Raw genomic sequence first — 54530 nt, forward strand, 5'->3', positions numbered from 1 at the left:
AAATATTGAATAGAAAACGGTTCTCGATACATTTTTCGCTTCATTTCATTACGCAAAAAAAACACGAACTGACGTTTTTGATAATTTCACCCAACGGGTTAGATATTAGAATTTTTAGAAGATTATTTTTCGATAGGCAAGGCAAATTTTGAAAGAATAATTAACTTATTTTTGAATATATTTAACAAAGAAAGCGGGAAATAATCCATAAAATCATTAGATAAGACTTGGACAGTTACTTATACTTTAAAAAAAGTATCTGCTAGTACAAACAAACCAAAGAATAACCACTATGACAAAAAAAATATTTTATCTACTTCTGTTTTTTTTTAGCATGCCCTTAATTAATATTGCTCAAGAGCCATCCGATTCTATTCAAAAAGCAAAAAAGACTCCTCCAGAGATTGAAAAAATATACCTCCATACGGATAATAATTATTACACGGTTGGAGAATCATTATGGTACAAAGCCTATTCTGTGTATGCTTACACCAATCAACTTTTTGATCATAGCAAAATACTCTATGTAGAACTCCTGTCGCCAGAATCTAAAATAATCAGTCGCAATATTACCAATCTTGAAGGTGGTCTTGGTCATGGCGATTTCATATTAGCAGATTCCCTTGGCATCAAACCAGGAACCTACCAACTGAGAGCTTACACAAATTGGATGCGGAATTATGGAGATGATTTTGTTTTCAAAAAAGAAATTCAAATTATTACTCCCAACAAAGAAAATGTAATCCTTTCTAAAGAAAACGACAACACAAAAACAGTCTCAAAAAGCAAAAAAGACTATTCGAAAGTTGAAGACCCAGCAGCATTTTTAATTGATTTTTTCCCAGAAGGCGGTTCTCTAGTAGAAGAAGTAATTAGCAATGTAGCTTTCAAAGCCACAGATTTCTTCGGAAATCCAATTGACATAAAAGGAACTGTTTATAATTCAAATGACAAACCAATTACATTATTCAAAAGTATTCATGACGGTATGGGGAAATTCATCCTACTACCCGAAAAAAATCAAAAGTATTATGCAATAGTAATTACACCCGATAACGATGAAATAAAAATAAATCTTCCAGAAGTTCAAAAAACAGGTTATACATTAAGTATGAATAGCGTTGACAACAAAAAAGTAGTCTCAATTAAAACAAACACAGCAACGCTAACTCAAAATCCCGATGCTGATTTAACACTTATTTGCACCACAAGAGGCATCACTTATTTTGAAGGAAGTCAAACTTTAAAAGACACTAAACTTTCTTTTATATTACCCGAGGAAAATTTCCCGGAGGGTATAGTACAAATAACACTCTATGATAAACTTTCAAGACCTCAAAGCGAACGACTAGTTTATATTGAAAAAAACAATGCCATTAACGTGTCTTTATCAACTGATAAGAAACAATATGCTCCAAAAGAAAAAATAAATCTTAGTCTTTCTGCAAAAGACAAACAAGGAAATCCCTTGATAGCTAACTTTTCAATAGCAGCAACGGACACCAATGGCATTACCGAAAATTTTGATCATAAACAAAATATTTGTTCCTATTTCCTGATGGCATCAGATATTAAAGGAAAAGTGCACAACCCAAATTACTATTTCAATTATTCCAATCCTGCAAGATTATTTCATTTAGATTTACTTTTATTGACTCAAGGATGGCGAGATTTTGTTTGGAAAAATTTCCCAAATCTAAATGAAAATCAAAACTTTAAAGTCGAAAAAGGAATTTCTATTACTGGAAAAGTGGAGAATTTATTTGGCACTACTGCCAAGGAGAACAATCAGGTACAAATGACACTTTTAAATAACAAAGCAACCGCAATGTTAAATGACACTACTGATGTGAATGGAAAATTTGCATTTAATAATATCGATTTCAAAGGCACTGCTACTATGCTACTCAATACAACAAACCAGAAAGGAAAAAATAGTGGTGAAATTGTATTAGACTCAATATACAACCAACCCATAGCTGTTGATTTTAAAGCTTATAAACCTCTAAATGAAGAAGAAAACAAAATAACTCAAATTAAAACAAGCATTCGCAATAAAAACATTCTCTTTAATATTCCTGAAGAAAACCAATTGAGAGATGTAATTATTACAGCAAAAAAGAAGAAAGATGACACCACTGAAAGCCGCTACGGTTTTGCCGATTTTACATATATTCCTGAAGAAAATAGAACTAGACCTTCTAATATTTTTATACTACTACAAATTGCCATTCCCAATCTAACAGCTACTGCTAATTCCGTTCGTTTTAATCGTTATAATGGACCAGCACTTATTTTAGTTGATGGAATAGAAACGGATATAAATCTTTTGTCATCCATCTCTACCGATGATATTGCTAAAATTGAAGCCATAAAAGGTCCTGGAGCTGCTGTTTTTGGCTCTCAAGGTGCAAATGGCGCCCTAATTATCTATACCAAACTTGGAAAAGGAAGCGCTACAAGTAAAAAAGTTTTTCACTCTATAGCCATGCCTATCAATGGATATCAAAATACTCGATTTTTCTATTCGCCTGATTACAGCCAACTAAATCCATTAGAAAAAGACAAAGCTGATATTCGAAACACCTTATATTGGAATCCTTACATCCAGCCTGATGAAAAAGGAAATACTACCATTTCATATTATAACAATGAAGTAGATACAACTGTAAATATCGATTTAGAAGGAATTACAAATAATGGAATACCAATTGTCGTAAAAAGCAGTTATCAAATAAAAAAATAAAAATCATAATTATTCCTTAACAATTAAACTTTACACCTTGTTTCAAGTCTTATCTAAAAATAAAACCTGTTCACTATGAAAAAATTAATCACTATTGCATTGATAGCTATTGTCAGCGTATCATCTTATGCACAAGAAAGAAAAGAAAGACAAAGAAGACACGAAGGCAATCCAATGGAGAAATTCACTCCCGAACAGCGCAATCAACTAATGCTAAAAAAAATGACATTAGAACTTGATTTGAATGCTTCTCAACAAAAAGAAATGAGCAAAGTAATTGCAGAACAAAGTGTAAAAAGAGAAGCTCATTTGAAAAACAGAAAAGCTAAAACGGCAAAACCAACTTCTGAAGAAATTTTTGAAATGAAGAACAAAATGCTTGACGAACAAATTGCGATGAATGGAAAAATGAAAAAAATCCTTTCACCAGATCAATTTAAAAAATGGGATGAATTAAAAAAACATCACCGTCAAGGCATGAGAAATTACAATCGTCATGGAATTAAAAAAGACACGCACCGTAAAGATAGTAGTGACGTAAAAAAATAATTTGTTTTCAGGATACTGACTAAAACAAAAGAGGTTGTTTCATCCTGAAACAACCTCTTTTTTAATGTAAATATTTATACTTTTATTTCAACTTATTGAAAGTATCTTTATAAGTACCTATAATTGAAACTCCGTTATTTTTAGTTACTTTTCCATAAACAGTAATCTCAGAATTAGAACCCAGAAACTCTAATTTTGCTCCACTATTCATGATAAGGTTTCCGTAGATAACAATACTTCCCTCTACTTTAAAAGTTCCGTTAATATTAAAGTTAAAATTATTACTATTACTATTATAATTCCCTTGCGCCATAGAGCCTTTCATTGTAAAAACACCACCTGAATTAATATTTATTCCTTGTTTTACAGCAAGAGAACCACAAAAAGTTAAATTCTGATTAACATTAATTCCTTGAAGAGAAGTGTTACCTTGATAACTTAAACTATCCCCTGAATTCACATTTAACCACTGTCCTCCTTTATAGATTGCAAAATTACTACAGTCAATAGAAGAAACAGATACTTTTTTGATGATTTTAAGTCCACCATTTCCACTAGCAACATAGATATAATCTCCAACACTTTTTACATAATTTGAAGAACCTGAAAGATCAATTGTTCCTAATAAATTCAATATACCATCAGCCGTTTTAAATACAGAAATTCCCGCAGCACCATTAGCAACATAAGCATAATCTCCATTTACAGAAACGGCATTCGTTACTACATCAGATGAATCCTCATCAATAGCAGCTTTTGGAACAGTAAAAGATTGTTGTATAGCTCCTGTATTTAAATTATAAACTCCTAATCCTGAATAACCTTGAGAAACCAAAACATTATTTCCTTGAAAATCAATCGTTCTTTTCGCATCAGCAACATCTACAGAAACTTTAAATGAAGTTTCTAAACTTAAGGTTCCAGCATTATAGACTTTAACTGATCCTGTACCACTTAGAACAACAATCTTATTACCTATATGTCCCATAGCTCGTAAATCATCTACAGGAATAGTTGTTTCAAGTACATTTGTACTTTTATCTAATTTAGCAATAACACCATTATTTCCAGAAACAGCATAGTATTTAGAATCAGCTACAGCAAGTCCTGTACCAACATATCCTGTTAAAGAATTTAAGATATAATCCTTAGTTAAAAGCCCTGATTGAAGTGGCATTTGAGCTACAAAGGCAGGAGAAGAAACCTCATTTAAATCTGCATCTATCGCACCTGATATATACAATTTTCCATTATCAAAAAGCACTGTGCTAATATCTACATTTGGTAAAATAGCTTGAACTACTAATTTAGGATTATTAGGAGTACTAATATCAATAACATCAATACCGCCTAAATAGGTTTCTCCTTGAGTATTATAAGACACGTAAACATAATTATCTTTAACATCGACATGTGTTGCCATCAGAGTCCGTCCATTATAAATTGGAGGCGTAACCTCAGCTAATAAAGACATAGGGAAAGTGCCCGCTTCTGTTTCGATAGTTTTACCGCTAATACTTGAGGAAACAACTAAATCCAACACTCCAGAACCACTGTGGTCAATTCTATTATTTAAACTTTCGGAGTTGCTGTTCAAGATGACTTTTTCATCTTCTCCAAGGGCATTGTCATCAGATTGACAAGATTGAATTAAAAATAAGCCACATAATGACAAAGTAAGTACAATTTTTTTCATATTAATGAGATTTTGGGTTATTACAAAAATACAATATTATTTTTACCATTTCTAAAATATTTCCTTACATAATTTTAAAAAACAATTGCACCTCCATAAAAATAAAATTGAGTTATTTATGAGTCAGTTGTAAAAAACTAGGAATTCAATATTAAATTAACGGTTGTATTAATATTTTTATGTTAACGATTAAACCTTATTCCAAAATTACTATCCTATACCAATAACTTTTAACATTAATCAAAAAAAGAAAAAAAATGAAAAAATTAATCATTGCCGCATTTTTAGTTGTAGGAGTATCTAGTTTTGCTCAAAACAACAATGATAGACCACAAAGAGGTGATTTTTCTCCAGAAAAACGTATTGAAAGATTAACTACTCAGTTAAATCTTGACGCAAAACAACAAGAACAGTTAAAACAATTTTATATTGAACAAGCTAAAGCCAGAGAAGTTCAAAGAGCAGATGTAAAAGACAAAAAAAATCAAGGCAGAGAAAACATGGAGGCTCAAACAAAAGCAACGGAAGAAAAAATGAAAGCTATTTTAACTCCTGAGCAACTTTCAAAATGGAAGGCAAACCAAGACAAAATGAGAGAAAGAATGCAACAAAGAATGGGCGACAGACAAGGCGAAAGAATGGGCGACAGACCACAAGGCGGTGGTGATATGGACAACTAAAAAAAAAGCTTCGAAACTACTCGAAGCTTTTTTTTGTCTTTAATTTTATAATGTTTTAGAAACTTTATCAATTGCATTTATGGTAAAATCTAAATCTTCGTAACTTAAAGCATCCGTGATGAACCAAGTTTCATAAGCCGAAGGTGCAATATAAATTCCTTCTTGTACTAATCCATGGAAGAATTTCTTGAAGGTGTCATTATCTCCTTTAGCAGCAGTTTGAAGATCAATAACGGGACTGGCATCAAAATGTACCGAAATCATTGATCCTACTCTATTAATAGTATAAACAACATTATTTGCTTGTAATACTTTATGAATTCCTGTTTCTAAATAAGCTGTTTTCTCTTCTAATCTTTTAAAAATAGCCGCATCATTATTTAACGATTCCAGCATTGCCAATCCCGCAGCCATAGCCAACGGATTTCCTGATAAAGTTCCCGCTTGATAAACCGGTCCAAGTGGCGCTAAATAATTCATGATTTCGGCTCTTGCAGCAAAAGCACCTACTGGCAATCCACCGCCAATTACCTTCCCGAAACAAACGATATCTGCATTGATATTTAATAATTCCTGAGCACCTCCTTTAGCTAATCTAAAACCAGTCATTACCTCATCAAAAATCAATAAAATTCCGTTTTCTGTACACAATTGGCGTAAGCCTTCTAAAAAACCTTTAGTTGGTGGCACACAACCCATGTTTCCTGCAATTGGCTCCACTATGATAGCTGCAATTTCATTTGGATTGGCTTCAATTAAACTTCGTACATTTTCTAAATCATTGTATTTTGCTAACAAAGTATCTTTAGCTGTTCCTGCTGTCACACCTGGACTATTTGGAGTTCCAAATGTCATTGCACCACTTCCAGCCTGAATCAGGAAAGAATCAGAATGCCCGTGATAACAACCAGCAAATTTTATAATTTTATCTCTTTTAGTAAATCCGCGCGCTAATCTTACGGCACTCATACAAGCTTCGGTACCTGAATTTACAAATCTGATTTTATCAATATTTGGCACCATCGATACCGCCAAAGCAGCAATTTGAGTTTCTAATTCTGTTGGCATTCCAAAAGAAGTTCCTAACTTTGCTCGTTCGGTTACTGCCTGAACTACGGGTTCAAAAGCATGACCTAAAATCATTGGCCCCCATGAATTAATATAATCAATCAATCGGTTTCCGTCTTCATCATACAAATAAGCTCCTTTAGCTTGTTTTACAAAAATGGGCGTTCCTCCTACTGATTTGAATGCTCTTACTGGCGAATTTACGCCTCCTGGAATTACTTTTTCTGCTTCAGCAAATAGCTGACTACTTCTTTGATATAACATTTTTAATTTTAGAATTTAGAGTTTAGATTTCAGATTTATTTTATCTAAAATCCGTTTCAACTCATTAAAATATTTTGAAACTTAATTTATTCTCAGTTTTTGACCTATGGAAAGGGTATTGTCTGAAAGCTTATTTTTTTGTTTTAAATCCTCTACTAATACATTGTGTTTTTTCGAAATTGAATATAAAGTATCGCCTTTTTGAACCTCATAATAATTATTATTTCTTGAACTGATATTCACCTCTCTTGAATTTTGATTATCAACAGGTACAAAACGAGTTCCTAAAACCTGAGCATCATATTGTCCTAAATCATAACGTTCTATGTACGAAATCAATTTGTCCGGATATTTGGGATCAGTAGCATAACCTGCATTTCTTAAACCTTTAGCCCAAGCTTTATAATCGTCTTTGTTTAATTCGAATAAACTCGCATAGCGACCTCTTGTTGTTAAAAACAAAGCATGATCTTTAAAAGATTCAGCTGCTTTATTGTATTTTCTAAAACATTCCTGACTTGCATCGTCATCATGATTAACCGTATCGCCTGTCCAACCGGTATGGCATTTTATACCAAAATGATTGTTAGCATGCTCAGCTAATCTTCCTCTCCCCGCTCCCGATTCTAAAATTCCTTGAGCCAAAATAATACTCGCTGGAATTCCATACGTTTTCATATTACTCATGGCAATATCTTTGTATTGCACCACATAATTACTAACAACATCATTGGTAACCACCGTTCTTGAAGTCGATTCAATTACTTCGTTACGGCTATTAGGTTTAGCTGTGTTTATTTTTTTGCTTCTAGGAGAATAGGTAGTGTTTTTACTCGCTACTTTTTTAGTAGTTACAATAGGGGATTTTGTAGCATGACAGCTAATAAGTGTTAGGGCAATAAATAAAAGCAGACTTTTTTTAAACATTGATAGCTATTATTGGTAAATGTTTGTTTTTTAGTTTCACATTCATCCCCTGAATTCCTTGAAGTCCTCCAGTGTGAATGAGCAAAATATTAGATTGAGCTGGAAAATAATTTTTTTGTATTAAATCCATAACGCCAAAAACCATTTTTCCCGTATAAATTGGATCCAAAGGAATTTGATTATCACTATAAAACCGATTTATAAAACGAACTAAATCTTCATTTATCTTGCCGTACCCACCAAAATGATAGTCCGTTATCAACTCCCAATTTTTATTTTGCACAAAAATACGGATTTCATCTTGTAAAAAATCCCCTTTCAGTGCTGGAAATCCTAAAACTTTTTGATACGGTAAAGCGCTATTAATTATTCCCGAGATAGTTCCACCCGTTCCTACAGCACAACAAATATAATCAAACTTGCTGTCTTCATTTGTTAAAATCTCTTCACAACCTTGTATTGCTAGTGTATTAGTCCCTCCTTCGGGAATCAGGAAAAAATCGCCAAACTTCAATTTTAAATCCTCTAAAAAAGAAAATTCATTTTTTAAACGATACTTTTCACGAGATACAAATTCGAATTGCATTCCGCATTCCTGAGCAAATTGCAAGGTCGGATTCTGCGTAATTTTATCAATTAATTCATCACCACGAATAATTCCGATAGATTGAAAACCATTTTCTTTTGCTGCAAAAGCAACAGCAGCAATATGATTTGAAAAAGCACCTCCAAAAGTGAGTAGCGTTTTTTTGTTTTCGGTTTTTGCCTGAAGCAAATTATACTTTAGTTTTCGAAACTTATTTCCTGAAACAATTGGATGAATCAAATCTTCCCTTTTAATGGTAACGGAAATAGAATTTGGAAATGTTATTTGCAGTTTTTGATTCAAAGCATTTTTTCACAAAGGTAAAACTTATAGTCCTAAAATAATGGAAACTTTTTTAGCCCCGAATTCACGAAGAATCTTATTATCTCTATGATAATTTTACCACCGCAGATTCGCTGATTTTTTTCTTTTTTGAATTTAAAAACAGCTATTAAAAAATCTGCGAATCTGCGGTATTAAAATCTCCTAAACTTTGCGAAAACTTTGCAAGCTTTGCGGTTAAAGCTCTACTTATTTCGATTGAAACAAATACTTCCAGAAACCAAAAAGCTTTCTATTTTTAAGATAATCCAAATCAGATTCATTGCTATACGCCTCTCTTTCAAAGGAAATGCTTCGATAGGCACGATTTTTGTTGTTGTATTTTAATAATCGAACAAGATATTCCAGGAAATACCAAATAAAAAAAGGAAGAACCAATAACTCTATTTGTTGTCTCAAATGAATGCGTTCATGGTTGATAAAAACAGCATTGCTTTTATCCACGGGATATTTTAGAAACACAAATGGATAGGCTGTTAACCCCCGAAAACCTTTTGGTATTAAATACTTGTTAACAATAAAAAACATTGGTCTTTTAATTTATAAATTTGTGTGAATAAACAATGTAGTAGTTAATGTCAGGACAAAGTAATGAAAATAAATTGATAGAAGGCGAAGATTTCTATTATACACCCGAAGGATACAAATGTTTTACAGAAAAGTATCATTTAAAAAGAGGGTATTGTTGTAAAAGTGGTTGCCGTCATTGTCCTTATGGATACGATAAAAAAACAGGGAAAAACAAGAAATCATTATAAAATTATTAGAATCTATTTATCTTATTTTAGCGTATATATTAATATAACCCATTTTACTCATAAATTTAACAATCAAATAATTGCATTATGAAAACACTCAAAATACTACCGCTATTATTTCTTTTTCTATTGAGTTCGTGTAGCTCTATAAGAGTTTATTCTGATTTTGATAGTCGTGCTGACTTTAGTCAGTACAAAACCTATGCTTTTCACAAAAAAGGGATTGACCGAGTTCAAATATCTGAATTAGACAAAAAAAGAATCCTTCATGCTATTGATAACGAGTTAAGCAATAAAGGGATGACCCGAAGTGAAAATCCCGACCTACTCATTAATATATTCACTAAAGAAAGAGAGCAAATTGACGTAAACCAATTCAATATGGGTTGGGGATACGGATGGGGATGGGGATGGAATCCTTTTTTATGGGGCGGTAACAATATGGTAAGCTCCTCCACTCAAGGAACACTTTTTATTGATTTAATTGATGCTAAGAAAAAAGAATTGATTTGGCAGGGTGAAGGTGTTGGAACACTAACCGAAAACAGAAAACAAAAAGAACAACAAATCAACGAGTTTGTTGCAAAAATCCTAGCGCAATTTCCTCCTGTAGAAAAAAAGTAAATCGGTTTTCATTGCACCACATAAAATGGTACATTTGTAATTCAAAGAAGCTTATGAACCACTCGATTAACAATAGCATTTCAATCAACATTATTCCACAATAATGAGGAGTGTTATGTAAATCAGTAATCAAAAATACAATTTACAAACCTCCTTTCTAGGAGGTTTTTTTATACCTTAAAAACATGAATTTATTCCATCAAATACAAGAAGCCAAAAAGCAATTGCAAGGAGTTGTAATGGCAACGCCATTGTCTGGAAATCTAAATCTTTCAACCGAATTTAACGCTACTATTTTATTAAAGAGAGAAGATTTACAAACGGTACGTTCTTATAAAATTAGAGGTGCTTACAACAAGATCAGCACACTCAGCCAAGCTGAAAAAGAACAAGGTGTAATTTGTGCCAGTGCTGGAAATCATGCGCAAGGTGTGGCCTATTCTTGTAACTTATTGCAGATAAAAGGCAAAATCTACATGCCTAAAACTACACCGAAACAAAAGCTAAAACAAGTCAGCCTTTTTGGAGGTTCTTTTGTCGAAATTGTGCTTATTGGAGACACTTTTGACGATGCTTATGCCGCTGCAATGACAGATACAACACTCAGCAAAATGAGCTTCATCCATCCTTTTGATGACGAAAAAGTAATTGCTGGACAAGGAACCGTAGGTCTAGAAATAGTAGAAAGCTATCAAAAACCTATTGATTATGTCTTTGTTCCCATAGGCGGCGGCGGATTAGCCTCGGGGCTTTCGGAAGTTTTTAAACATTTAAGTCCTAATACTAAAATCATTGGTATAGAACCAGAAGGCGCTCCTTCGATGAAAACTTCTATTGCTAACGGCAAAGTGAGTGTTTTAGAAAATATAGACAAATTTGTAGATGGAGCAGCTGTAAAACAAGTGGGCAATATCACTTTCGAAATTTGTCAAAAAAACCTAAGCGATATTATTCTTGTTCCCGAAGGCAAAGTCTGCACTACCATTTTACGTTTGTATAACGAAGAAGCTATGGTGGTGGAACCTGCAGGTGCTTTAACTATTGCTGCATTGGATTTTTATAAAGAGGAAATCAAAGGAAAAACAGTAGTTTGTATCGTAAGTGGCAGTAATAATGATATTGAACGCACCGCCGAAATCAAAGAACGTTCTTTGCTTTACGAAGGATTGATGCACTATTTCATGATTCAGTTTCCGCAACGTCCTGGTGCATTAAAAGAATTTGTCAATGATATTTTAGGCCCTGATGATGATATTACCTATTTTCAGTTTACTAAGAAAAACAGCCGCGAAGTGGGGCCTGCCGTTGTAGGTCTTGAACTCAAAAACAAAAACGATATTCTTGCCATAAAAACCAAAATGGACAATAAAGGTTTCGAATATAAATATCTGAACGAAAAACAAGATCTATTCCATCAATTAATTGGCTAAAAACAAGCTAACTTTGTAATTCATTATACCAGAAAACATGAGCGATTTAGCCGATATTAAAAATCTTGATGACATCAAATTATTGGTAGATTCTTTCTATGCCAAAGTGCAAACGGATAACTTAATTGGACCAATTTTCAATGAGAAAATTGGTGACCAATGGTCAACACATTTAGAAAGAATGTACCGTTTTTGGCAAACTATTTTATTAGAAGAGCATACCTATTCAGGAAGTCCGTTTCCTCCACACAAGCATTTGCCTGTAGCAAAAGAACATTTTAACCGTTGGATGGAAATTTTCACCGAAACTATTGACAGTCTTTTTGCTGGAATCTTAGCAGAGGAAGCCAAACTCCGTGCTAAAAACATGGCAGAAATGTTTTTCTATAAAATTGAGTATTTCAGAAATGGAGGACGGAATTTTTTCGAAAGTTAGACGACGTTTTGTCTTCCAAAAAAAAACATCTAAAATCTTATTTTTAGTTCACTACAACCTTAGTATAATCAAGCATCAGATGGTAAATTAAAAACTGTTGTTTATTATAATTACGATTATGAACAGACAAATAACTAGCATCAAATTTTTTGGAAATGACTTTGGATTGTAATTCTCGAATAGTTTTAATCTCAGAATTGCCAAGTAAATTTGTATTTATTCCTGATTTAACAGATAAATGAGTATAATTGGGATTTGTTATGTAGGCAATTTGACCTTCGAAATTCAATCTAGGAGTATTAAAAGCCCTATCACACATTTTTTTTATATCAGAAACGTATTCACTATATCCTTTTTCAACAACTTTGCATTCAATAGCCAAGTGAATCTGTTGCTGATTACCGTTTTTTCCCCAAATCTCACTTAATCCCGTCTCTTGGACTTTTATGTCTATGAAATCATCTTTATTTGTATTGTTTTCAGTGTAAGATTGCTTGGGTTCATAATTAAAATACAAATGCACATCAGGCTTGTCTGAAATATTATGTTTATAATATTGCAGGTTATCCCAAATACCTAAATAGTCCTCCACAAGTTTTTCACTTAATCCTTCTTCAAGATTATACCTTGTACTTTTTTCATTTAGAAAATCAGTCCGTTTATAAGTCTTACCTTCTAAAACCATTTTTTGGTAACAGTAAATGACATATTGTAAAACTAATTCAACTCGTTTTTGAGTCAATTGTTCAGAATTTGATTTGAAGTTTGAGGCATTAAGCATTATGATCAGAATTTAAACGTTCTAACTCTGCTTTTTGAATGGCTTCTTTAAATTCGGCTACATCATACCAAGCCATTGCTCTATGCCAACATTTATACTCTGTTGGTTTTATGATATAGAAAGAATTCTTTTCAAATCCTTTTATGTCTTTTTGAATGAATAAATTCTGCTCTGAATTTTTAGCATCTGTAATTTGATGAATGCTTAAAGAGTTAGCTAAACTATTTAAAACTTGTTTTTCATCTTTTTTCTCAGGATAAATTATTTTTTCATTTGGCTTTTCATTTAGAAAAACAAAATTCATTGCAATAAAATAATCTAATGAATAAATTTCGACTTGCAAATATTCATCATCATAAATTTTCTCAAATTCTTGAATGTAAACTTCTGCGTATCTTTTTAAAACAGATTTCTCATTCCTATGATCATCATTATTAAAATTTGAAACTAAATGTTGTTTGCTTTCTTGAAATTGATAACGAGAAACGTTTAAAACATAATCAATTAAATCTTTCTCATAACCCGTAATTTGATATATTTCTTCTACAATTGAATTAATTTTATCTATTATTTTTTCACTAGGGTCTCCTTGAAAAATACCCTCTGGATATTCTTTATAAAACTCTTTATACGGTTGTAATAAATTATCAACTAATGAAATGAGTTTATTTTTTTGAATTCCTGAAGGTTCAAAAAACGGGAATGAAAGGTATTCCGATTTATTAATTTCAGGATAATATACACCCCAATTTGCGGAAGTTAAATATTGAAAATAGGTTGAAAATTTTGATTTTAAAATTCCGAATATTTCAGAAATATAAGTTTCATTATTAAAATTAAAGGTGATTGAATTAACACTATCTGTATAAACACAATCATCTTCAATGACAGAAATATTTAAGTGTGTTTCAAATTTCGTCCTTTTACCTAAAATAATTTTTTTTCCTTTAAATAAACTCAATTCTCTTCCTGCTTCTAAATAGACATCGTGTTTATTTAGTTTTGGAAAATTTTCACGAATAAAAGTGTAGTTTTCTTGAATCTGAGATGTTTGAATAATTGGTAACCCAATTAGAAAATCAAAATAGTTTTTTGGTGTTCCTTTTTTTATTCCATTACCATTAATTATGCTGTTATTATCTAAAAACTTATCTAAACTCTTATTTTCTTTAAATCTCTTCAAAAGCAAAAAATCTAAAGTATTACCATAAAGAGCTACTTTAAACATCCATTTATTTTCAATAAAATGTAACTGTTTTATCTGTTTCCTATCAAATTTTTCAATAACAAGGGTTTTAGAGTATTTATTAAAAAATCTATTTTGCTTTAAAGAAATATGTTTTATAATACTTTGAGAATTTTCTTCTTTCTTATTAATATTAACTCGGAAAAAAATAATCGCTCCTGGATTCTTAGCATTTTCAAAAACTATATTTCTAACAGGCGATAAATCAAAAATCTCAGTAATGTAATTATTCTCTAAAAAGAATTTTTTTAATTTTTGAGCCTTGTCATTATAATAAACTTTACTTGTTACTATTAATGCTACTTTTGATTCATCTCGAACAAAATCTTTAACTCTAATTAAATAAGATTGTGCTATTTGTTTATCACTCACAATTTCATCAAATCTTGTGTTTTTTAACCAATCAAGATGTTCTGGTGTATCATTATTTCTCCATGGCGGGTTTCCTAGAATAAAATTTATATTTTCATTCTTGAGATTATTCCAAATATCTTCTTTAGTCAAATCAAAAAAATGAGCTTTAAAAAAATTCTTATCTTTTAAATTCGGAAATTTATAAACATCAATATTTCCAGGTTCTTGATAATCTAACAAAGCTACATAAATAGAAAAACAAGCCACATTGATAGCTTCTTCGTTGATGTCAATTCCAAAAAGATTTCTTTCAGCAATTGTTCTAATTTTATTACCAAAAGTTAAGTTATCGTCGTTTGGGTACAGTTCTTTTTCTCGTTCAATCATTCTTCTTAATCCTTGAACCAAGAAAATTCCGGAACCCATTGCTGGATCAAAAATTTTACATTCGCTAGTTGATTCATTTTCTTCGAAAAAATTGTCAACCGTTTGAGTTAAAATATAATCAACTAAAAAAGGTGGCGTATAAACTGCCGATGTAGCATTCTTTGTTTCTTCATCTAAAAGTGTCTCATATATCCCACTAATCAATTCTACAGGAATAATTCCAAAATCAAATACATCAAATTGAAAATCAAAATCAGAAAATAAATTTCTTTTATCTTCAGCACTAACTCCATCAGGGTTAAAAAGTTTAGATAAAAGGTTAGCTTGATCAAAATTTAATTCAATATTGGAATCCTTAAACAGAACTCCATTAAATCTTTTGTTTAAATAATCAAAAAAGTCAACTAACTGTTTTGGATTCGCAATTAATTCACTTAAAGATTTTCTTCTTGAAATTAAATCATCTTTACTTCCATGAATAAACGATGTGTCAATTTTTATTTTTCTGTCAATAAGATAACGAATAAAAATTAATCTTAAAACAAGTATTTTAGCCAAGCTTTCTTCTAAACCAAAATTATCTTTAAGAATAATTATAGTTCGTTTTATGTTTTCAAAAAGTTGTTGATTAACTCTTTTTTTGAGTACTGTTTTTTTATGCTTTTCATAAAACCATTCAAAAGCTTCACCACTTTGCAAATTCCAAAAAGAAAATTTTTTATTTCTTTCTTTTTCAGATAATTCAATTTCTTCTAAACCTTTATGCTTTTCAAAGTTTAAAGCATTATAAATTTTAATTTCAGCATTTTTTATGACAAAAATTATTGGAGAATTATCAAAAGACCAAACCTTTTTATGAATCTCATTTTCCTTTTCTAAATCAGTATTTGATGTTAAATCAAAAAATAAAATAAAAGGTTGGTTATTAAAAACATAAAAAGCATCTGGTTTTATATCTTCTAACTTTTTATTTATATCTGACGAAAAACCATTAAAAACCTCTCCCTCTTCTTTATCTCTAAAGAAAACAGCTTTATTTTCAATTAAATCTAATTGATTTAAAATACTTTTTAATGGATTCATCTAATAGGTAAACTTATATATTTATCTACAAATCTAACACATTAGGTTAGATTTATATTTGCCAAAGAAAAAATTTGTTAACCTTTTTTTCAACTTAATTTAATTCAAAGAAGTACTACAGACAAAAACTCTCAATACACCTTATCCTCGATTAAAATAAAAGCCAAGAAGGCGACACTAAAAAATTTAGTAAATCAGTGACTATAACCTAGAACTACATTTTAACCTGTTGTCCTAAATCTTTTTCATTTTCAATGATTTGACCTTCATATTCTAATTTCCAGCCCATCGTATTGGTTAGAATAAGAATTTTAGAAAGTTCGCTAATGAGTCGGTTTTTAGCATTCGATTTTAGTGTTGATTTTTCTATTTTCTTGGCCAAATTAGCTTTTACTGATTTGTTGATTTTATTGTAATCGTCTCCTGTAAAAGGATTCAACTTGCTTTGTTCGACATCATAAAACTGAATGTCAGGACTGATTTTTATTTCTTCTTTTGGAATACTTACAATTGTGATCGTTTTGTTTTTCTCATCAATATCGTATTTCATTTTTTGCAAATCATAGGCTACAGTAACATCAGCATTGACTACAATCAATGCTTTCTTTTCGAAAGAAACCATATTCATCAAATATTTTTGTTGATTTTTATAGGTAATGACTTCCGAGAAATGTCCTTCAGTAACCACTAGTTTACCAACATTTACAATTTGCTGCTGAATCAAATTGGTGTTGTAACTGATATCGGCTTCGTCATTTTTCTTGAAATCACAATATTTGAATAACAACAGAACTGTTGTAACAAGGATTACGGCAATGACTATCTTTTTTATCATAACTAAAATTTCATGAATGGATATTGAGATTCCAATTTAGTGATTTTTTTTCGGAGATTTGCTCTAAATTTCAAATGACTTTCCGAATTAGGATTGAATGGCTTGTGTGTCAAACTTTTTTGGATATTTTCAACTTCTTCCATTACTCCAGAAACAGATTCTGAAATACTCGCTTCTTTGAATCTTTCCCAAATATAATCAACCGCCAAAGCGCTTGGATGCAACATGTCCTCAGCATAAAAACGGTAATCACGGAGTTCATCCATCATGATTTCGTAACTCGGAAAATAGAAGGCAGATTTTAGATTACAGATAGCAAAATCCTCTAAAACTTGATGAATTGCCGATATTAAATGCGCTTTACTCCTTTGATTTTCTACAAAACCATCCTTAATGTGGCGTACTGGAGAGACGGTAAGAGTAAATTTGGCTTCTGGATTTATCGACTGAATCAAACTAAGCGTATTCTGGATTGCTGTTTGAATCGTTTCGATTGAAAGTATTTCTTTCGAAAAATGCTTTTGAGGCAGTTTGTGACAATTAGCAACAATCTGATTGTTTTCTATATTTCGATATACCCATGAAGTCCCGTAGGTAATTAGGAAATGAGTGGATTCGGTTATTTGCTGATTTGTTGCAACAACTAATTCATTTAATAATCTTAAAAAAACTTCCTTATCAGGGTTAGAAAATTCCGAATGCACTTCGAAACAATGCCATAAATCACTGTGAAATAAAATATCGTTTTCGGTAAAAAGAATTTGATGTACAGCTCTCTCAACTAATTTTTCAATCGAAACAGGATTAAAAATAATTCCAAAAGGATTGCAGCTATTATGAAATTTATAATAGGAAAATTTTTGGGCCATATTGACTGCAAAACAAGAACCTAATGATACCATTTTAGCATCATAATCAATAGGAAACGGATTCTGTTGAACAGGAATTTTGGTACGAAATTGCATTATGACTTTTTTCCAAAATTAAGTATTATAATATTAATACAAATACTGGATTTTAGAATAATTTGGATTGGTCAAACTCTCCTCAGCCACTTGTTCCGTTGGGTAATTATCGGTGTCGTATTTAAAAGTATTTTTGTACATATTAGCCGAAGAAATAGTTTCTTCGCCAGAAACAACTGTAGTTTCAGCAACTGTCATCACCACATTGTTTTTAGAAACTGAGGCATCATGATCTAATAATTTATCAAATCCTAAAATACTAAAATAAGGGTTATTATAAGTATCATAATCAAAAGTAGTTTTTGAACTGGAAATGGAGTTTTGATCTGCATCATCAAAAACACGTTCGTCATTAATTAAATTATTATTTTTGAAAGTCAGGTTACCATGATAAACTTTTTGCTGTTGATTTTGTGCATCAACATTAAATTTCTCATAGTAAACCGTTCCATCTGAATGGTGTGTATAATTAATTACGTAGTTTTCAGAAGAAGTTACTTTGACTAGTTTTTCTTTATTGTACGTATAATTCAAAACAACATTCTGTTGAGTTGTTTTATTATAAGTTGTGATTTTAATGATTACGCCGTCTTGGTACGTATAATCTATTTTTTGTTTAGAATTTTCAGCACTAATAATTTGATTCTTATTATACGTAAATACTGAATTCTCAGCAATTCCATTTTGAGTAGATTCGATTATTTTGATGAAGTTTTTAGACTTTTCATCCTTGTCATTAGCACAAGAGCTGAAAAAAACAGCTGTGATGGAAATGAAAAAAAATAATTTGATGTTATTTTTCATAACTTATAGGTTAATTTGAACTTGAATTATTTGGGACTTCAAAAATAAAGATTAAATACAGCTCAGCCAACAAAACAAGTTCAACGACCTAAAAACTCGTTAAAAAGTATTTTATTTAAAAAGCTAGTATAACAAAGCACTACTTTAAGAAAAAATCTGGAATGCAGCAATAAACAGAATTAAATAAAGTATTAACCAATATAAATCGAGTTACTAACTACCTATTTTAACGACCAAACACACTCTCAAAGCGGTTTAAAGAGTTTTTTTCTCCTTTCAACGATTTTAAATTGTTTACTAATTTTTTGCTTCTACATTTGACAAAGAATACTACTATATATACTATGAAAAACATCTTTAACCCTATTTACAGACAAGATTACCTGGAAGGTTATTCTAATGGTCTAAATCCTTATTCCGAAGTAAAAAACAATACTCTTAATTCGGCTTTTAATGAAGGTTTTCATTCTGGTAGGCTCGATTATGAGAGTATAAACGGTAGCATTCTTGATGGAATTCCGAAAAAAATAATCAGCGAGAAAATTTTAGAAGAATTTCTAATGGCTGGTTTATTAGGTATTAATATTGATACCGAAGGCTATACACACTTTCAGATAAGTGTTTTAGTAAAATGGTATCAAAGTGGAATTGAAAAATACGATCCCATACAAAACAGCTATCTTTTAGATATTCTGGAAGAAAACGGAATTGATATAAGCCATTCCTAAAATAAAATTTCAAACCCTAACCAAACCAAGAAACCCTTTTAGTCTGCCAAAGCATTCTAAAAGGGTTTCTTATTTTTTATAAAGCTAAATTTATTTCACAAAATCAATTGCTTTTGATAAAGCTTCAGCAATTCCAGCTGCATTTTTACCTCCGGCAGTTGCAAAAAACGGCTGTCCTCCGCCTCCACCTTGGATAAACTTCCCTAATTCACGAACTACCTGACCTGCATTTAAGTTTTTCTCAGCTACTAATTCTTTAGAAATATAACAGCTTAACATTGGTTTTCCTCCCGAAGCGTCGGGATCAACTGTAGCCAAAACTAAAAACAAATTGTTTCCTAAATTTCCTAATTCATAAGCCAGGTCTTTTGCTCCTTCTGCATTCAAATCAACTTGTTTAGCTAAAAATTGAACGCCGTTAACTTCTTGAAGTTCATTAGCCAATTCCGCTTTCATATTTTTTGCTTTCTCTTTCAACAATGCTTCTAATTGTTTTTTCAATTTGGCATTATCCTCTTGCAAAGAAACCACTGCCTTAACCGTGTCTTGTGGATTTTTTAATACCGTTTTAATTTCGCTTAACAATTCTTCTTGTGAAGCAAAAAATTGTCTTACACCAGCACCTGTAATCGCTTCAATACGACGAATTCCTGCTGCCACTGCTCCTTCCGAAACAATTTTGAAAGACCAAATATCAGCCGAATTGTTCACATGGATTCCTCCACACAATTCCATGCTGTCTCCAAATTTAATTGCACGTACATTATCTCCGTATTTTTCACCAAACAAAGCCATTGCACCTTCGTCTAAAGCTTGTTGGATAGGAATACTTCTTCTTTCAATTAATGGCAACTGCTCTTGAATTCGGGCATTAACAAAATCCTCCACTTGTTGTAATTCTTCATCCGTCACTTTAGAAAAATGAGAGAAGTCAAAACGCAAGTTTTTTGGGTTTACCAATGATCCTTTTTGCTCCACATGCGTTCCTAAAATACTTCTCAAGGCTTGGTGCATCAAGTGAGTCGCCGAGTGATTTTTGGAAGTCGCTGCTCTTAGATCAGTATTTACTTTAGCAATAAAAGAAGCTTCTAAATTCCCCGGCAGTTGTTTTGTATAATGAATAATTAGATTGTTCTCTTTTTTGGTATCGATAATTTCGATAGCTCCCTCTCCTTTGGAGAGGGCTGGGGTGAGGATTCCTTTGTCTCCTACTTGTCCCCCACCTTCTGGATAAAATGGTGTAGCATCTAAAACAATTTGGTACAAAACACCATCTTTTTTAGAATCCACTTTACGAATACGAGTGATTTTCACTTCGTTTTCTACCTGGTCATAACCTACAAAAGATTCAACATTTCCATCAACCAGAATTTTCCAGTCGTCTGTAGAAACTTCTGAAGCGGCACGAGAACGTGTTTTTTGTTCTTGCATAGCTTTATCAAAACCAGCTTCATCTAAGCTAAATCCTCTTTCTCTAAGAATCAAAGCCGTTAAATCAATTGGAAAACCAAAAGTATCATACAATTCGAATGCTTTTGTTCCTGCCACTTCTTTTCCTTCGGTAGTTGCAATTACGTTATCCAATAATTGTAATCCTTGATCTAAAGTTCTCAAGAAAGAAGCTTCTTCTTCGCGAATTACATTGGTAACCAACGTTTGTTGCTTTTTGATTTCTGGAAAAAATTCACCCATTTGATCGGCTAAAACAGCCACCAATTGATTAATAAAAGGTTCTTTAGTACCCAAGAAAGTAAATCCGTAACGAATAGCACGACGCAAAATACGACGAATTACATAACCTGCTCCAGTGTTAGAAGGCAACTGTCCATCAGCAATAGCAAAGGCTACCGCACGAACGTGATCCACCACTACACGAATAGCAATATTGGTTTTTTCTTGGTTTTCGGTTGTTGGTTGTTGGTTGTTGGTTGTATATTTTAGGCCTGTAATTTGCTCCACTTTTTCAATAAGCGGTGTAAACACATCAGTATCATAATTAGAAGTCACGTTTTGCATCGCCATACACAAACGCTCAAATCCCATTCCGGTATCTACGTGTTGTGCTGGTAATTTTTCTAGTGAACCATCGGCTTTACGGTTGAATTCCATAAATACGTTGTTCCAAATTTCCACTACCTGCGGATGATCGGCATTGACTAAACTAAAACCTGAAACGGCCGCTCTTTCTGCATCCGTACGTAAATCAATATGAATTTCTGAACAGGGTCCGCAAGGTCCCTGATCTCCCATTTCCCAGAAATTGTCTTTTTTGTTTCCAAGAATAATGCGATCTTCAGACACAAATTGCTTCCAAATATCAAAAGCTTCCTGATCAAAAGGAACGTTTTCTGCTTCGTTTCCTTCAAAAACAGAAACATACAAACGGTCTTTGTCTAGTTTCAACACTTCTGTCAAAAATTCCCATGCCCACGGAATAGCCTCTTTCTTGAAATAATCTCCAAAAGACCAGTTCCCTAACATTTCGAACATCGTATGATGATACGTATCAAAACCTACATCTTCTAAATCGTTGTGTTTTCCTGAAACACGAAGGCATTTTTGCGTATCAGTAATACGATTGCTTTTTGGCGTGGCGTTTCCTAAAAAATACTCTTTAAACTGCGCCATTCCTGAATTGTTAAACATCAGGGTTGGATCGTCTTTTAGAACAATAGGTGCCGAAGGAACAATTAAATGCCCTTTACTTTCAAAGAATTGTAAATACGCTTTGCGAATGTCTTGTGATTTCATTTTTATAATTTAAAAATTAAAAGATTTAAAAATTAAAAGATTAAGTAAGCTTTTGGCAAATTTTAAGTCATTTGCTACGCTGCCAAATTAAATCTCTTGCAAAATTCATAATTCAACAATCTTTCAATCATTAAATTTTTAAATCTTTCAATCAGCTTTATATTTATTTATTATCGAAAAAAGCAATGCTAAAAATAAAACATTTATTAAATTTGTTGCAATACTCCTTTTTTAGAAGGTGCAAAAATAGGGTATTTTAAAATATGGCGAAAGTAAAATATTATTACGATTCTGAAAATCTAGCATATCGAAAAATTAAAGTCAAAAAAAGAAGAAAATTTGGCGTTGCTGCTCTATTTTTATTGGCTTCAGCCTTATTTGGTTTTATCTGTTTTGTGATTTTATTGAACACTCCTTATTTTGACACACCAAAAGATCGTCTGTTACTTCGGGAAATTGAAAATTTAAAACTGAATTATGCCGTTTTGAACAAAAAAATGGATCAGTTAGACAATGTTGTTGAAGCCATCGAAGAACGAGACAATAATTTGTACCGCACCTACTTTAATACTGCTGCTATCCCTAAAGAAGAAAGAAAGACAGGCTTTAAAGATGCCAACCGATACAAATTATTAGAAGGTTATGATAACAGTAAACTAGTTTTAGAAACCACTAAAAGAGTTGATGTATTAACAAAAGAGCTGGCTATTCAATCTGAATCATTAGATTATATTTTAAAATTAGCCAAGGAAAAAAATAAATTATTAGCTGCCATTCCTGCCATACAACCTGTCAGAAATGAAAATTTAAAACACATGGCATCAGGTTTTGGATACCGAACAGATCCTTTTACTAAAGTGCGAAAAATGCATGAAGGAATGGATTTTACAGCAAAAACAGGGACTCCCGTTTTTGCAACTGGAGATGGTGTGGTAAAACAGGCTGACAATCGTGCTTCTGGTTTTGGAAATCATATTGTGATTAGGCATGGTTATGGATACGAGACTTTGTATGCCCATTTGAGCAAATACAATTGCAGAGCGGGACAGCGTATTAAACGGGGAGACATTATAGGATATGTGGGAAGTACAGGAAGATCAGAAGCACCGCACTTGCATTATGAAGTTCATAAAGATGGCCGAGTGGTCAACCCGCTTAATTTTTATTACGGTAATATTTCGGCTGTGGAATATGTTGCTATTTCAAAACTGGCCAATCAGGAGAATCAGTCATTGGATTAACGATTTTTGATTGTTAATTGCTGATTTTAAAATTAAAATATTGGATTTTGGAATTTATTAATTTGGAATTTAAAAAAATATGCAAATAGATTTACAACCTGGTAAAAGATACTACAGTATCGGCGAAGTAGCGAAAGCCTTTGATGTCAATGCGTCGTTGATTCGTTTTTGGGACAGTGAATTTGATATTCTTAAACCAAAAAAGAATGCCAAAGGGAATAGAATGTTTACTCCGGAAGACATTAAAAACCTCCAACTCATTTTCCATTTGGTCAAGGAAAGAGGATTTACGCTGGAAGGAGCCAAAACGCATCTGAAAGAAGGACAAAAGAAAACCTTGGACAAATTTGAAATCATCAGTAAACTCGAAGCCATCAAAGTGCAACTGACGAATATTAAAAATGAACTTTAGTCAATGGCAAGATTCAATGGCAATTGCAATATCAATTTTCAAACAAATAAAAACAATTAATAAACTTTAAATTAAACAGAAACATGGATTTTAAAAAATTTTTACCTTGGGTTATTTTAGCTGTTATCGTTATTGGTGGTTATAGCTGGGTTAAAGGCATTAACAACACTGCGGTGACTTTGAGTCAAGATGTAGAACAATCTTGGGGAAATGTTCAAACGGCTTATCAAAGACGTAATGATTTAATTGGGAACTTAGTGAACACCGTTAAAGGAGCTGCTGATTTTGAAAAAAGTACTTTAACTGCTGTAATTGAAGCACGTGCTAAAGCGACTCAAACTACTATTGATCCTACTAACATCACTCCAGAACAATTAGCAGCCTTTAATTCAGCTCAAAGTGGTGTAAGCAGTTCTTTATCACGTTTGTTACTTACGGTAGAAAAATATCCTGACTTAAAAGCCAATCAAAATTTCTTAAAATTACAAGACGAATTGGCTAGTACCGAAAATCAAATTTTAACGGCTAGAACTCGTTTTAACGAAGCGGTAAAACCATACAACACGCATATCAAAACTTTCCCAAATACCCTATTTGCTGGTATGTTTGGTTTCCAAGAAAAAGCATATTTCAATGCTGTTGAAGGTGCTGAAAAACCTGTAGAAGTACAATTCTAATCCTCCCCAACCCCTCCAAAGGAGGGGCTTTTTAATAGGTCTAAAAAAAACAAAACAAATGTCAAAAGTAGAAGATTTTTTAACCCATGAGGAAGAACAAGAAATTGTTGAAGCTATTCGAATAGCCGAAAAAAAGACTTCTGGTGAAATACGAGTCCATATCGAACGAACAACTTCTCTGGATGCCTATGATCGTGCGATGGAAGTTTTCCACGAATTAAAAATGGATGAAACCCAATTACAAAACGGCGTTTTAATCTATCTAGCCGTTGACGATCATAATTTTGTAATTTGTGGAGACAAAGGAATTAACGATGTGGTTGAAAACGATTTCTGGAACTGTACTCGAGATGCTATGGTGGCTCAATTCAAACAAAACCAATTCAAGCAAGGACTTGTAGACGGAATTCTAAGAGCCGGTGAACAGCTTAAAAAACATTTCCCTTGGCAGGAAGGCGATACGAATGAATTATCAAACGAAATATCAAAAGGATAATGGAAATAAGTCAGAAGTTAGAAGCCAGAAGTCAGAGGTCTCAAATCAAAAAAGGAATAAACTTATTTTTTTATTTTTTTATTCTCTTTAACAGCAGTTTTCTATTTGCACAATTTACAATTCCTGAAAAACCCAGTTTACAAACCTCGGTTTATGATTATGCGAATCTTTTTAATGCGAATGAAAAAAAGCAATTAGAAGAAAAACTCGTTCGCTATGCAGATACTACTACAACACAAATTGTGGTTATCACAGTAGAAAGTTTAAAAGGCGAAGACGTTAGTTTACTTGCCACCAACTGGGGACAAACTTGGGGTGTGGGAGGAACAGAAAAAGATGATAACGGTGTTATTATTCTTATTTCTAAAAACGATAAAAAAATTGCCATTAATCCGGGTTACGGATTGGAAGACCGATTGACTGCTGGAATTGGTGGTGAAATTATTCGAAATATTATCCTTCCAGAATTCAAAGCGGGTAGTTATTACAACGGTGTTAATAAAGGAACGGATGCCTTATTTGACGTTTTTAAAGGCAAATACAAAGGCACTAGAAAAGCCAAACAACAAAAAGATTTCCCTATTCTTCCTTTTGTTATCATTGTTGTTTTTATCATTATTCTTGCTTCTAGAAATAAAGGTGGTGGTAGTGGTGGAAACTCTGGAAACAACGGAGGCGGTGGTCCCAGCTTATTAGATGTAATTATTTTAAGTAATTTGGGTCGCAATAGCGGTGGTTTTGGAGGTGGTGGCTTCGGCGGTTCTTCTGGAGGCGGATTTGGAGGCGGCGGCTTCGGTGGTGGCTTTGGCGGCGGAGGTTTCTCTGGCGGTGGCTCTAGCGGAAGTTGGTAAAATTATACATAATTTGATTGAAGATTTTTGATTAACGATTCTTGATTTCAGAAGTATTAATACTTTAAAAACAAATGATTTATATTTACCTACATAAAAATCTAAAATCAAGAATCGTTAATCTTCATTCAAAAATCCAGTAAATTAAATTGATATTGAAAACCTATTTTACTTTTATCTAAAAGCTGTCATTGTATTTCCTTTCTTTTCTTCCAAACTTATTAATTTTGTAAAGCTGCAATAGAAAACTACAGCAAAATGACTTGACTCATCTATAAAATTATTTATCTTTAACCCGTTGGGTGAAATTATCAAAAACGTCAATGGTAGTGTTTTTGCGTAATGAAACCTAACGAAGTGGTTCAGCGAAGCTAAATGAAGGGAAAAATGTATCGAGAACCGTTTTCTATTCAATATTTTCTTGTTCTCGATACAAATTTTCCGAAAAAGCTGTCGCGTTTTCTGAAAATTCACTCGAACTGACGAAAATTTAATATCCAAAAACAATTTCACCCAATGAGTTTATCTTTATCCTAATTTTATCTGAAATACTCCAACTAATTCTATATGCTTTCACACAAAACTAAATATGCGCTTAAAGCCCTCCTCTATTTAGCTGAGCAAGATGCCAATCATATCTCTAAAACAATAGATATTGCTGAAACTGCTAATATTCCTAAAAAATTTTTAGAGCAAATTTTATTGGATTTAAAACGTGGGCATTTAGTAGGAAGTAAGCAAGGGAAATTTGGTGGTTATTACCTGCTGAAATCTGGAAACGAGATTACCCTAGCCGATATTCATCGATTATTTGATGGGGCTATTGCATTATTACCCTGTGCTTCGCTCAATTTTTATGAGCGCTGTTCAGACTGTGTAAGTGAAGCAGAATGCTCGTTAAGACACGGTTTAATAGCTATTCGAGAAGAAACATTAAAAGCGATGCAAGGTATTACTATTGCTTCATTAATTAAAAAATAAAAAAATATTTTATTAACTCTACTAATTATATAGAATTAATTATATATTTGCATCGAAATTAAAACATCATTTATAAATCAAAAATTGAAACGCATGAAAACGTATCGAAGAAAATTCAACTTTTCAAAAGATCACTCGCAAAAAACTAAAACTCAAATAGAAAATACTCCCAATATGGTGTTGATGTGTATGTGTTGCGCTTAAAAAAATTTTATTTTAAACTCTACTAATTACATATAATTTATATAAAAAATGAAAACAACATATATCAAAACAATATATACCCTACTATTACTTTTTATTTTCTCAGCCTCTTACAGTCAAACTCTTTTAGAAGGAGTTGTTAAAGATGCACAAGACACACCTATTGAGGGTGTAAACATCGTATTGAAAGGAACAACCAATACTACCACTACAGATAGCAATGGCTATTTTAATATTGATGCTAAATCACTTCCTTTTACGATTATTGTTCAATACGCAGGTTACAATACGAAAGAACTACGAATCACAGAACTTCCTACTAATGCTAAACCTTTGCAAATATCCATTGCTACTGGTGAGGAAAAAATCCTATCCGAAGTAGTCGTTACTTCAAGACGTAGAATTGAAAAAGCGCAAGATATTCCTATTGCCATATCAGTTGTAACTGGTAAGCAAGCTGAACAAGCAGGCGCATTTAATGTTAACCGAATCAAAGAGTTGATTCCATCGGTACAATTGTATTCATCAAATCCACGAAACACAGGAATTAATATTCGTGGTTTGGGTTCCCCTTACGGATTGACTAATGACGGTATTGATCCAGGTGTAGGTTTCTACGTTGATGGTGTGTATTACTCTCGTCCTGCTGCAACAACATTAGATTTTATTGACATTGATAGAATTGAAGTATTACGTGGCCCACAAGGATCTTTGTTTGGAAAAAATACTACCTCTGGAGCTTTCAACATAACCACTAGAAGACCTAGTTTTACCTCTGGAGCTGACTTTGAAACTAGTTTTGGAAATTATGGTTTTCTACAAGCCAAAGCTTCTGTAACTGGTGAGTTAAGTAAAAAACTTGCAGGTCGTCTTTCTTTTTCTGGCACGCAACGTGATGGATTGATTGACAACGTTGTTACTGGAAGACCTACAAACACCTTGAACAACCAAGGAATAAGAGGACAATTATTGTATAATGCTTCTGATAAAACTAATATATTATTGGCAGCTGACATTACTACGCAACGTCCTGATGGATACGCACAAGTTATTGCTGGTGTTGCTCCTACCAAAAGAGCCGCTTTCAGACAATTTGATGCTATCATTGCTGATTTAGGTTATGAATTACCTAGCAGAAATGCTTTTGACCGTAAAATTGATCACGATACACCATGGCGTTCTGGACAAGATTTAGGAGGCGCTACTTTAAATATTGATTCTAAAATTGGTCAAGGAACCCTTACTTCAACAACGGCATGGCGCTTTTGGAACTGGGATCCATCAAATGATAGAGATTTTACCGGTTTACAAGTATTGGCTAAATCACAAAATCCAGCAAGACATACCCAATTGACTCAGGAAATTCGTTATGCTGGAAAAGTAAACAACAAACTTAGCGGTGTAGCTGGTGTCTTTTTTATTGACCAAACTGTTAAAATTAGAGGTACAGAAGAATCTGGAAACGCACAATGGCGTTTTTCGCAAAGCAACGTAAGTTATAACAACAACGGAGTTAACACCGCTGTTCCATTGGCCAGATGGGCTGAACCTGGACTATTAGAAGGCTACGGAATTAGAACTAATGCCAGCATACATGCAGTAAGTGCCGCAGTATTTGGACAACTAGACTGGGAAGTGACTGATCGTTTGCATGTTTTACCAGGACTTAGATACAACTATGATAAAAAAGAATCCGATTATAACAGACAAACCTATGGAGGTCTTGAAACTACAGATCCAGAATTACTGGCTATCAAAAGAGCGGTTTATACCAACCAAACCTTTGCTGCTGATAAGGACAAATTTGACTTTTCTGGAAACATAACAGTGAATTATAAAGCTACTGATAAAATCAACACTTATGCCACTTTTGCCAGAAGCTACAAGCCTATTGGTGTAAACGTAGCTGGACTTCCTACTCCTGCAGCCGGACAAACTTTAGCTGATTTAGCTGTCATCAGACCTGAGTCTGTTAATCATTATGAAGCAGGTGTAAAAACAACTCCGTTTAGAAACGCCATCTTAAACCTTACTATCTATAATACGGATATTAAAGATTTTCAAACCAATGTTCAGGCAGCTGAATTAGGTGTAAATCGTGGCTACCTTGCCAATGCTGACAAAGTACGCGTAAGTGGTGCGGAACTGGATGCTAGTTTTGCCGCTAACGAACATTTTTCATTCAATGTAGCCCTAAGCTATACAGATGGTAAATATGTTAAATTTACTAATGCACCGCTTCCACTAGAAGATACAGGACTTACTGTTGATGGCGTTCAGGTTGCATTTAAAGATGTATCAGGTAGCGAATTACCAGGAATATCAAAATGGGCAGGAACTTTAGGAGGTGAATATACTAAATCAGCAAAATTCTTCGGGAATATTGGGAAATTTTTCATCGCTCTTGACTCTTATGCTCGTTCTGAATTCTCTTCTAGCCCATCGGCTTCAAAATACTTAGTTGTACCTGGTTATGCCATCTTTAATGGTCGTTTAGGATTTAGAACCTCCGAAGGTTTGTCTATCAACTTCTGGGCACGTAATATTTTGGATAAAGATTATTTCGAACAATTATTACCTGCAGGTGGAAATGCAGGACATTATGCCGGTGTATTAGGCGATCAAAGAACCTATGGAATTACTTTGAAGTATTCTTTGTAAATTTTCCAATCCTTACTTAAAAACTCCCTTTACCAACTGTAATCAAACAGTTGGTAAAGGGAGTTTTAATTACTTAAGAGCAATCGGCTTCACTTTCTATAGAATCTTTCCGTGAGATAGAAAACGGTATCGATAAAATATAAATTACTTTGAAAAGTTAATACGTTTTCATCGTGTAAATCTTCCAGAATGATTCCTAAATCAGGATTAAAATAATCATTGTTTCTTGTGTTTTTAAAACCATTTTCATCAAGAAATTTTTTGACATTTTCTAGTTCCGTGTCTTGATCTGATTTTATAAAAGCCTGCTCGACTACGGCATACAATACACATTCAGATTCGTAAAAACCAACTAACTGATAAGCTGTGTCTGGAAAAAAGAAATTATTCAATAATAAGTTATTGAAATAATCCTCCCAAGAGGAATAATAAATGGAATCATTGAGTTTGAAAACCCGAAACTCATTTTGAAGATAAACTTTTTGTTCAGCACCACTGGAAATAAAAGCAGTAATGTTAATTTCGTTATACCAAAAATCATTTTGCTCGCAAAATTGCCTTATGTTCTTTGCTTCTTCAATTTTGATTTGCTTGTCTGACTCAAGCGTAATGCCTGCGCTCTTGCTTCTTCTAAGGTAACTGGCGACCGCTTGGATAGCATCTCCATGCCTAACTTGGCTCTTTCCTGAAATGATATTTTGTAGTTCATGTTTCATGAAATTTTAATAATACAAAGATAAAGATTTTATTGTTATGATGTTTTTTCCTTACTTGTGCTCAAATATTTTCTAAAAAGTCAAAAAGGTATTAGAAAGGTAAATAATCGGGATCTTCTGAAGCTATTTTAAAATCATCATTAATGTTTAACTTCTCTATAAAAATCTCATTTCGTTTTTTTGCCCGTTCCAATAACGTTGAATACTTAATTACTTCTGTATATATTGAGCCATTTTTTCTGTCATCAAAACCAGTTACGTTTTCGGATGGTCTAAATAAATAATCAAAATGATAAGAATGTTCATATCTGGTTACTCTTCCCATAACATCTCTAGGCTCAATACTTTCTCCTATAAGATACCCATAAAATGTTGTGATTTGAAAATTATCTTCTGTATAATTCCTGATTAAACTTGCATACAAATCTATTTGTGTCAAATGTTCTGACACATTTGCTTCAGGAGTTTTGAACTCAATTATGATACATTTACCTTCTTCTGGAAACAGTAATACATCTGGACGTTTTATTGTTCTATTTTCCCCTAATGATAATAAATATCTATCCTCTTCTTCTGTAAATTTAGCTTTAAAAACTTTTTCTCCATTAATTTCTAATTTACTCAATTGCTTTTCAGAACTACCTTTAAAATAAATAAAATCCTCATTTATAAGCCATAAATCACTACTGTTCGGATTGGTAGCAGATTGTTGAAAAAGAATATTATGTAATAATTGTTCATCATTATTTCTACTTCCGCTTTTTTGCACATGTAATTTCCTATTCAAAACCGTTTGAAACAATTCTAAAATAATTTTTCTACGAGCAACATAATGAGTTAATGCCGTTCTATTTTGAATCGGAATTTCTTTTGTTAGCATTTCAATCGTTGATGTTAAGTCTCTATCAAAATTCTTATCCGCAGGATTTAGATTTTTCAAGCTATTCATTTGATTAAAAATTTTAGTATCTCTCTTAGCTGAAATTTTTGATTCAGCATTATGAAGTTTCTCAATTATCCTATCTTCTGAATCATTTAAATTTATAGAAAAGTTTTGTAAAACCTCATCATTAAATAAAAACAGGTTTTTAATTTCATTAATTTTACTTAATTTTTCTTGGCTTTTAGTATTAATTTCAGGGTATATTCTATTGATAACATCATCAACGTTATCTTCAATATCCTCAAATAAAATTTCTTTTTTTCCTACACTGAATAATTCGTCACTTTTACGAAAATCCTCTCTTTTTATGATAGACAAATCTCCTCTAGTATCACAGTCTTTTCCATTTAAATAATTACTCGAAACTAAAACTAAATATCGCATATCTTCTAATGACTCATCAGGAGACAATGACTTAAATCTTAATTTAAAATCTTTATTATCAACCAACTCATCTTTACTTACAAGAGAAATTGAATTCTTATCAAGATCTGTTTTCTTTACTTTAAAACTCAACAATTCAAAATCCTCACTTTCATTTAATTTTGTGATATCTGAATTTTGTTCTAAAACACTACTATAATAAACCTTAAAATATTCTGTCTTATCGGGAATTGGCACTTCACTTTTTGTAATTTCAATAGTAGTAGTAAGAGCTTCATCAACATATTCATTCAATATAATTCGAGGCAATATTTCTCTATGTGAACAAAAATATTTTAGATATCTTTTTAAGATCTCAATTTTTAAATTACTTACACTAATAGTCAGTTTTTTAGCATCATCTTCATTCAATAAATCAGATAAAACCAAAACAGTACTCGATTTTTTAGCTTCAATTTCTTTAGTATAATTATGCTTAATGACCGAATTATTTTCTAAATAAGTAGGTGATTTTGAAATAGTAAAACTTCTTTCAAAATATTTACCATCTTCCTCAAAAACACTTTTAAATTCACATCTTCCAAAACAATGAATATATTGGATTCTTCCACTTCCTTTATTATAAAATCCTTTACGATTATCTTTCAAAGTTGTAAATCTTGAAAATTGTTCATCGTTAAAACCAATACCATCATCTTCTATTATGAATTTTTGAAATAAATTTTCAGATAATAAATTTTTGGTAAAAAAAATATTTAAAGAAATCACACTATCAACTTCATTAATTCCTTTAGAACTTTTATTTATCTTAATTGATTCTAATGAATTTGTAAATGCTTCAAAAAAGGATTGAATAGGGTTTTCGTGTTTTTTTATTTCTTTAAGAATAGTAGGTAGATATACTCCTTCAACTTTTATAAACTGATTTTCTTTATAAGTATTCATTTCTTAAGAATTAGTTTTCAAATGTAATTAAACATTCTTACAATACATTAAAAAAACGTCTTCAGTTGAACAAAACAATTAAAAAAGCCCAAGAATCTAATCTTGAGCTTTCGTAATCGGTTTTAACAAAAAAACCACCTCGTTATGAAGTGGTTTCTATTCTTATTTCTCTCTAATATAAATATCTATTGGAACACCTGAGAAATCCCAGTTTTCCCTAATTTTATTCTCTAGGTAGCGTTTGTACGGTTCTTTTACATACTGCGGTAAGTTGGCAAAAAACACAAACTGAGGCGTTGGCGATGGCAACTGCATACAATATTTAATTTTTACATATTTTCCTTTAGTCGCTGGTGGCGGGTAGGCTTCAATTACTTTCAACATGAATTCGTTGAATTTTGAAGTTGGAATACGCTGCTGTCTGCTTTCGTACACTTTTACCGTAGCTTCTAGGGCTTTCAACAAACGTTGTTTGGTTAAAGCAGACACAAAAAGAATAGGCACATCAGTAAATGGCATTAATTCTTCTCTAATTTTTTCTTCGTAATCACGTGTGGACATGGTATCTTTTTCAACCAAATCCCATTTGTTAACCAAGATTACAACACCTTTGCGGTTTTTTTCGGCCAACCAAAAAATACTTTGATCCTGACCTTCAAATCCACGAGTGGCATCAATAACCAGTATACAAATATCAGCATGTTCAATAGCACGTACCGAACGCATTACGGAGTAAAATTCTAAATCTTCCTTTACCTTCGCTTTACGACGAATTCCCGCCGTATCAACTAAGTTAAATTCGAAACCAAAACGGTCAAATTTCGTATCAATCGCATCACGGGTTGTTCCTGCAATATCGGTAACCATAAAACGTTCTTTACCAATTAATGCATTGATAAAACTAGATTTTCCAGCATTTGGACGACCTACAACAGCAAAACGAGGTAAAACCACTTCTTCCTGAACTGGTTCTGGTTTTACTGGAAAGGCATTGATTAAAGCATCAAGCAAATCTCCTGTTCCACTTCCTGAAATACTGGCAAATGTGTAATATTCTCCTAAACCAAGGTTATAAAATTCAATGGCATCTTTTTCACGCATGGCATTGTCCACCTTATTCACCGCTAACAAAACGGGCTTTGTCACTTTACGCAACAAACGGGCAACAACATCATCCATTGGTGTAATTCCTTCCTCTACATCAACCACAAAAATAATAACATCGGCTTCGTCGATAGCCAATTCTACTTGTTTACGGATTTCACCTTCAAATACATCATCTGATCCGCGAACATATCCGCCGGTATCAATTACAGAAAACTCTTTTCCGTTCCACTCGCTTTTTCCGTAGTTTCTATCTCGGGTAACTCCCGAAACTGAATCTACAATAGCTTCTCTTCTTTGTATCAGCCTATTGAAAAGGGTTGATTTCCCTACATTAGGTCTTCCTACTATCGCAACAATGTTATTCATTTTATCTAATTTAGATGTCAGATTTTAGATTTTAGATTCCGTTTTGATGAAATCGCATTCTTTTATAAATCTAAAATACTGTATTTTAATTTTTTGCAAAGGTAGTCTTTTTTTAGTTTGCAGTATTCAGTTTTAAGTAGGCAGATAAAACACACTAAAAGAGCACATTATCATTCACTAGATTCTGTTTACTGATCACTAATCCCGAAGCTTCGGGACGGACCACTGATTACTGATTACTGGTTGTACCCAAAACGCTTCAACATATTCGCGTTGCTTCTCCAGTTTTTATTTACTTTCACCACCAGTTCGATGTGAATTTGTTTTCCAAAGAATTTCTCTAAATCGGCACGAGCCTCAGTACCTACTTTTTTCAGTGCTGCTCCTTTGTGACCAATGATAATTCCTTTTTGCGTCTCTCTTTCGACCATGATAATCGAACGAATACGGATAATATTTTCGTCTTCAAAAAACTCTTCTGTAACAATCTCCACTGCATACGGAATCTCTTTGCTGTAGTTCAACAAGATTTTCTCACGAATGGTTTCGTTTACAAAAAAACGTTCTGGTTTGTCTGTTAATTGATCTTTTGGATAGTAGGCTGGGGATTCTGGTAATAATTCGATGATTCTTCCAAAAACTTCCGGTACATTAAAATTCTGTAACGCAGATATTGGGAAGATTTCAGCATTGGGCACTTTTGCAGTCCAGAATGCTACTTGTTCCTCTAATTGTTCCTGATTGGAATTGTCGATCTTATTCAACAATAATAAAACAGGAATTTTAGCATGAATGATTTTATTAAAGAAAGCTTCGTCTTTTAAGTCCTGCTCTCCTATTTCGACCATGTAAACCAAGATATCAGCATCTTCAAAAGCCGATTTCACAAAGTTCATCATCGACTCCTGCATTTCATAAGCGGGTTTGATGATTCCCGGTGTATCCGATAAAATCAATTGAAAATCTTCGCCATTTACGATTCCTAGAATACGGTGGCGCGTTGTTTGTGCTTTGGATGTAATGATTGATAATCTTTCGCCAACGAAAGCGTTCATCAAGGTGGATTTTCCAACGTTTGGATTTCCAATGATATTTACAAAACCTGCTTTATGTGTCATAATGTGTGTAATTTGAATCAAGTGAAGTACCAATTTTTACTCGATGATTTGAATTCGTTTAATTTTCGAATCCATAAAAAAACCTCAACGGGTACTGAGGTCAACTCCTTTATTTCTTGATGTTTCGGGCACAAAGGTACGATGGAATCCCATACTTTCCATAAGAATTACCGACTTTTTTACAACAACCAGAAACCTACAAACTGATTCAGAGGTTTTTACACATAAAAAAAGGACAGGTTTTTAAGACCTGTCCTTTAAACAATATAATAAACGTATTAAAGTTTCTTATTTCTTATTTTTGAAAAACATCAATAATCACGGTACGGTTGTAAAAACGTTCCTCTGGATATTTGTTTTTAAATGGAGAACGACTGGAATCTTCACCGTAACCAGTTGCTTCAAATTTAACATCATTCCTATTCAATTTAGCCAAAGCCGCTTCAATAATAGTTTTCACTTCATTTGCACGTTCCTGAGACAATTTTAAATTGTAGTCATCATTTCCAATAACATCAGCATGACCATGGATAATAACGGTTCCATTCATTGGAATCTTTGGTGCTACAACTTCGGTTAGGTATTTTTTATAAATAGTGATTGCTTTTGATTCATTGAATTCAAAAATAATGCTATATCTAGTTCCATCTTCTACTTTAGTTGGTGTCCAACGTGCAATATGAGCCGAAGTTTCCTTAGTTACAGCCTTCCCACTTTTAGTTTGTCCTGTCATTACGATTTTGTAATCTCCTTCTGTTTTAGCTCCTAAAATAGATTGACGAGACAAGCTCACACTTTCCTGAGTATAAGGACCAAAAGATTGCACTTTTCCATTTTCATCCGTAGTTTGTATCGACCATACAGAGAAAGCTTCGTTAGCTCCTTTTACATCAAAAACTACATCACTTTCTATTGGCAAATATGCGTTATCAGTTAATTTAGTATCAGGACCACTTTGAAATTCGGCCATTAATACGGGAGAACTACTTTCGATCGAAACCCTTCTATCCCCTTCACGAAGTAAATCTAATTCCAATGTTCCTCCTGGTTGTACTGATGGAATATTTGGTTTTGACTGCCCTTTAGTAGTAATTCTTGAAGAATCAATTCCAAAAGTGTTTACCAAATAGTATTTCACTGATTCAGCCATTTCCTTACCTTCTTTAGCATTTTGTTCAGACGATCCAACCAAAGTAACTGTTGTTGATGGATTTTTTAACATACGGTCTCCCAAAATGTTCAAAATATTATAATACACATTCATTTGCCTATCAGAACGACCTGATTGGTTTATTGGAGTTACCATTTCCAATTGATCTTCTCTAAAATCAATTACTTCCTCTCTTTTAAGTAGTTTGTAACGACTTGGTATTTCAGATGAACCAGCATTAAAGAACACATAGTTACGTAATGGAAAAACTTCCCTAACACGTTGTTTTGCAGCCACATTAGCAGGTGCATTTACTGAAAACTGAACTTCTGGATCTACAACTGCTGCTGTATTATCCTCTGGTGTTGAAATTTGACGACCTTGACCAAATTTAAGTGCTACACCAGCTCTTATGGTTGTAATGTTCAATGTTTCTATAGAACGTGGATTTTGTCCAAAGTAAGGATGAAACGAAGCAAAAGGAGAAAGCACGAATTGTGTTTTACTACTTTGTGATGAAAGCGGAATATCATACCCCAATCCGATTTGCATCGAAATGATGTTCTTCTTAACATCGCTTAAATCACCATTTACTGCTGGAGTTGCCTCCTGATCCGGATAATCCGGATTGATTCCTAATTGATAATTAAATGATTTATCCAAATTAAAAGCAAAACGAGGTCCACCAAATAAATAGAAATTAGATTTGAAAGGAGCAAAACGCAAACTTGGTTCTACGGTTATGTAGCTAATATTTGTTTTTAAATCCGCTGGACAGTCACAAGCAGTTAGCACTTGATCAAACTTAGCTTTGCGGTTGTCGTAACCAGCTTGCAACATAAAACCCAATCGTGTACCCGGACGATGGTACTCTAAAAGAGGGGCAACAAACAGTTCAATACCATCAGCTTCATGAAAAGTAGCTGGCGGTGTAAAATCAGAACTCAATTTATGAGTTGAGCCTTCATAGAAATTAAAATTGGCTCCCCCAGCTACACCAAACCACCATGATGGTTTTGTGTATTGTATTTCTTGTGCCTGGACTGGTGCTTGAATACTTAACCAAACTAAAGCAACTGTTAGTATGCTTTTTAGCGTTAAGGTATTGGGGAATATTGTACTATACAAATCCTCTTTACAATTAGTTTTTGCTTTCATTTTTATATTTTTTATTTTGTTGAAATAAATCCCGCCCTAAGACGGAATGAGTTTTTTTATCTAAATCAGTACCTTAGTTAGGGTACATTAATAACTGTATTAACCATAGTAACTGAAGCTACAAGAGAAATTGCTCTACCATTCAATACCGTTAGCAAAGGATTTGTACTGTTAGCAGGAGAAGATAGTGTTACACCTGAATTAGCAATAATATTTCCAATCATCACTCCACCTCCAGCATAATTAATAACCGCAGCTGTACCAACATACCAATATACATTATTGGGATTACCAACACCGTTTAAAAATCTAACACTACGAGGTACTGTGCTACCTACTGTTAAAGTAGAAGGTGCTTGAAAGTACCATGTTGCATTAGGATTACCCTGTGCATCTAACACAAGATCTCCATTACTTATGGCCAATGAGCTACTGGCTGTATAAATACCAGGGGCTAATGTTAACCCACCTAATTCACTTGCAGCGGCAATACCTCCTGGCATTTGAGCTGGAGAAATACTAAGATAAAGTGCTCGGGCTGCATTCAATCCAGCTAATGCAGTTGCTGCTTTGCTCGCGCTTCCTGGCGCTGGTGCATCGGAAAATATTCCATTAGTCACAAGACCATTATGTAATGTGGTTACTGTATAAGTATCGCCATTTGTACCATCTGTAAAACCTGTTACTGTTGATGCAACCGCGGTAGTGCCCATTGAACCATTAATTACAGTAAACAACCCTTGATTTGTGATTCCTGCATTACCTCCGAATACTCCAAATCCTAAACCGTTAGTTGTATTTACAGGAGGAATCACTGGAATTAATGTTCTAAAGTTCCAAGTCACATTATTTGCCAACGCAGTACCTGAAGTATTTTGAGCACCAGTGGTCAAGGTAACAGTGTATAACGTATTTCCAGCCAAGGGAACAACAGGTGAGAACGTAAACGTTGTCCCTGCATCGTTAGGGCTAATTGTACCTAATATTGCAATGGCACCTTGCCTAACAGTAAATGTTGTAGCATTTAAAGTTAGTGGATTCATTGGTACATTAAAAGTAACCGAAATCACTTTATTCAATGGAACTGCTGTTGCATCACTAAAAGGATCAGCTAAAGTGATAAATGGCGCAGCATCTGTAGTAAATGTCCATATATAATCTGTTTGCAAAGCATTTCCAGCTTCGTCTTTGACTGATGTTTTAACTCTACCCGTATAAACAGTATTAGCTGCAAGGATACTAGCAGGCGTAAAAGTTGCTGTTGTACCTGAATAGTTAACAGTACCTGATACAGGCGCTCCTGCGGCCGTTAAAAGAATAGAGGATTCGTCTATGGTTTCCGGATTCATTTCTTTATTGAAATTGATCGTAATCATTTGGTTTAATGCAACACCAGTGGCATCATCAATTGGACTGGTGAATGAGACTACAGGACACTCTCCAACAATTTCCTCGAAATCATCAGTTGCACAACCTGAAATTAATGCAATAAATAATATTGCAATGGTTAGTAGGGATTTTTTCATTTTTTTTGGGGTTTTATTTATGAGAAATGTTAAATATTTCACAATACAAAGATTAGCCAGTTTTAGGCAGAAACTATTACACTATAAAACCTATGTATTGTAATATTCACACATTAAATAAAACCGAAAAGACAAAAGTATATTAGCATAAACCTATAAGCTTGCTTTTAAAACCGTTTAGAAATATAAATTAGTCATATTAACCATTCAAGTACCAATAAAAACCAGTATTAGATCTCGACTACGCTCGATATCAATGTAATTTAGTCAAGGATTTGTCAGTGCGAGTTGAGTAATAATTCGCAACAAAAACCATTATTAACCACGAAAAAAAAATTACAAATGAAAGACTTATAGATAGAGTATTATACATTAGAGCTATCACATTAAGGTATAAAATAACCCAAAGTAACGGCTCAAACTGCTTGACTTTATCAGGGCAAACGCACGAGTTTTATTTTTGCCACGAATTGCACGAATTAGCACAAATAGTATTGATTCTAAAATAAATTACACAAATTTTTATCTGTACCTTACAGATTTGTGGAATATTATAACATCCAAATTAGTGTTATTTCGTGTAATTTGTGGCTACTTTTTTTATTTCTGGAACTGGTGCGTTTGCCCTGTTGACTTTATGCCATTGCGCTTGATGTGATAAAAAGGAATTGAGCTTTTTTTGTCTATTGATAGCGAACAATTTAACTTTTAAAAAAAAGGTAAAAAAAAAATCGAGATTCTTAAATCTCGATTTTTAGATACTAAATCCTGCTAGGATAAAGTAGTGTATGTATAATTATGATTTTTAAATTTTGAATAGATGAACATGGAGTACGCACACATAAAAACTTAGTAACTGCTTACCTTTTAATTGCTCCGAGTTTTACATTTTTTTTGTAAAATTGGATTTTAATTCTGCTTCGGCAATTAGCTTTTTCGTTATTGTTTTCTTGTAGTCAATCCTTTTGCAAGGGTAAACAAAATTCTAATGCTACATCAGGAGCCAGGTTCTTAATAAATCAAACCGCTTATAGTTTTCTTCCTTGAATAACTCGAAACAAAACTGCAACAATGGCTATAACAAGAAGAATGTGAATGATTGATCCTACGCTGTAAGCAAAGAATCCGATAGCCCAAAAAAGGACTAAAATAACGGCAAGGGTATAAAGTAGATTACTCATGATTTTTTTTGATTAATTTTTATTGTCAACTCCTAAATTTTTGAATGCTTCCCCTACTTCATTGATATCGTGATTAATTTCACGTTTAAAGGATTGCCAATCTGCATTAGCATCATTTTTGTAGGTTTCCATTTTAGATTTAAGGTCTTTGTTTTTTTGTTCTAAAGCTTCAATATTTTTTTCATACTTGGCATCAATTGATTCTCCAGTATTTTTCATTTTTAGCTTTAATTCTGCAATTCGTTCATTGTTTTTATTAATGATAGAATCTCCAGAATTTTTGAATGCTTTCCATTCTTCTGTAGTTGCCGCTTTTTTAGCTTCTATGTATTCCTCGTTAGCTTCTTTTAGATTTTCTTTAGCTTCTATCTCCTCTTGAGTAGCAGGTTTACAACTCACGAATGCAGTTGCCACAACAAACATTGCTACCCCTAATAAAAAAACTGTTTTACTTATTTTTAATTGTTTTGTCATAATATTACAATCCTTGAATAATTTTATATACTTCCTCTTGCGTTTTCCCAAGTTTGACTTGAAGTTTGGCAATCATTTCTTCTTTTTTATTCTCTAGAAACAACAAATCATTATCCATTAAAGCAGCAAATTTTTGTTTTAATTTTAGTTTTTGCTCTTCCCAATCCCCATTTATTTCTATAGCATTCATACCTTTTTAATTTAATTGTATTTTAATTTAATTGTAAAATGGTTTCCCAACCTCACAAAGTTGACTTGATTTAGTTAAAAAAGTGTTATATAACTATTTAAAGAACTTATATATTTCACTGATTTTAATAATGCTATAAAAAATAAAAAAAGCGCAATTTATTCCTTGAAGAGTTATACCCTAGGTGTTTTTAACTTTAACTTTTTTAATTTAAAATAAGTAGGTACAGAAAGAGGCTGTTACAAAAAACAGCCTCCAATCTTAAAATCCCCTTCATTATTTCCACTCCACAATTGTTGACCAAATTATAAATACCACTTCGGATATTCACTTTTTAGTTATTTTTTTATACTTGGTATTGTTTAAGATTCGTCTTTTGTAGTACGAACAAGGCTAATGCCTGAAACAAAAAACACGATACCCAGTACCCCGTAAATAATAAGTTGTTTTACATCTTTTGTACTACCGGCTGTATTAGTAAAAACTACAGCAGTATATATTAGTCCTGCTATTCCTAATGCGGTGAGCAAGGCTCCAAAAATTCTTTTTAGATTCATGATACTTAATTTAAAGATTGATTATTGCAGAAAGTAATTTCTACCATACAAAAGTCACTTAATTCACCTTAAAATCTATTACAAAATTCTATGGGATATTTGTATTATTCGCAGATTTCCATAACCAATAACCAACTGTAAGTGATAACATTACACCCGATATCAACTTAGTATTTATTGTGTTTTAAACTTGCTTTTCATTGCACAAAATCAGAAATAATGATATATAAAAAAAAATGACACAACTTCTCTATTAGAAATTGTATCATTTAATGAAAACGAAAAGATAAAATCGAACGGAATGAATTACATTCTATCCATATACCAATTCAATTCTTTTTCCATTTTTTTATATTTAAAAATGTTCGTGATAATTTTTTGTAAACGGATAAAAGCAGTTTCACTTTTAACCACATAATCAAATGCTTTATGGTGCATACAATTAACGGCTACCTCAATTTTATCCTGTGAAGAGAGCATAATTACAGGAATATCTTGATTAAATGCTTTTATTTTATCCAATGTTTGCAAGCCATTCATTGCCGATTTTTCGATACCATCAAGTTGATAATCTAAAATAATTACATCGGGCTCATGCGATAGATTTTCCAAACAAAGTTCACCTGTTGGATAAGTTTCAATAGAGAAGTCAGCCAATTCCATAAATTCAATTTCCATTGATTTTAAGAATAAAGCATCATCATCTACTAAGAATAGTTTTATTTTATTTCCGTTTTTCACGATAAAGTATTTTTAATTAATTTAAGTTCTAATTCTAATTCTTCGCAAGATTGATTGCAAACCGTTTCCAGTTTAACTACCATCTCAGCAATTTCGTTTGTAAATTGGTTCGAATTAGCCGCATCTTGTATTTTTTTTGAAATTTGTTCTAAATCTGGACTCATTCCCATTATCGAAAAAGACGGAATCAGTTTGTGTACCGATGACCCTAATGTTTCCCAATCTTTGTCCACAACACTTTGTTTCATTGCACCAATAATAGGTGGAGTTTGTTCTAAATAAATAGAAATCATCTCCATCATCAATGACGAATTAGACTTTGTTCGGGTTTTTAAGTATTCTAAATTCGTAACTTTTATTTTTGGAATTTGGTTTATCTTGAATGAGGCTTTTCGAATGTTTTGCTTTTTTATGACGCTTACAATTTTGCTGTACAACAAACGTTCGTCAACTGGTTTTGCAATGTAATCGTTCATCCCAACAGCTTTACATTTTGCTAAATCCACCGTGGTTACATCGGCAGTAAGGGCAATAATTGGAATATCTAATTTTAAGGTTTTTCTAATGTATTCTGTGGCATCAAAGCCGTTCATAATAGGCATTTGTAAATCCATCAAGACTAGGTCATAAGTTTCGCTTTCGAGCTTTTCGACCGCAATTTTTCCGTTTTCGGCAATATCGCGTTCAAAACCAAAATCATCCAAAAGGGTTTTCATTAATAATTGATTTAAAGGCATATCCTCTACAACCAATACTTTTATATTTTTAATATCTGTCTCTAATGCAACTATTTCGGCTTCTGGCACCGCTTCAGCATTTGTTTTTAAAAATGGTAGTATAAAACTAAAGGTAGAACCTTCTTTAATTTTACTTTTCACACTGACAGTTCCGCCTTGGGGTTCCACCAATTGTTTTACTATGGCTAAACCTAGACCAGTACCACCATACAGTCGGGAAGTGCCGCTAGTAGCTTGCTGAAAATCATCAAAAATAGTATCAATTTTTTCTTCTTCGATACCTATTCCAGTATCCGCAATAGCAAATTCGACGGTAACACTTTCTTGATCTTCGTTAATCAAACGAACACTAACCGTTATCTTCCCCTGTGAAGTAAATTTTATCGCATTGCTAACTAAGTTCAAGATAATTTGGTGCAAACGCACGGGATCACCCAGCAATACTTTTGGAATATTAGCATCATATTCAGTAAATAATTTTAAGTTTTTTTCCTGAATTTTGGTTTCAAAAACATGTAACATCGCTGAAATAGAAGCCGATAGCTTGAATGGAATGTTTTCAAATGTCATTTTCCCAGCATCCACTTTTGCTAGGTCTAGAATATCATTTATGAGAACAATCAAGGCATCGCCACTTACTTTTATAGCTGATAGATATTCTTTTTGTTTAGCCGTTAATTCGGTTTTTAATACCACTTTAGTAAATCCAATAATAGCATTCATTGGCGTACGAATTTCGTGGCTCATATTCGATAAAAATTGCTGTTTTGCTTTTACAGCATTTTCAGCAGTTAGGGTGGCTTCTTCGGCATTTCGTTTTTCTTCTTCAGCAATTTCAGTAGCCAGTTCAGCAAATATTCTAGCTTCTATCAATTCTGTTGCAATTCTTTTTTGTTCGGTAACATCTCTGGCCACAACAACAACGCCTAATACATTTGCGTTTTCATCCTTATAAACGGATCCATTGCACAAAACATCGGTTAGCTTTCCTTCTTTATGACGCAAAGTAAGTGGTGAATCAGTAATAGAACCTTTGTCAAAAACTTGCTCATATACTTCACGTGCCTTTTGTGGTTCTGTAAAATAATCAAAGAAATTAGAGTCCTCTAACCCTTCACGCTCTACACCAGTAATCTTAACCAATGCCTGATTCATATCCATAATTTTACCCGTAATACTAATGGTAACTAATGGATCGAGACTGGCTTCAATAAGACTCAAAACATATTGAGAGGCTAATTTTTGATCGGCAGTATGAGTTTCTAATTCACTGTTTTTATTTTTATGATTGTTTATAATAAGGATTACAAAAATAAAAATGGCGATCAGAAAAATGAGTAGTAATATAAAGAGTAATCCTGAAAACTGGTTGTTATTTTCGTTTTCGACTTTCCGAACCTTTAATAATTCAAATTCTTCCTTATTAATAGCCGTAATTACATTTCTGATTTTATCAGTAAGATTTTTTCCCTCGTTAATAATAGCTGCTTTTTGCGTATTATTCAATAAAAAAGGATTCTTTTTGACAATATTTTTTTCTATCAAAAGCAATCTTTCCACCACCGTTTTTTTCAATAGTGCGATTCTAATTTCCTGATTTTTACTTTTTTTAGTAAGTGCAGTCAAATCAGCTAAATTAGAATTTGTCTTTGATTTAAACTCGTTATAAGAGCTTAAATAAGTATTATCTCCAGACAATAAATAGCCTCTAAATCCATTTTCAACAGTAAGAACATCCAATAAAACCTCATTACTTTTACTAATGATTTCTTGGGTATGAATCAGTTTTTTAGTTGAGGCAATATCGTTTTGGCTATTCAAATAAAATATTGCCAACACTGTACTCAATAATACACCAGAGAGAACATAAAATAGGAATGCTCTTTTTTCAAATATGAATTTCATAATATTTGTACAAAAATTAATTTAGGTTTTTTACAATCCCTATTTCTTCTAAAGGACTTCTCCTTTTGTCTTTTAATTGTTTGAAATGAGAAGGCGAAAGCCCCGTTACTTTCTTAAACTGACTTGATAGATGGGCTACACTACTGTATCCCATTTTCCAGGCAATTTCAGTAATATTATGTTCTCCGTAAATTATTAATTCTTTAATGCGTTCTGTTTTATGAGAAATTATAAATTGCTCAATAGTTGTACCTTGTACTTCTGAAAACAAATTAGATAAATACGTATAATCGTGATTCATTTTTTCGCTTAAATAATCCGAAAAATTAACTTTGATAATGTCATCAGAGTGGTGCACCATTTCGATGATAATATTTTTGATTTTTTCAATCAACATCGATTTCTTGTCGTCCATCAATTCGAGTCCGGATAGTAGTAAATTTGCCTTTAGATCTTGACGCTGAGTCATAGAAATAGTTCCCATAACCTCAACTTCTCCTAAATCAACAACAATAAAGTGTAAACCAAGCTTTCTTAATTCTTCTTTTACGGCCATTTTGCAGCGGTTGCTGACCATGTACTTAATGTATAATTTCAAATTATTTCCTTTTTATAACTAATTGCGCAAAATTAAAACAGTTTCTCCATAAATACTTGTAAAACTTTAGCTAATAGTTACACAATTCCCATGTTGTGATTTTGTAATAATAAATCCCTAAACCAGCCTATAAACAGGCTGAACTAAAGACATAATTACTATTTTAAGTTACCAATTAAAAGCACTACAGTGCTGTTTTTGCTTTAGAATAAATTTTTAACAGCAAAACAGATTCCTTCATAATTATTCAAAACACGAAAAAAATACATCCATTTTCACTTCATCTTTTATATTTTTCATCTTATTTGAATACGCTTTGAGTCACAAAGATAATTATTAAGACTAATTTTTAAAATTAAAAGTTCATCATAACATTTTACAATACTCAATTAACATAACAATTAACAACATCTCAATACTCAACAACACCCCTATCAAGTCATTACACGAAATAAAACATTTTTTAAAATTGGCATTGGAAATGTAGAATTTAATTGTATCTTTGCACCCGAAACATCGCGGGATAGAGCAGTAGGCAGCTCGTCGGGCTCATAACCCGAAGGTCACAGGTTCGAGTCCTGTTCCCGCTACTAAGGTAGCCTTATTGAGATTACAAAACGTACATCGCGGGATAGAGCAGTAGGCAGCTCGTCGGGCTCATAACCCGAAGGTCACAGGTTCGAGTCCTGTTCCCGCTACTAAGAAAAGCTTCATAGAAATATGAGGCTTTTTTTTTATTTAAAAAACTTTTATATGGATGAATTCGTAGTTTACATTCTATATTCTGAAAAATTTCATCAGCACTATACTGGATATACTTCCAATATTATTGAACGCTTCAAATCCCACAATCTTTTAGCAACAAAAGGACATACAATCAAGTACAGACCATGGATTGTAATTCATATTGAATTTTTCAATTCTAAATCTGAGGCAATGAAAAGAGAAAAATATTTAAAAACTGGAATAGGACGTGAATTTATTAAAAATATTATTCAGAACTTTTAACTCGTCGGTTCATATCCGCCACGGCGGACACAGGTTCGAGTCTCCGAAGCGGCGGACTACTAGAAAAGCTTCATAGAAATATGAGGCTTTTTTTTATTTAAAAAACTTTTATATGGATGAATTCGTAGTTTACATTCTATATTCTGAAAAATTTCATCAGCACTATACTGGATATACTTCCAATATTATTGAACGCTTCAAATCCCACAATCTTTTAGCAACAAAAGGACATACAATCAAGTACAGACCATGGATTGTAATTCATATTGAATTTTTCAATTCTAAATCTGAGGCAATGAAAAGAGAAAAATATTTAAAAACTGGAATAGGACGTGAATTTATTAAAAATATTATTCAAAACTTTTAACTCGTCGGTTCATATCCGCCACGGCGGACACAGGTTCGAGTCTCCGAAGCGGCGGACTACTAGAAAAGCTTCATAGAAATATGAGGCTTTTTTTATGGAATAAAACTAAAAAACTCACATCAACCACTCCGGAATACTAAAAAATTCTTCATAGAGATATGTAGTTTATCAAGTCATCACCCACCTTAACTTATAAGAGCCTGTTTATATTTAGAGCCTATTTAAATTTATTTAAAAAAAGAAAATTTCTTTTTCCCCGTCCGTAAAGGGTGCAAAATTTCTTAAAAATTTATCAAAATTACACCCTTTAGGGATAGGGGAAATTAATTTTGATGAATTTTAAACAGACTCTTATTAAAAAAATTCTTTTCCCTATTCCTAAAAGGAAAGCTTCTTAAAATAAAATTTAACAAAAACATTATACACATAAAGAATAGAATTTAGAAAGCAGCTTATAACTTTGCTAAAAACTAAAATTCACCAACTATAATTAATTTACCATCTATGAAAAATAAAATAACAGTACTAGTATTATTATTGTTTATAGTACAAATTAAAGCTCAAAACTTAAACGTAATGACTTATAATATCCGTCTCGACGTGGCTTCTGATGGAGAAAACAGTTGGTCTCATCGCAAAGATTACTTTAATTCTCAAATTCAGTTTTACGAACCAGATGTGTTTGGAATTCAAGAAGCTACCCCTAATCAGGTTATTGATATTGCCACAGCACTTCCAGAATATAACCATGTGGGAATAGGACGAGAAGAAGAAGGAAAGGGAGAATCTTCGAATATATTTTATAAAAAAGAACATTTAAAAATACATAGTAGTGCTACTTTTTGGCTTTCCGAAACACCAAATAAAATTTCCAGAGGCTGGGATGCTGCATGCAATCGGGTATGTACGTATGCATTGTTTGAAGATCAAAAAAACAAACAAATGTTTTGGGTTTTTAATACGCATTTAGACCACATGGGAGAAGAAGCCAGAACAAAGGGAATTGAGTTAATTCTGCATAAAATGAAAGAGTTAAACACAAAAAATTATCCTGTTGTTTTTATGGGTGATTTTAATTTGGAACCTAGTTCAGAAAGTATTATTGCCTTAAAAAAAGTAATGAATGATACAAGAGATTTTTCAGTAAACAAACCTTTTGGTCCTTCGGGTACATTTAATGGCTTTAAGCATAATGAGCCTGTAACACTATTATTAGATTACATTTTCATCTCGCAACAAAACACATTTAAAGTGAAAAAATTTGCAGTATTGAGTGATTCAAAAGACTTAAAATACCCTTCAGATCATCTACCGGTTTACACTGAATTAAGCTACAAATAGAATATGCTGTTTTTAATACTCAAATTGATTTTATTAAAGCCATTGATAATTTCAAAAAAACTATTCGAATTACTAAAAAAGCTTCAGAGACATCTGAAGCTTTTTTATGATTATCCCCCGCTCATTTTTACAAGAACTTCAAAAAATACTTTTTACTTTTTTTCGAAAAACAACCGGATAACTCCAAAAAGTTTACTTACTTTTGCGGCCGCAATGGTTTGGCTATATTTTTCGGTAGAGTCAACTAAGAGGGAATCAGGTGTAAATCCTGAACAAGCCCGTTACTGTAAGTTCCATGCAACATTTTGACAGATTTTAAGAAAATAAAATTTTCTAGTAAATCTTAACTTTTGCCACTGTATCGCTTCAAAACGAGATGGGAAGGCAGCTCAAAATGGGGACAAGTCAGGAGACCTGCCACTGCGTATAAACTGAAGCTTTCGAGGACCAAAGCTTTCAACACAAAAGAACCAGATATAGATTTGGTTTCAATTTTTCCGATACTACTATTTTTAGTAAATAGAACTTTATGCATCTATGTAAATCTATATTACATGGAAGTTTAGTACTGTTTGTATGGATTGTATTTACAAATCCTTCCTACGTACAGAACCAACTTCCTGTACTAAAAAAAGAGTCCAACTCTTTAAAACCGCACCATTTAAGTGAGGTAATTCTGCATTTCTTCCAATTAAAAATATCAACAAACAATAACCTTTAAAATTAACAAATGAAGAAAATTCTCTTTACCCTATTCGTAATCATGTCCTTAACAGCATGTTCTGATGACGAAATTGCATCACCAGAAATCGGACTTACAGAACCAGATGGCGGTTATACAATTGACAAAATGCAGTGGCTTCGCATTCAACCTGAAGTAAAAAATGCCAATGATGCAACTTTTTCATGGTCCTTAGAGGGAGAAGAAATTGCCTCTACAGCTAATTTAGTTTACGTTTTTGCCGAAGCTGGAACTTACAACCTTGAATTTAAAGCAAAAAATGCTGGAGGAGAAAATAGCAAAACTTTTGCCATAACGGTAAACGACAAAACCTATTTGAATAAAATAACTCAGGTATTTGACTATTTCCCTGCTCCTGGACAATCCGTTAACAAATTTCCTACAGCGACCGAGGATGACACTAGTGAGTCCATGCGCGTAAAAGCACAAACAGCTCTTAAAGCTGGTAATTTAATCAGTCTAGGAGGATTTGGTGGTTATGTGGTATTTGGCTTTGACCATACGGTAATCAACAAAGAAGGGAATGATTTTTCGGTATTAGGCAACGCATTTACTAACGGTGCTGAACCCGGAATTATCATGGTTTCTTATGATGCAAATGGAAACGGAAAAGCCGATGACGAATGGTATGAAATTGCTGGATCAGAACACAGCAAGTCAACAACCATTAAAAACTACGAAATAACCTATTACAAGCCAGAAACCGAACCTACAAATGCTAGTGAACCCAATTACATTCGCTGGACGGATAACCAAGAACAAACAGGCTACATTGCTAAAAACAGATTCAACACCCAATCGTATTTTCCATTATGGAAAGGAGAAACAATAACGCTAAAAGGGACTTTATTAACTTCTAATTTAGTACAACAAGGATTCTGGATGACTCCACCGTATGAATGGGGTTATGCTGACAACTGGCCTAATACGGATGCCAAAACACAAATTAATTTGGATTGGGCTGTGGATAAAGATGGCAAAGCGGTACAATTACAAGGCATAGATTTTGTAAAAGTATATACTGCTAATCTCGCTGGCAACAGTGTAACAGGAGAAGCTTCAACCGAAGTGTCTGGTTTTACCGATTTGAATTTAGTTCTAAATAAATAGATGCAATATTTTCAAAGCTACTTAAATACTAGTCCTTTTTATAAAAACTCCTGAGTAATCGGGAGTTTTTATATTTAAAGCTTGTTAGAATTCTATTTTTTTTTAAAATTTAACTCCCTTCTATTTCGCTATTTCAAAATAAAATTCTATTTTCGTAAACGATTACGGAAGAATGAAAAATAAAATAACCATTAGCGACATTGCCAAAGAATTAGGAATTGCTCCTGCTACGGTTTCCCGTGCGTTAAGTAATCATCCTGAAATAAGTGCCAGTACCAAGAAAAAAGTAAAAGCCGTTGCCGAACGTTTGGATTATATGCCTAACAAAATAGCTTCATCGTTACGCTCTGGAAAAACAAAACTGATTGGTGTTTTGATTCCAACAGCAGAACATTTATTTTTTGGTTCCGTAATTCACGGCATTTCAAATTTAGCAAGCCAGCACGGTTATGATGTTTTAATCTATCAATCGAACGAATCAGAAGAATTTGAAAGAAAGGGAATTGATACCTTTATTGGTGCCAGAGTCGATGGTATTCTTGTTTCCATTTCTAAAAACACCACTAATTTTTCTCATTTCCAATCGGTTAAAGAGAAAAACATTCCGATTGCTTTTTTTGATCGAACCAATGACGATTTAGAAATTTCTTCGGTTTGTATTGATGATTATTTAGGAGCATTTATGGCAACCGAATCTTTAATACAATCAGGATACAAAAGCATTGCTCACATTTCCGGACCGCAACACATCAAAGCTTTTACAGAAAGAATTCGTGGTTACAAAGCCGCCTTAGAACAATACAATATTCTTTTTGATACCAACTTAATTTACAACGGAGACATTAGTATTGAAGCAGGAAGAAAAGGAGCAGCCCATTTTTTAAGTTTAGAAAATAAGCCTGACGCCATTTTTGCTGTGGAAGATTTTACGGCGCTTGGCGTTTTGAAAGAATTAAAAGAAAGAGCAATTCAGGTTCCTGATGCGTTTGGAGTCATTGGTTTTTGCAATGACTTATTTGGAGAACACATCACTCCTTCTCTATCGACTGTGGATCAAAAAACAGTGCAAATGGGCGAAGAAGCCTTCCTTCTTATTTACGAGTTAATTTCGAAAAAAGGAGAAAAAACAAACCATCAAAAACGAATATTGACGCCAATATTAATCACAAGAGAGTCTTCAAAAAAGAACTAAAAAAAATTTAATAATCACCGTAAACGATTACGTAAAACAATAAAAAATGACATACCAACCAGCAGCCAACCGATACGATAAAATGGAATACCGCAGATGTGGAAACTCAGGATTAAAACTTTCTGCATTTTCATTAGGACTTTGGCACAACTTCGGAGAAAACAGCGATTTTGAAAACAGTAGAAACTTAATCAAAACGGCTTTTGACCATGGAATTACCCATTTTGATTTGGCTAACAATTACGGTCCGCCTCCAGGATCAGCAGAAAGCTGTTTCGGAAAAATTTTAAAATCAGATTTCAAAAATTACAGAGATGAGATGATCATTTCGTCTAAGGCAGGTTATACCATGTGGGACGGTCCTTATGGCGATTGGGGTTCGAAAAAATATTTGGTTTCCAGTTTAGACCAAAGTTTAAAAAGAATGGACTTGGAATATGTCGATATTTTTTACCACCACCGACCTGATCCCGAAACACCCTTAGAAGAAACCATGGCAGCTTTGAATTTAATTGTTCAACAAGGAAAAGCGTTGTACGTTGGTATTTCGAACTATCGCCCAGCAGAAGCGGAAAAAGCTTTTCAATTATTGAAAGAAATGGGGACGCCTTGCCTGATTCACCAACCTAAATATTCGATGTTTGAACGTTGGGTAGAAGACGGACTTTTAAATTTATTAGGCAAAGAAAAAGTGGGTTGCATTCCGTTTTCACCATTAGCACAGGGATTATTGACTGATAAATATTTGAACGGAATTCCAGCCGATTCGAGAGTAGCCACCAGCGGACAATTCCTGAAAGCCGATCATATTACTCCTGAAAGACTTGAAAAAATTATAGCGCTCAATAACATCGCAAAAGAAAGAGGTCAAAAATTAGCTCAAATGGCGCTGGCCTGGATTTTACGCGATGACAGAATTACTTCGGTATTAATTGGTTCGAGCAAACCTGAACAAATTATAGATTCTATCAAAGCTTTGGAAAATACCAATTTCAACACGGAAGAATTAGACAATATCAATTCCATTTTAAAATAAATCAACCTAAACCCAACCAAAATGAAAAATCAAAAAAACATAAAAGCCTACAGTCTTTTATTCTTTTTAGCTTTTGCATCGACAATTTTCGCTCAAGGGAGACAAACCATCAACTTTGATGCGAACTGGCAATTTACCAAAGGAGAAATAGCCGGTGCTGAAAAACCGAATTTTAATGATAAAACATGGAAAACGCTAGATGTTCCGCATGATTGGAGTATTGAAGGTCCTTATGACAGAGACAATCCAACAGCACGTGGCGGAGGTTATTTGCCAGCTGGAATTGGCTGGTATCGCAAGACTTTTAAAGTTGATGCTGCCGATGCAACTAAATTATTCACAATCGAATTTGATGGCGTTATGGCCAATAGTGATGTTTGGATTAATGGAACACATTTAGGAAAACGTCCTTATGGATACATTAGTTTCAGTTATGATTTGACGCCTTATTTGAACTTTGGAAAAGACAAAACCAATACCATTGCCGTTAGAGCCGACAACAGCATTCAACCCGCTTCCCGTTATTACACCGGTGCAGGGATTTACCGTCATGTGCGTTTAGTTGCTGTCAATAAAACACATTTTAAACATTGGGGGACACAAATTACAACTCCTAATCCAACTGCTAAAAAAGCAGTGGTAAGCATCAAAACCGAAATAGAAAACAAAGGGGCTGCCGGAACTTATAAATTACAAATTGAGATTGTTGACAACACAGGAAAAGTGGTAAAAACTACCGAAAGCCAGGAAAATATTGCAGCGAATAAAACCAACGAATTATACAAAGAAATCGAAATTCTAAATCCTAAATTATGGGATATTGAAGAACCAAATTTGTACACTGTAAATACAAAACTGTATTCTGGGACTACATTGGTTGACAACCAAACGATTACTATTGGAATCAGAAACGCCGAATTTAGAGCCGAAACCGGTTTTTGGCTAAACAATAAAAATTACAAAATAAAAGGAGTTTGCCTGCATCATGATGGTGGAGCCGTTGGAGCAGCAGTTCCGCTTGGCGTTTGGAAAGAGCGCTTACAAAAATTAAAAGAAGTGGGCGTAAACGGAATTCGTACTTCGCATAATCCTGTAGCGCCCGAATTTCTTGATTTGTGTGACCAAATGGGATTTGTGGTTATGGATGAAACTTTCGATACCTGGACGGCAGCCAAGCACAATGGAGAAAAAGGTTATAATTTATACTTTAAAGAATGGTGGGAACAAGACACCAAAGACATGATTTTGAGAGATCGAAATCATCCTTCGATTGTGATTTACAGTATTGGAAACGAAATTCATGACGATTTGAGCTATCCAGAAGGCTACAAAAAATATAAAATGCAGGAAGATGTAGTAAAGAAATACGACAACAGCCGACCGGTAACGATGGCTCTTTTTAGACCCAACGTTTCTAAAGTATATGACAATGGTTATGCTGCACAGATGGAAATTGTAGGGCAAAATTACCGTGAAAACGAACTGATTGCTGCTCATGAAGCGCATCCAACCTGGAAGGTTATTGGTACCGAAAACACACATGTTATTAGCCAATGGCTGGCTTTAAGAGACAAGCCGTACATGGCAGGACAATTTTTATGGACAGGTTATGATTATTTAGGGGAAGCCGACTGGCCAGAAACAACGAACAATCAAGGTTTGTTTGACAGAGCTGGAAACTGGAAACAACAATCATTACAAAGAGACAGCTGGTGGTCTGCTGAGCCTGTAGTGCATATTGTTCGAAAATCGGATAATGCCGGTGCTGGTTTTTGGGTTTCCGATTGGACACCGAGCGACTTTGACACCTATGATAACGCCAAAGTAAATGTGTATAGTAACTGCGAAGAAGTGGAACTTTTCCTGAACGATACATCATTAGGTTCATTGAAAAAACCTGCAGACGACTCGCCAAGAGAATGGAATGTCACTTTTGAAGAAGGAACGATAAAAGCCATTGGAAAAAACAACGGAAAAGTGGTTACTCAGGAAGAACACACTTCTGCCGGGAAACCTGCTAAAATTATTTTAACGCAAAGCAAAGGAACAATTGCGAACAACTGGGACGATGTCATTTTTATTACCGCGACTATTGTGGATGACAAAGGAATCAGATGTGCCAATGCCGATCATCTAATCCAATTCTCTATTACGGATTCAGGTAAAATTATTGCCGTTGACAATGGTAACATCATCAACCACGATGGTTACCAAGGTCAGAAAACAAGAGCCTATCAAGGAAAAGCCATTGCTATTATTAAAGCCGCTAAAGACAACGGTAGCATTTCAATAAAAGCAGATGTTGAAGGTTTGACACAAGGAGCAACAACGCTTACTATTGTTTCTGAGAAGAAATAATAGTCTTTAATTATTTA

General features: G+C 33.2%; 46 protein-coding genes, 2 tRNA genes and 1 riboswitch. Of the genes, 24 read left to right on the plus strand and 24 right to left on the minus strand.

The annotated features are described in order from the left end of the window. Positions 1-334: 334 nt before the first annotated feature. Positions 335-2746 carry a TonB-dependent receptor gene (locus AAGV28_RS14915; protein WP_373407554.1) on the plus strand — a complete coding sequence of 804 codons (2412 nt, stop codon included), beginning with the start codon at positions 335-337 and terminating at the stop codon, positions 2744-2746. Positions 2747-2821: 75 nt separating this feature from the next. Further along, positions 2822-3295, plus strand: coding sequence for a hypothetical protein (locus AAGV28_RS14920; protein WP_373407555.1), 474 nt, complete (start codon positions 2822-2824; stop codon positions 3293-3295). An 82-nt stretch (positions 3296-3377) separates the two neighbouring features. Here the strand turns inward: AAGV28_RS14920 and AAGV28_RS14925 are convergent, their stop codons facing one another. Continuing rightward, positions 3378-4991, minus strand: a complete 1614-nt coding sequence (locus AAGV28_RS14925; protein ID WP_373407556.1) for an LVIVD repeat-containing protein — start codon at positions 4989-4991, stop codon at positions 3378-3380. Positions 4992-5248: 257 nt separating this feature from the next. Between AAGV28_RS14925 and AAGV28_RS14930 the strand changes: the two genes are divergently transcribed. Beyond that, positions 5249-5671 carry a hypothetical protein gene (locus AAGV28_RS14930; RefSeq protein WP_373407557.1) on the plus strand — a complete coding sequence of 141 codons (423 nt, stop codon included), beginning with the start codon at positions 5249-5251 and terminating at the stop codon, positions 5669-5671. A 45-nt stretch (positions 5672-5716) separates the two neighbouring features. Here the strand turns inward: AAGV28_RS14930 and hemL are convergent, their stop codons facing one another. The 4 genes from hemL to AAGV28_RS14950 all read right to left on the minus strand — a co-directional run bounded on the left by hemL (position 5717) and on the right by AAGV28_RS14950 (position 9386). Next, positions 5717-7003 (minus strand): glutamate-1-semialdehyde 2,1-aminomutase, encoded by a 1287-nt coding sequence (gene hemL, locus AAGV28_RS14935; protein ID WP_373407558.1) that lies wholly within the window; start codon positions 7001-7003, stop codon positions 5717-5719. An 81-nt stretch (positions 7004-7084) separates the two neighbouring features. After that, positions 7085-7930: a glucosaminidase domain-containing protein gene (locus tag AAGV28_RS14940; RefSeq protein WP_373407559.1), complete on the minus strand. Its 846-nt coding sequence runs from the start codon at positions 7928-7930 to the stop codon at positions 7085-7087. After that, positions 7923-8819 (minus strand): 1-aminocyclopropane-1-carboxylate deaminase/D-cysteine desulfhydrase, encoded by an 897-nt coding sequence (locus AAGV28_RS14945; protein ID WP_373407560.1) that lies wholly within the window; start codon positions 8817-8819, stop codon positions 7923-7925. The genes AAGV28_RS14940 and AAGV28_RS14945 overlap by 8 nt, the downstream gene beginning before the upstream one ends. A 228-nt stretch (positions 8820-9047) precedes the next feature. Next, a complete protein-coding gene (locus AAGV28_RS14950) occupies positions 9048-9386 on the minus strand; it encodes a hypothetical protein (RefSeq protein WP_373407561.1) in 339 nt (112 codons plus the stop codon). Between the two features lie 47 nt (positions 9387-9433). Here AAGV28_RS14950 and AAGV28_RS14955 point away from each other — a divergent pair, with 47 nt between their 5' ends. The 4 genes from AAGV28_RS14955 to AAGV28_RS14970 all read left to right on the plus strand — a co-directional run bounded on the left by AAGV28_RS14955 (position 9434) and on the right by AAGV28_RS14970 (position 12106). After that, complete coding sequence (locus AAGV28_RS14955) at positions 9434-9616, plus strand: DUF5522 domain-containing protein (protein WP_373407562.1); 183 nt, start codon at positions 9434-9436, stop codon at positions 9614-9616. Positions 9617-9703: 87 nt separating this feature from the next. Then, on the plus strand, positions 9704-10240 hold the full coding sequence (locus tag AAGV28_RS14960; RefSeq protein WP_373407563.1) for a DUF4136 domain-containing protein: 537 nt from the start codon (positions 9704-9706) through the stop codon (positions 10238-10240). A 185-nt stretch (positions 10241-10425) separates the two neighbouring features. After that, positions 10426-11670, plus strand: coding sequence for a threonine ammonia-lyase IlvA (ilvA, locus tag AAGV28_RS14965; RefSeq protein ID WP_373407564.1), 1245 nt, complete (start codon positions 10426-10428; stop codon positions 11668-11670). A gap of 37 nt (positions 11671-11707) precedes the next feature. Next, entirely contained in the window at positions 11708-12106 is a 399-nt protein-coding gene (locus AAGV28_RS14970) for a group III truncated hemoglobin (RefSeq protein WP_373407565.1), read from the plus strand. 43 nt (positions 12107-12149) lie between these two features. Here the strand turns inward: AAGV28_RS14970 and AAGV28_RS14975 are convergent, their stop codons facing one another. From AAGV28_RS14975 to AAGV28_RS14995, 5 genes are all read right to left on the minus strand, one after another. After that, the gene (locus tag AAGV28_RS14975; protein WP_373407566.1) at positions 12150-12887 is read right to left on the minus strand and encodes a hypothetical protein; all 738 of its coding nucleotides are present in this window, start codon (positions 12885-12887) and stop codon (positions 12150-12152) included. Beyond that, entirely contained in the window at positions 12880-15957 is a 3078-nt protein-coding gene (locus AAGV28_RS14980) for a DNA methyltransferase (protein ID WP_373407567.1), read from the minus strand. Before AAGV28_RS14980 ends, AAGV28_RS14975 begins: the two co-directional genes overlap by 8 nt. Before the next feature lie 214 nt (positions 15958-16171). Further along, positions 16172-16792 carry a DUF4230 domain-containing protein gene (locus tag AAGV28_RS14985; RefSeq protein ID WP_373407568.1) on the minus strand — a complete coding sequence of 207 codons (621 nt, stop codon included), beginning with the start codon at positions 16790-16792 and terminating at the stop codon, positions 16172-16174. A 2-nt stretch (positions 16793-16794) separates the two neighbouring features. Further along, positions 16795-17757, minus strand: a complete 963-nt coding sequence (locus tag AAGV28_RS14990) for a GSCFA domain-containing protein (protein ID WP_373407569.1) — start codon at positions 17755-17757, stop codon at positions 16795-16797. A gap of 33 nt (positions 17758-17790) precedes the next feature. Beyond that, positions 17791-18561, minus strand: coding sequence for a hypothetical protein (locus AAGV28_RS14995; protein ID WP_373407570.1), 771 nt, complete (start codon positions 18559-18561; stop codon positions 17791-17793). 344 nt (positions 18562-18905) lie between these two features. Between AAGV28_RS14995 and AAGV28_RS15000 the strand changes: the two genes are divergently transcribed. Further along, positions 18906-19289 (plus strand): hypothetical protein, encoded by a 384-nt coding sequence (locus AAGV28_RS15000; RefSeq protein WP_373407571.1) that lies wholly within the window; start codon positions 18906-18908, stop codon positions 19287-19289. Between the two features lie 90 nt (positions 19290-19379). Here the strand turns inward: AAGV28_RS15000 and alaS are convergent, their stop codons facing one another. Then, the gene (gene alaS, locus AAGV28_RS15005) at positions 19380-22040 is read right to left on the minus strand and encodes an alanine--tRNA ligase (RefSeq protein WP_373407572.1); all 2661 of its coding nucleotides are present in this window, start codon (positions 22038-22040) and stop codon (positions 19380-19382) included. 263 nt (positions 22041-22303) lie between these two features. Between alaS and AAGV28_RS15010 the strand changes: the two genes are divergently transcribed. The 7 genes from AAGV28_RS15010 to AAGV28_RS15040 all read left to right on the plus strand — a co-directional run bounded on the left by AAGV28_RS15010 (position 22304) and on the right by AAGV28_RS15040 (position 29563). Beyond that, positions 22304-23281: a peptidoglycan DD-metalloendopeptidase family protein gene (locus tag AAGV28_RS15010; protein WP_373407573.1), complete on the plus strand. Its 978-nt coding sequence runs from the start codon at positions 22304-22306 to the stop codon at positions 23279-23281. A 79-nt stretch (positions 23282-23360) separates the two neighbouring features. Further along, complete coding sequence (locus AAGV28_RS15015; protein ID WP_373391991.1) at positions 23361-23693, plus strand: MerR family transcriptional regulator; 333 nt, start codon at positions 23361-23363, stop codon at positions 23691-23693. Between the two features lie 83 nt (positions 23694-23776). Next, entirely contained in the window at positions 23777-24370 is a 594-nt protein-coding gene (locus AAGV28_RS15020; protein WP_373407574.1) for a LemA family protein, read from the plus strand. Between the two features lie 58 nt (positions 24371-24428). Next, the gene (locus AAGV28_RS15025) at positions 24429-24866 is read left to right on the plus strand and encodes a TPM domain-containing protein (RefSeq protein ID WP_373407575.1); all 438 of its coding nucleotides are present in this window, start codon (positions 24429-24431) and stop codon (positions 24864-24866) included. Continuing rightward, on the plus strand, positions 24866-25717 hold the full coding sequence (locus AAGV28_RS15030; protein ID WP_373407576.1) for a TPM domain-containing protein: 852 nt from the start codon (positions 24866-24868) through the stop codon (positions 25715-25717). Before AAGV28_RS15025 ends, AAGV28_RS15030 begins: the two co-directional genes overlap by 1 nt. A gap of 567 nt (positions 25718-26284) precedes the next feature. Then, complete coding sequence (locus AAGV28_RS15035) at positions 26285-26698, plus strand: RrF2 family transcriptional regulator (protein WP_373391988.1); 414 nt, start codon at positions 26285-26287, stop codon at positions 26696-26698. 252 nt (positions 26699-26950) lie between these two features. Beyond that, on the plus strand, positions 26951-29563 hold the full coding sequence (locus tag AAGV28_RS15040; protein WP_373407577.1) for a TonB-dependent receptor: 2613 nt from the start codon (positions 26951-26953) through the stop codon (positions 29561-29563). 89 nt (positions 29564-29652) lie between these two features. Here the strand turns inward: AAGV28_RS15040 and AAGV28_RS15045 are convergent, their stop codons facing one another. From AAGV28_RS15045 to AAGV28_RS15105, 13 genes are all read right to left on the minus strand, one after another. After that, the gene (locus AAGV28_RS15045; RefSeq protein ID WP_373407578.1) at positions 29653-30279 is read right to left on the minus strand and encodes a putative polyvalent protein kinase domain-containing protein; all 627 of its coding nucleotides are present in this window, start codon (positions 30277-30279) and stop codon (positions 29653-29655) included. Positions 30280-30370: 91 nt separating this feature from the next. After that, on the minus strand, positions 30371-32551 hold the full coding sequence (locus AAGV28_RS15050) for a hypothetical protein (RefSeq protein WP_373407579.1): 2181 nt from the start codon (positions 32549-32551) through the stop codon (positions 30371-30373). Positions 32552-32713: 162 nt separating this feature from the next. Beyond that, entirely contained in the window at positions 32714-34024 is a 1311-nt protein-coding gene (gene der, locus AAGV28_RS15055; protein WP_373407580.1) for a ribosome biogenesis GTPase Der, read from the minus strand. A 236-nt stretch (positions 34025-34260) separates the two neighbouring features. Then, positions 34261-35142, minus strand: a complete 882-nt coding sequence (era, locus tag AAGV28_RS15060; RefSeq protein WP_373407581.1) for a GTPase Era — start codon at positions 35140-35142, stop codon at positions 34261-34263. Positions 35143-35437: 295 nt separating this feature from the next. Next, on the minus strand, positions 35438-37450 hold the full coding sequence (locus AAGV28_RS15065) for an OmpA family protein (protein WP_373407582.1): 2013 nt from the start codon (positions 37448-37450) through the stop codon (positions 35438-35440). 77 nt (positions 37451-37527) lie between these two features. Further along, the gene (locus AAGV28_RS15070; RefSeq protein WP_373407583.1) at positions 37528-38976 is read right to left on the minus strand and encodes an ice-binding family protein; all 1449 of its coding nucleotides are present in this window, start codon (positions 38974-38976) and stop codon (positions 37528-37530) included. A gap of 1028 nt (positions 38977-40004) precedes the next feature. Further along, positions 40005-40157 carry a lmo0937 family membrane protein gene (locus tag AAGV28_RS15075; RefSeq protein ID WP_373407584.1) on the minus strand — a complete coding sequence of 51 codons (153 nt, stop codon included), beginning with the start codon at positions 40155-40157 and terminating at the stop codon, positions 40005-40007. Positions 40158-40169: 12 nt separating this feature from the next. Further along, complete coding sequence (locus tag AAGV28_RS15080; RefSeq protein WP_373407585.1) at positions 40170-40631, minus strand: sll1863 family stress response protein; 462 nt, start codon at positions 40629-40631, stop codon at positions 40170-40172. Positions 40632-40635: 4 nt separating this feature from the next. Continuing rightward, complete coding sequence (locus AAGV28_RS15085; RefSeq protein WP_373407586.1) at positions 40636-40821, minus strand: CsbD family protein; 186 nt, start codon at positions 40819-40821, stop codon at positions 40636-40638. 362 nt (positions 40822-41183) lie between these two features. After that, positions 41184-41378, minus strand: a complete 195-nt coding sequence (locus tag AAGV28_RS15090) for a hypothetical protein (protein WP_373407587.1) — start codon at positions 41376-41378, stop codon at positions 41184-41186. A 306-nt stretch (positions 41379-41684) separates the two neighbouring features. Continuing rightward, a complete protein-coding gene (locus tag AAGV28_RS15095) occupies positions 41685-42119 on the minus strand; it encodes a response regulator (RefSeq protein WP_373407588.1) in 435 nt (144 codons plus the stop codon). Next, the gene (locus AAGV28_RS15100) at positions 42116-44761 is read right to left on the minus strand and encodes an ATP-binding protein (RefSeq protein WP_373407589.1); all 2646 of its coding nucleotides are present in this window, start codon (positions 44759-44761) and stop codon (positions 42116-42118) included. Before AAGV28_RS15100 ends, AAGV28_RS15095 begins: the two co-directional genes overlap by 4 nt. Before the next feature lie 16 nt (positions 44762-44777). After that, positions 44778-45338, minus strand: a complete 561-nt coding sequence (locus AAGV28_RS15105) for a helix-turn-helix domain-containing protein (RefSeq protein ID WP_373407596.1) — start codon at positions 45336-45338, stop codon at positions 44778-44780. A 538-nt stretch (positions 45339-45876) separates the two neighbouring features. On the opposite strand from AAGV28_RS15105, the gene AAGV28_RS15110 reads away from it, so the two are divergent. The 9 genes from AAGV28_RS15110 to AAGV28_RS15150 all read left to right on the plus strand — a co-directional run bounded on the left by AAGV28_RS15110 (position 45877) and on the right by AAGV28_RS15150 (position 54513). Further along, positions 45877-45949, plus strand: a tRNA-Met gene (locus tag AAGV28_RS15110). 35 nt (positions 45950-45984) lie between these two features. Beyond that, positions 45985-46057: transfer RNA gene (locus AAGV28_RS15115), tRNA-Met, on the plus strand. A gap of 55 nt (positions 46058-46112) precedes the next feature. Continuing rightward, positions 46113-46367 (plus strand): GIY-YIG nuclease family protein, encoded by a 255-nt coding sequence (locus AAGV28_RS15120; RefSeq protein WP_373407590.1) that lies wholly within the window; start codon positions 46113-46115, stop codon positions 46365-46367. Between the two features lie 112 nt (positions 46368-46479). After that, positions 46480-46734: a GIY-YIG nuclease family protein gene (locus tag AAGV28_RS15125; RefSeq protein ID WP_373407590.1), complete on the plus strand. Its 255-nt coding sequence runs from the start codon at positions 46480-46482 to the stop codon at positions 46732-46734. A 504-nt stretch (positions 46735-47238) separates the two neighbouring features. After that, on the plus strand, positions 47239-48075 hold the full coding sequence (locus AAGV28_RS15130; RefSeq protein WP_373407591.1) for an endonuclease/exonuclease/phosphatase family protein: 837 nt from the start codon (positions 47239-47241) through the stop codon (positions 48073-48075). A 197-nt stretch (positions 48076-48272) separates the two neighbouring features. Then, positions 48273-48511: riboswitch (cobalamin riboswitch) on the plus strand. A 294-nt stretch (positions 48512-48805) separates the two neighbouring features. After that, positions 48806-49927 (plus strand): PKD-like domain-containing protein, encoded by a 1122-nt coding sequence (locus AAGV28_RS15135; RefSeq protein ID WP_373407592.1) that lies wholly within the window; start codon positions 48806-48808, stop codon positions 49925-49927. 172 nt (positions 49928-50099) lie between these two features. Then, positions 50100-51119, plus strand: a complete 1020-nt coding sequence (locus AAGV28_RS15140; RefSeq protein WP_373407593.1) for a LacI family DNA-binding transcriptional regulator — start codon at positions 50100-50102, stop codon at positions 51117-51119. Positions 51120-51165: 46 nt separating this feature from the next. After that, on the plus strand, positions 51166-52155 hold the full coding sequence (gene mgrA, locus AAGV28_RS15145) for an L-glyceraldehyde 3-phosphate reductase (RefSeq protein ID WP_373407594.1): 990 nt from the start codon (positions 51166-51168) through the stop codon (positions 52153-52155). Positions 52156-52176: 21 nt separating this feature from the next. Then, entirely contained in the window at positions 52177-54513 is a 2337-nt protein-coding gene (locus AAGV28_RS15150; protein WP_373407595.1) for a glycoside hydrolase family 2 TIM barrel-domain containing protein, read from the plus strand. Positions 54514-54530: the final 17 nt, after the last annotated feature.

Origin of the sequence: Flavobacterium zubiriense (genome assembly GCF_041729725.1) — a bacterium.
GTDB classification, from domain to species: Bacteria; Bacteroidota; Bacteroidia; order Flavobacteriales; family Flavobacteriaceae; genus Flavobacterium; species Flavobacterium zubiriense.

Bases quoted from the DNA above. Each gene is read 5' to 3' on its own strand.
- AAGV28_RS14915 (WP_373407554.1), top strand. From the start codon at position 335: ATGCCCTTAATTAATATTGCTCAAGAGCCATCCGATTCTATTCAAAAA.
- AAGV28_RS15150 (WP_373407595.1), top strand. From the start codon at position 52,177: ATGAAAAATCAAAAAAACATAAAAGCCTACAGTCTTTTATTCTTTTTA.
- AAGV28_RS15075 (WP_373407584.1), bottom strand. From the start codon at position 40,157: ATGAGTAATCTACTTTATACCCTTGCCGTTATTTTAGTCCTTTTTTGG.
- AAGV28_RS15125 (WP_373407590.1), top strand. From the start codon at position 46,480: ATGGATGAATTCGTAGTTTACATTCTATATTCTGAAAAATTTCATCAG.
- AAGV28_RS15045 (WP_373407578.1), bottom strand. From the start codon at position 30,279: ATGAAACATGAACTACAAAATATCATTTCAGGAAAGAGCCAAGTTAGG.
- AAGV28_RS15020 (WP_373407574.1), top strand. From the start codon at position 23,777: ATGGATTTTAAAAAATTTTTACCTTGGGTTATTTTAGCTGTTATCGTT.
- AAGV28_RS15120 (WP_373407590.1), top strand. From the start codon at position 46,113: ATGGATGAATTCGTAGTTTACATTCTATATTCTGAAAAATTTCATCAG.
- AAGV28_RS15140 (WP_373407593.1), top strand. From the start codon at position 50,100: ATGAAAAATAAAATAACCATTAGCGACATTGCCAAAGAATTAGGAATT.
- AAGV28_RS14985 (WP_373407568.1), bottom strand. From the start codon at position 16,792: ATGATAAAAAAGATAGTCATTGCCGTAATCCTTGTTACAACAGTTCTG.
- alaS (WP_373407572.1), bottom strand. From the start codon at position 22,040: ATGAAATCACAAGACATTCGCAAAGCGTATTTACAATTCTTTGAAAGT.
- AAGV28_RS15050 (WP_373407579.1), bottom strand. From the start codon at position 32,551: ATGAATACTTATAAAGAAAATCAGTTTATAAAAGTTGAAGGAGTATAT.
- AAGV28_RS15040 (WP_373407577.1), top strand. From the start codon at position 26,951: ATGAAAACAACATATATCAAAACAATATATACCCTACTATTACTTTTT.
- AAGV28_RS15100 (WP_373407589.1), bottom strand. From the start codon at position 44,761: ATGAAATTCATATTTGAAAAAAGAGCATTCCTATTTTATGTTCTCTCT.
- AAGV28_RS14930 (WP_373407557.1), top strand. From the start codon at position 5,249: ATGAAAAAATTAATCATTGCCGCATTTTTAGTTGTAGGAGTATCTAGT.
- AAGV28_RS15065 (WP_373407582.1), bottom strand. From the start codon at position 37,450: ATGAAAGCAAAAACTAATTGTAAAGAGGATTTGTATAGTACAATATTC.
- AAGV28_RS14980 (WP_373407567.1), bottom strand. From the start codon at position 15,957: ATGAATCCATTAAAAAGTATTTTAAATCAATTAGATTTAATTGAAAAT.
- AAGV28_RS14955 (WP_373407562.1), top strand. From the start codon at position 9,434: ATGTCAGGACAAAGTAATGAAAATAAATTGATAGAAGGCGAAGATTTC.
- AAGV28_RS15090 (WP_373407587.1), bottom strand. From the start codon at position 41,378: ATGAATCTAAAAAGAATTTTTGGAGCCTTGCTCACCGCATTAGGAATA.
- AAGV28_RS14995 (WP_373407570.1), bottom strand. From the start codon at position 18,561: ATGAAAAATAACATCAAATTATTTTTTTTCATTTCCATCACAGCTGTT.
- AAGV28_RS14970 (WP_373407565.1), top strand. From the start codon at position 11,708: ATGAGCGATTTAGCCGATATTAAAAATCTTGATGACATCAAATTATTG.
- AAGV28_RS15085 (WP_373407586.1), bottom strand. From the start codon at position 40,821: ATGAATGCTATAGAAATAAATGGGGATTGGGAAGAGCAAAAACTAAAA.
- AAGV28_RS14940 (WP_373407559.1), bottom strand. From the start codon at position 7,930: ATGTTTAAAAAAAGTCTGCTTTTATTTATTGCCCTAACACTTATTAGC.
- AAGV28_RS15035 (WP_373391988.1), top strand. From the start codon at position 26,285: ATGCTTTCACACAAAACTAAATATGCGCTTAAAGCCCTCCTCTATTTA.
- era (WP_373407581.1), bottom strand. From the start codon at position 35,142: ATGACACATAAAGCAGGTTTTGTAAATATCATTGGAAATCCAAACGTT.
- ilvA (WP_373407564.1), top strand. From the start codon at position 10,426: ATGAATTTATTCCATCAAATACAAGAAGCCAAAAAGCAATTGCAAGGA.
- AAGV28_RS15000 (WP_373407571.1), top strand. From the start codon at position 18,906: ATGAAAAACATCTTTAACCCTATTTACAGACAAGATTACCTGGAAGGT.
- AAGV28_RS15105 (WP_373407596.1), bottom strand. From the start codon at position 45,338: ATGGTCAGCAACCGCTGCAAAATGGCCGTAAAAGAAGAATTAAGAAAG.
- mgrA (WP_373407594.1), top strand. From the start codon at position 51,166: ATGACATACCAACCAGCAGCCAACCGATACGATAAAATGGAATACCGC.
- AAGV28_RS15015 (WP_373391991.1), top strand. From the start codon at position 23,361: ATGCAAATAGATTTACAACCTGGTAAAAGATACTACAGTATCGGCGAA.
- AAGV28_RS15135 (WP_373407592.1), top strand. From the start codon at position 48,806: ATGAAGAAAATTCTCTTTACCCTATTCGTAATCATGTCCTTAACAGCA.
- AAGV28_RS15030 (WP_373407576.1), top strand. From the start codon at position 24,866: ATGGAAATAAGTCAGAAGTTAGAAGCCAGAAGTCAGAGGTCTCAAATC.
- AAGV28_RS14950 (WP_373407561.1), bottom strand. From the start codon at position 9,386: ATGTTTTTTATTGTTAACAAGTATTTAATACCAAAAGGTTTTCGGGGG.
- hemL (WP_373407558.1), bottom strand. From the start codon at position 7,003: ATGTTATATCAAAGAAGTAGTCAGCTATTTGCTGAAGCAGAAAAAGTA.
- AAGV28_RS15025 (WP_373407575.1), top strand. From the start codon at position 24,429: ATGTCAAAAGTAGAAGATTTTTTAACCCATGAGGAAGAACAAGAAATT.
- AAGV28_RS14975 (WP_373407566.1), bottom strand. From the start codon at position 12,887: ATGCTTAATGCCTCAAACTTCAAATCAAATTCTGAACAATTGACTCAA.
- AAGV28_RS15080 (WP_373407585.1), bottom strand. From the start codon at position 40,631: ATGACAAAACAATTAAAAATAAGTAAAACAGTTTTTTTATTAGGGGTA.
- AAGV28_RS15130 (WP_373407591.1), top strand. From the start codon at position 47,239: ATGAAAAATAAAATAACAGTACTAGTATTATTATTGTTTATAGTACAA.
- AAGV28_RS14925 (WP_373407556.1), bottom strand. From the start codon at position 4,991: ATGAAAAAAATTGTACTTACTTTGTCATTATGTGGCTTATTTTTAATT.
- der (WP_373407580.1), bottom strand. From the start codon at position 34,024: ATGAATAACATTGTTGCGATAGTAGGAAGACCTAATGTAGGGAAATCA.
- AAGV28_RS14960 (WP_373407563.1), top strand. From the start codon at position 9,704: ATGAAAACACTCAAAATACTACCGCTATTATTTCTTTTTCTATTGAGT.
- AAGV28_RS15070 (WP_373407583.1), bottom strand. From the start codon at position 38,976: ATGAAAAAATCCCTACTAACCATTGCAATATTATTTATTGCATTAATT.
- AAGV28_RS14920 (WP_373407555.1), top strand. From the start codon at position 2,822: ATGAAAAAATTAATCACTATTGCATTGATAGCTATTGTCAGCGTATCA.
- AAGV28_RS14990 (WP_373407569.1), bottom strand. From the start codon at position 17,757: ATGCAATTTCGTACCAAAATTCCTGTTCAACAGAATCCGTTTCCTATT.
- AAGV28_RS15010 (WP_373407573.1), top strand. From the start codon at position 22,304: ATGGCGAAAGTAAAATATTATTACGATTCTGAAAATCTAGCATATCGA.